At 70.7% G+C, this 55398-nt stretch carries 54 protein-coding genes and 1 pseudogene (2 of these 55 cut by a window edge); 37 read left to right on the forward strand and 18 right to left on the reverse strand.

The features are described 5' to 3' along the window. A protein-coding gene (locus ABZX12_RS27220; RefSeq protein ID WP_355697595.1) for a beta-N-acetylglucosaminidase domain-containing protein crosses the window boundary here: on the reverse strand, nucleotides 1–930 show its beginning. It extends 2460 nt beyond the left edge of the window; only the first 930 of its 3390 coding nucleotides appear in the window; its start codon is at nucleotides 928–930; the stop codon falls past the left edge of the window. A 145-nt stretch (nucleotides 931–1075) separates the two neighbouring features. Here ABZX12_RS27220 and ABZX12_RS27225 point away from each other — a divergent pair, with 145 nt between their 5' ends. The 3 genes from ABZX12_RS27225 (at nucleotide 1076) to ABZX12_RS27235 (ending at nucleotide 4657) form a co-directional block, all read left to right on the forward strand. Beyond that, nucleotides 1076–2227: an ROK family protein gene (locus ABZX12_RS27225; protein WP_355697597.1), complete on the forward strand. Its 1152-nt coding sequence runs from the start codon at nucleotides 1076–1078 to the stop codon at nucleotides 2225–2227. Nucleotides 2228–2350: 123 nt separating this feature from the next. Further along, entirely contained in the window at nucleotides 2351–4159 is a 1809-nt protein-coding gene (locus tag ABZX12_RS27230) for a bifunctional metallophosphatase/5'-nucleotidase (RefSeq protein WP_355697598.1), read from the forward strand. Nucleotides 4160–4207: 48 nt separating this feature from the next. After that, on the forward strand, nucleotides 4208–4657 hold the full coding sequence (locus tag ABZX12_RS27235) for a MarR family transcriptional regulator (protein WP_355697600.1): 450 nt from the start codon (nucleotides 4208–4210) through the stop codon (nucleotides 4655–4657). Nucleotides 4658–4661: 4 nt separating this feature from the next. Here ABZX12_RS27235 and ABZX12_RS27240 read toward each other — a convergent pair whose 3' ends face one another. After that, a complete protein-coding gene (locus tag ABZX12_RS27240) occupies nucleotides 4662–4958 on the reverse strand; it encodes a hypothetical protein (protein ID WP_355697602.1) in 297 nt (98 codons plus the stop codon). Nucleotides 4959–5143: 185 nt separating this feature from the next. Between ABZX12_RS27240 and ABZX12_RS27245 the strand changes: the two genes are divergently transcribed. Together ABZX12_RS27245 and ABZX12_RS27250 are read left to right on the forward strand one after the other, a co-directional pair. Continuing rightward, complete coding sequence (locus ABZX12_RS27245; RefSeq protein WP_355697604.1) at nucleotides 5144–6106, forward strand: glycoside hydrolase family 6 protein; 963 nt, start codon at nucleotides 5144–5146, stop codon at nucleotides 6104–6106. 84 nt (nucleotides 6107–6190) lie between these two features. Next, nucleotides 6191–7153: a helix-turn-helix transcriptional regulator gene (locus tag ABZX12_RS27250; protein ID WP_355697605.1), complete on the forward strand. Its 963-nt coding sequence runs from the start codon at nucleotides 6191–6193 to the stop codon at nucleotides 7151–7153. Here the strand turns inward: ABZX12_RS27250 and ABZX12_RS27255 are convergent. Then, a complete protein-coding gene (locus ABZX12_RS27255; RefSeq protein ID WP_355697607.1) occupies nucleotides 7111–7674 on the reverse strand; it encodes a helix-turn-helix domain-containing protein in 564 nt (187 codons plus the stop codon). The two genes, ABZX12_RS27250 and ABZX12_RS27255, sit on opposite strands and share 43 nt — an antisense overlap. 166 nt (nucleotides 7675–7840) lie before the next feature. Between ABZX12_RS27255 and ABZX12_RS27260 the strand changes: the two genes are divergently transcribed. From ABZX12_RS27260 to ABZX12_RS27285, 6 genes are all read left to right on the forward strand, one after another. Then, nucleotides 7841–8893 (forward strand): diaminopropionate ammonia-lyase, encoded by a 1053-nt coding sequence (locus ABZX12_RS27260; protein WP_355697609.1) that lies wholly within the window; start codon nucleotides 7841–7843, stop codon nucleotides 8891–8893. A 31-nt stretch (nucleotides 8894–8924) separates the two neighbouring features. Further along, nucleotides 8925–9521 carry a sigma-70 family RNA polymerase sigma factor gene (locus tag ABZX12_RS27265; RefSeq protein WP_355697611.1) on the forward strand — a complete coding sequence of 199 codons (597 nt, stop codon included), beginning with the start codon at nucleotides 8925–8927 and terminating at the stop codon, nucleotides 9519–9521. Then, nucleotides 9518–10423 (forward strand): hypothetical protein, encoded by a 906-nt coding sequence (locus ABZX12_RS27270; protein WP_355697612.1) that lies wholly within the window; start codon nucleotides 9518–9520, stop codon nucleotides 10421–10423. Before ABZX12_RS27265 ends, ABZX12_RS27270 begins: the two co-directional genes overlap by 4 nt. Nucleotides 10424–10510: 87 nt before the next feature. Continuing rightward, complete coding sequence (locus ABZX12_RS27275) at nucleotides 10511–11719, forward strand: MFS transporter (protein ID WP_355697614.1); 1209 nt, start codon at nucleotides 10511–10513, stop codon at nucleotides 11717–11719. Next, nucleotides 11716–12921: an MFS transporter gene (locus ABZX12_RS27280; protein WP_355697616.1), complete on the forward strand. Its 1206-nt coding sequence runs from the start codon at nucleotides 11716–11718 to the stop codon at nucleotides 12919–12921. Before ABZX12_RS27275 ends, ABZX12_RS27280 begins: the two co-directional genes overlap by 4 nt. Next, a complete protein-coding gene (locus ABZX12_RS27285) occupies nucleotides 12918–13916 on the forward strand; it encodes a hydroxyacid dehydrogenase (RefSeq protein ID WP_355697618.1) in 999 nt (332 codons plus the stop codon). The genes ABZX12_RS27280 and ABZX12_RS27285 overlap by 4 nt, the downstream gene beginning before the upstream one ends. Before the next feature lie 97 nt (nucleotides 13917–14013). On the opposite strand, the gene ABZX12_RS27290 is transcribed toward ABZX12_RS27285, so the two are convergent. Then, nucleotides 14014–14604 (reverse strand): chorismate mutase, encoded by a 591-nt coding sequence (locus ABZX12_RS27290; RefSeq protein ID WP_355697620.1) that lies wholly within the window; start codon nucleotides 14602–14604, stop codon nucleotides 14014–14016. A 232-nt stretch (nucleotides 14605–14836) separates the two neighbouring features. Here ABZX12_RS27290 and ABZX12_RS27295 point away from each other — a divergent pair. The 12 genes and pseudogenes from ABZX12_RS27295 to ABZX12_RS27350 form a co-directional block, all read left to right on the forward strand. Then, nucleotides 14837–15077: pseudogene (locus ABZX12_RS27295) on the forward strand (IS21 family transposase); the annotation flags it as partial. Between the two features lie 433 nt (nucleotides 15078–15510). Next, a complete protein-coding gene (locus ABZX12_RS27300) occupies nucleotides 15511–17286 on the forward strand; it encodes a DUF222 domain-containing protein (protein ID WP_355697622.1) in 1776 nt (591 codons plus the stop codon). A 973-nt stretch (nucleotides 17287–18259) separates the two neighbouring features. Further along, nucleotides 18260–19777: a molybdopterin-dependent oxidoreductase gene (locus ABZX12_RS27305; RefSeq protein WP_355697624.1), complete on the forward strand. Its 1518-nt coding sequence runs from the start codon at nucleotides 18260–18262 to the stop codon at nucleotides 19775–19777. A gap of 77 nt (nucleotides 19778–19854) precedes the next feature. Continuing rightward, on the forward strand, nucleotides 19855–20523 hold the full coding sequence (locus tag ABZX12_RS27310) for a fasciclin domain-containing protein (RefSeq protein ID WP_355697626.1): 669 nt from the start codon (nucleotides 19855–19857) through the stop codon (nucleotides 20521–20523). A gap of 3 nt (nucleotides 20524–20526) precedes the next feature. Next, nucleotides 20527–21138, forward strand: coding sequence for an ECF RNA polymerase sigma factor SigK (gene sigK / locus ABZX12_RS27315; protein ID WP_355697628.1), 612 nt, complete (start codon nucleotides 20527–20529; stop codon nucleotides 21136–21138). Further along, nucleotides 21135–21857: an anti-sigma factor gene (locus ABZX12_RS27320; protein ID WP_355697629.1), complete on the forward strand. Its 723-nt coding sequence runs from the start codon at nucleotides 21135–21137 to the stop codon at nucleotides 21855–21857. Before sigK ends, ABZX12_RS27320 begins: the two co-directional genes overlap by 4 nt. Nucleotides 21858–21870: 13 nt before the next feature. Continuing rightward, nucleotides 21871–22311 (forward strand): PaaI family thioesterase, encoded by a 441-nt coding sequence (locus ABZX12_RS27325; protein ID WP_355697631.1) that lies wholly within the window; start codon nucleotides 21871–21873, stop codon nucleotides 22309–22311. A gap of 57 nt (nucleotides 22312–22368) precedes the next feature. Further along, nucleotides 22369–23751: a DHA2 family efflux MFS transporter permease subunit gene (locus tag ABZX12_RS27330; protein WP_355697633.1), complete on the forward strand. Its 1383-nt coding sequence runs from the start codon at nucleotides 22369–22371 to the stop codon at nucleotides 23749–23751. Next, nucleotides 23748–24698 carry a sigma-70 family RNA polymerase sigma factor gene (locus tag ABZX12_RS27335; RefSeq protein ID WP_355697634.1) on the forward strand — a complete coding sequence of 317 codons (951 nt, stop codon included), beginning with the start codon at nucleotides 23748–23750 and terminating at the stop codon, nucleotides 24696–24698. The genes ABZX12_RS27330 and ABZX12_RS27335 overlap by 4 nt, the downstream gene beginning before the upstream one ends. Further along, on the forward strand, nucleotides 24698–25453 hold the full coding sequence (locus tag ABZX12_RS27340) for an isocitrate lyase/phosphoenolpyruvate mutase family protein (protein ID WP_355697636.1): 756 nt from the start codon (nucleotides 24698–24700) through the stop codon (nucleotides 25451–25453). Before ABZX12_RS27335 ends, ABZX12_RS27340 begins: the two co-directional genes overlap by 1 nt. Before the next feature lie 82 nt (nucleotides 25454–25535). Then, a complete protein-coding gene (locus ABZX12_RS27345; protein WP_355697638.1) occupies nucleotides 25536–25751 on the forward strand; it encodes an antitoxin in 216 nt (71 codons plus the stop codon). Between the two features lie 272 nt (nucleotides 25752–26023). After that, nucleotides 26024–26791, forward strand: coding sequence for an SDR family NAD(P)-dependent oxidoreductase (locus ABZX12_RS27350; protein ID WP_355697640.1), 768 nt, complete (start codon nucleotides 26024–26026; stop codon nucleotides 26789–26791). Here the strand turns inward: ABZX12_RS27350 and ABZX12_RS27355 are convergent. The 3 genes from ABZX12_RS27355 to ABZX12_RS27365 form a co-directional block, all read right to left on the reverse strand. Further along, nucleotides 26788–28242, reverse strand: coding sequence for an FGGY-family carbohydrate kinase (locus ABZX12_RS27355; RefSeq protein ID WP_355697642.1), 1455 nt, complete (start codon nucleotides 28240–28242; stop codon nucleotides 26788–26790). The genes ABZX12_RS27350 and ABZX12_RS27355 overlap by 4 nt on opposite strands. Further along, nucleotides 28239–30572, reverse strand: a complete 2334-nt coding sequence (locus ABZX12_RS27360; RefSeq protein ID WP_355697644.1) for a glycoside hydrolase family 95 protein — start codon at nucleotides 30570–30572, stop codon at nucleotides 28239–28241. Before ABZX12_RS27360 ends, ABZX12_RS27355 begins: the two co-directional genes overlap by 4 nt. 67 nt (nucleotides 30573–30639) lie before the next feature. Continuing rightward, nucleotides 30640–32532 (reverse strand): ABC transporter ATP-binding protein, encoded by a 1893-nt coding sequence (locus ABZX12_RS27365; protein WP_355697646.1) that lies wholly within the window; start codon nucleotides 32530–32532, stop codon nucleotides 30640–30642. A 114-nt stretch (nucleotides 32533–32646) separates the two neighbouring features. Between ABZX12_RS27365 and ABZX12_RS27370 the strand changes: the two genes are divergently transcribed. Beyond that, nucleotides 32647–33072: a MarR family transcriptional regulator gene (locus ABZX12_RS27370; protein ID WP_355697648.1), complete on the forward strand. Its 426-nt coding sequence runs from the start codon at nucleotides 32647–32649 to the stop codon at nucleotides 33070–33072. A gap of 9 nt (nucleotides 33073–33081) precedes the next feature. Here the strand turns inward: ABZX12_RS27370 and ABZX12_RS27375 are convergent, their stop codons facing one another. Then, nucleotides 33082–33999, reverse strand: a complete 918-nt coding sequence (locus tag ABZX12_RS27375) for a 2-dehydropantoate 2-reductase (protein WP_355697650.1) — start codon at nucleotides 33997–33999, stop codon at nucleotides 33082–33084. A gap of 104 nt (nucleotides 34000–34103) precedes the next feature. Between ABZX12_RS27375 and ABZX12_RS27380 the strand changes: the two genes are divergently transcribed. Beyond that, entirely contained in the window at nucleotides 34104–34631 is a 528-nt protein-coding gene (locus ABZX12_RS27380; protein WP_355697652.1) for a maleylpyruvate isomerase N-terminal domain-containing protein, read from the forward strand. Next, nucleotides 34628–35509, forward strand: a complete 882-nt coding sequence (locus tag ABZX12_RS27385; RefSeq protein WP_355697654.1) for an alpha/beta hydrolase — start codon at nucleotides 34628–34630, stop codon at nucleotides 35507–35509. Before ABZX12_RS27380 ends, ABZX12_RS27385 begins: the two co-directional genes overlap by 4 nt. A 19-nt stretch (nucleotides 35510–35528) precedes the next feature. Here ABZX12_RS27385 and ABZX12_RS27390 read toward each other — a convergent pair whose 3' ends face one another. Both ABZX12_RS27390 and ABZX12_RS27395 read right to left on the reverse strand, forming a co-directional pair. After that, nucleotides 35529–36290 carry a hypothetical protein gene (locus tag ABZX12_RS27390; RefSeq protein WP_355697655.1) on the reverse strand — a complete coding sequence of 254 codons (762 nt, stop codon included), beginning with the start codon at nucleotides 36288–36290 and terminating at the stop codon, nucleotides 35529–35531. A 36-nt stretch (nucleotides 36291–36326) separates the two neighbouring features. After that, a complete protein-coding gene (locus ABZX12_RS27395) occupies nucleotides 36327–37187 on the reverse strand; it encodes a LysR family transcriptional regulator (RefSeq protein WP_355697656.1) in 861 nt (286 codons plus the stop codon). 76 nt (nucleotides 37188–37263) lie between these two features. On the opposite strand from ABZX12_RS27395, the gene ABZX12_RS27400 reads away from it, so the two are divergent. From ABZX12_RS27400 to ABZX12_RS27425, 6 genes are read left to right on the forward strand one after another with little or no spacing between them, the layout of a single operon-like run. Continuing rightward, on the forward strand, nucleotides 37264–37785 hold the full coding sequence (locus tag ABZX12_RS27400) for a dihydrofolate reductase family protein (protein ID WP_355697658.1): 522 nt from the start codon (nucleotides 37264–37266) through the stop codon (nucleotides 37783–37785). Between the two features lie 27 nt (nucleotides 37786–37812). Then, complete coding sequence (locus ABZX12_RS27405) at nucleotides 37813–38814, forward strand: LacI family DNA-binding transcriptional regulator (protein ID WP_355697659.1); 1002 nt, start codon at nucleotides 37813–37815, stop codon at nucleotides 38812–38814. Between the two features lie 40 nt (nucleotides 38815–38854). Continuing rightward, nucleotides 38855–39817 (forward strand): Gfo/Idh/MocA family oxidoreductase, encoded by a 963-nt coding sequence (locus ABZX12_RS27410; RefSeq protein ID WP_355697660.1) that lies wholly within the window; start codon nucleotides 38855–38857, stop codon nucleotides 39815–39817. Nucleotides 39818–39836: 19 nt separating this feature from the next. Next, a complete protein-coding gene (locus ABZX12_RS27415; RefSeq protein WP_355697662.1) occupies nucleotides 39837–40850 on the forward strand; it encodes a Gfo/Idh/MocA family oxidoreductase in 1014 nt (337 codons plus the stop codon). A 3-nt stretch (nucleotides 40851–40853) separates the two neighbouring features. Beyond that, nucleotides 40854–41723 carry a Gfo/Idh/MocA family oxidoreductase gene (locus tag ABZX12_RS27420; protein WP_355697664.1) on the forward strand — a complete coding sequence of 290 codons (870 nt, stop codon included), beginning with the start codon at nucleotides 40854–40856 and terminating at the stop codon, nucleotides 41721–41723. Beyond that, nucleotides 41720–42430 (forward strand): 2OG-Fe(II) oxygenase, encoded by a 711-nt coding sequence (locus tag ABZX12_RS27425; RefSeq protein ID WP_355697666.1) that lies wholly within the window; start codon nucleotides 41720–41722, stop codon nucleotides 42428–42430. The genes ABZX12_RS27420 and ABZX12_RS27425 overlap by 4 nt, the downstream gene beginning before the upstream one ends. Here the strand turns inward: ABZX12_RS27425 and ABZX12_RS27430 are convergent. After that, nucleotides 42423–43049 carry a hypothetical protein gene (locus ABZX12_RS27430; protein ID WP_355697668.1) on the reverse strand — a complete coding sequence of 209 codons (627 nt, stop codon included), beginning with the start codon at nucleotides 43047–43049 and terminating at the stop codon, nucleotides 42423–42425. The two genes, ABZX12_RS27425 and ABZX12_RS27430, sit on opposite strands and share 8 nt — an antisense overlap. Before the next feature lie 81 nt (nucleotides 43050–43130). On the opposite strand from ABZX12_RS27430, the gene ABZX12_RS27435 reads away from it, so the two are divergent. From ABZX12_RS27435 to ABZX12_RS27445, 3 genes are read left to right on the forward strand one after another with little or no spacing between them, the layout of a single operon-like run. Beyond that, on the forward strand, nucleotides 43131–43547 hold the full coding sequence (locus tag ABZX12_RS27435; protein WP_355697670.1) for a GNAT family N-acetyltransferase: 417 nt from the start codon (nucleotides 43131–43133) through the stop codon (nucleotides 43545–43547). Nucleotides 43548–43549: 2 nt separating this feature from the next. Then, the gene (locus ABZX12_RS27440; protein WP_355697672.1) at nucleotides 43550–44419 is read left to right on the forward strand and encodes an LLM class flavin-dependent oxidoreductase; all 870 of its coding nucleotides are present in this window, start codon (nucleotides 43550–43552) and stop codon (nucleotides 44417–44419) included. A 39-nt stretch (nucleotides 44420–44458) separates the two neighbouring features. Further along, a complete protein-coding gene (locus ABZX12_RS27445) occupies nucleotides 44459–45409 on the forward strand; it encodes a formylglycine-generating enzyme family protein (protein WP_355697674.1) in 951 nt (316 codons plus the stop codon). On the opposite strand, the gene ABZX12_RS27450 is transcribed toward ABZX12_RS27445, so the two are convergent. From ABZX12_RS27450 to ABZX12_RS27475, 6 genes are all read right to left on the reverse strand, one after another. Then, a complete protein-coding gene (locus ABZX12_RS27450) occupies nucleotides 45399–46625 on the reverse strand; it encodes an MFS transporter (RefSeq protein ID WP_355697675.1) in 1227 nt (408 codons plus the stop codon). The two genes, ABZX12_RS27445 and ABZX12_RS27450, sit on opposite strands and share 11 nt — an antisense overlap. Further along, nucleotides 46622–47089 carry a MarR family transcriptional regulator gene (locus ABZX12_RS27455; protein ID WP_355697677.1) on the reverse strand — a complete coding sequence of 156 codons (468 nt, stop codon included), beginning with the start codon at nucleotides 47087–47089 and terminating at the stop codon, nucleotides 46622–46624. Before ABZX12_RS27455 ends, ABZX12_RS27450 begins: the two co-directional genes overlap by 4 nt. Before the next feature lie 20 nt (nucleotides 47090–47109). Then, nucleotides 47110–48300, reverse strand: coding sequence for an MFS transporter (locus tag ABZX12_RS27460; RefSeq protein ID WP_355697679.1), 1191 nt, complete (start codon nucleotides 48298–48300; stop codon nucleotides 47110–47112). Nucleotides 48301–48482: 182 nt separating this feature from the next. Beyond that, nucleotides 48483–49463: a hypothetical protein gene (locus ABZX12_RS27465; RefSeq protein WP_355697681.1), complete on the reverse strand. Its 981-nt coding sequence runs from the start codon at nucleotides 49461–49463 to the stop codon at nucleotides 48483–48485. Then, nucleotides 49460–50677, reverse strand: a complete 1218-nt coding sequence (locus ABZX12_RS27470) for an MFS transporter (RefSeq protein ID WP_355697683.1) — start codon at nucleotides 50675–50677, stop codon at nucleotides 49460–49462. The genes ABZX12_RS27465 and ABZX12_RS27470 overlap by 4 nt, the downstream gene beginning before the upstream one ends. Continuing rightward, complete coding sequence (locus ABZX12_RS27475) at nucleotides 50677–52263, reverse strand: discoidin domain-containing protein (RefSeq protein WP_355697685.1); 1587 nt, start codon at nucleotides 52261–52263, stop codon at nucleotides 50677–50679. Before ABZX12_RS27475 ends, ABZX12_RS27470 begins: the two co-directional genes overlap by 1 nt. 157 nt (nucleotides 52264–52420) lie before the next feature. Between ABZX12_RS27475 and ABZX12_RS27480 the strand changes: the two genes are divergently transcribed. After that, complete coding sequence (locus tag ABZX12_RS27480; protein WP_355697686.1) at nucleotides 52421–53395, forward strand: aldo/keto reductase; 975 nt, start codon at nucleotides 52421–52423, stop codon at nucleotides 53393–53395. 84 nt (nucleotides 53396–53479) lie between these two features. Here ABZX12_RS27480 and ABZX12_RS27485 read toward each other — a convergent pair whose 3' ends face one another. After that, nucleotides 53480–54505 carry a LacI family DNA-binding transcriptional regulator gene (locus ABZX12_RS27485; RefSeq protein WP_355697688.1) on the reverse strand — a complete coding sequence of 342 codons (1026 nt, stop codon included), beginning with the start codon at nucleotides 54503–54505 and terminating at the stop codon, nucleotides 53480–53482. 31 nt (nucleotides 54506–54536) lie between these two features. Here ABZX12_RS27485 and ABZX12_RS27490 point away from each other — a divergent pair, with 31 nt between their 5' ends. After that, a protein-coding gene (locus tag ABZX12_RS27490; protein ID WP_355697690.1) for an alpha-L-arabinofuranosidase C-terminal domain-containing protein crosses the window boundary here: on the forward strand, nucleotides 54537–55398 show its 5' portion. Its footprint extends 650 nt past the window's final position; the window shows 862 of its 1512 coding nt (coding positions 1–862); the start codon lies at nucleotides 54537–54539; its stop codon lies beyond the right edge, outside the window.

The raw sequence follows: 55398 nt of genomic DNA on the forward strand, positions 1-55398 counted from the left end.
CCCGGTGCCGTACTTCGCCTTGTCCGCGTCGCAGTGCCAGGTGTTGTAGTCGATGTCGTCGAGCGGCACGTTGAACGACCTCGCGCCCACGTCGTACAGCGCCTGGAACTTCGCGATCAGCGCCTGGAAGTCCGCGTCCGAGGTGTAACAGATCGACAGGCCCGGCGAGAGCGCGAAGGTGAAGTCGACCTTGTTCTGCCGTGCGCGGGTGACGAGCTCGGCGAGCTGCGCGAGCTTGTCCGCCGGGTACGGGTCGCGCCACTGCTCCCGGTGGTAAGGGTCGTCCTTCGGCGCGTACTCGTAGGTGTTCATGCGATGCTCACCGAGGTAGCTGAGCTCGTCCAGCCGGTCCGCGTGCGACCAGGGCGTGCCGTAGAAGCCTTCGATCGCGCCGCGGTAGCGCATCGTCGGCCAGTCCCGGATCGCCACGCCGGGCATCCAGTCGGCGCCGGGACGGGCCTGGATCAGCTGTGCGAGGGACTGGGCCGCGTAGTACGTGCCGTCGGCGTCGACGCCGTCGAGCACGACATGACCGCGATCGTTGCTGTCGCGGCCGGCCGCGAGCACGTACCCCTCGACGGGCAGTCCGGTGCTGTCCGGCACGCGCAGGGCGCTCAGCACCGACGCGTCCCGGCCCAGCCAGATCGTCACCGGCGTCCGCGGATCGGCGCCGTCCGTGGTCCGGACAGTCGTCACACCGGCCCGGCTCAGGACCTGGCGGACGACGCGCTCGGCATCGGCATCGGTCCGCGCGGTGCGGACCAGACCGACCACCGGAGTGATCGGAAACCCGTCGGCGCGCGGCACGACCTGTTGCGGCTGCGGAGAAACCACCGGAGCCGCGGCCGGGGCGGCACCGGCGGACTGCGGCACGAGCACGAGCGGGACAACCAGAGCGAACACACTGACGGCAGACCGGAGCAGGCGCATGAGTCTCCTCGGGCAGGCGGACCTCTAGTTAGCCAGTGCGCAGAACTGCTCGTCAAGGGTTCAACCTAGTCACCTTCAGGCAATGTTGCGCCGGCGTGGGGAAGGCTGCGAAGACGGGGTGAGCTCGGTCTAAGCTGGCTCGATCATGGGGCCCTCGGACGGTGGCGACCAGTCTCGCCTGCGGCAGCTGAACGAGCGGGCGGTGCTGGCGTCGGTGCGGGGCGCCGGGGAACTGCGGGTCGCTCAGATCGTGGAGCGCAGCGGGCTCGGGCGGACCGCGGTCGAAGAGGTGCTGGCGAGCCTCGTGGCGCGGCGGTGGCTGGTCGAGGAGAGTCCGGCGATCCGCGGCCGCGGCCGACCGGCGCGCAGCTACCGGTTCCGCGCGGAGGCGGGGTACGTCGCCGGCCTCGACATCGGCGCGTTCTCGATCCGAGCGGTGCTGACCGATCTCGACGGACGGATGCTCGCGGACGTACGGCGCTCCGTCACGCCGCAGACACCACGGAAGAAGCGCTTGGCCACGGCCGACCAGGTGATCGCCGACTGCGCGCGCGAAGCCGGCGTACCGGTCTCGCGGGTGTGGGCGGTCGGCGTCGGCACCACCGGCCTGGTGGACCCGGCCGGCACCGTCGTCCGGGCCAACGCGATCCCGGACTGGGCCGGCACCGACCTCGCCGGCCACTTCCCGGCGCAACTCGTTGTCGTCGACAACGACAGCCAGCTCGCGGCGCTGGCCGAGCTGCGTCGCGGAGGCGCGCAGCACGCGTCGGACATGGTGTTCCTGCACGCAGGACGCCGGACCGGCTTGGCGCTGGTGCTCGACGGGCAATTGCGACGCGGCGCGTACGGCGCGGCCGCGGACATGTCCGCGCTGCGCGGCGTCGCCTGGGAGGCCGCGCTCGAGCACCTGCACGCCGTCGTACCGGCGGAGGTTCCGACGGTGGACAAGGCCGAGCGCGCGTTCGCCGCCGCCCGCGACGGGAACAGCGCCGCGCGGGCGGCCGTCCGGAAGTACGCCCGCGCGATGGCGGTGGCCGCCGCGACCGCGATCGCGATCGTCGACCCGCGGCTGCTCGTACTCGGCGGGGCGTTCTCGCAGGCAGCCGACATCCTCATGGAGCCGCTCGCTGCCGAACTCGAGCGGCTCTGTCCACGGGTCCCCGAGTTGCACGCGTCGTCGCTCGGCGCGCTGTGCGTCGCGCTCGGCGCCGCCAGCCTCGCGCAGGACGCGATCGACGCCCGGCTGCTGACTGCCGGCCGCGGCCCGCTCCCCCGGTTGTCCGCGCGCAGCATCTGACGAGCACGTTGGCCGATTGTTCATCGGGCCGTTGACGCCTGTCCGGTCCGGCAGCTAATAATGTCGCAAACAGGCGATAATCGCGCACTAACGCGCACCCTCCCGCCAGGAAGCAGGTTTGCCGTGAACAGTCGGATCCGCCGCCGGACGTTCCTCACCGCCACCGGCGCGATCGCCACCGCCACCGCGGTCGGTGACGTCGCCTACGCCACGCCGCACGCGCTCGACAGCGCCTCGTCCGGGCCCTCGGAGTACGTCGACGTGCAACTGCTGAACATCACCGACTTCCACGGCTACCTGCAGCCGACGACGCCGAGCCAGGGCAGCGTGATCACCGGCGCCGGCGGCGTCCAGGTCACCGTCGGCGGCGCCGGGTACCTGGCGACGCACCTGAAGCGGCTCCGCGAGGGCCAGCCGAACTCGATCTTCTTCTCCTCCGGCGACAACTTCAACGGCTGGCCGTTCGAGGTCGACGCACACGCGAACGAGCCGACCATCGAGGCGCTGAACGCGATGGGCCTGCAGTTCAGCACGGTCGGCAACCACGAGCTCGACCACTCGGTCGAGTTCCTCGTCGACCACATCGAGCGCGGCAAGCCGTACCCGGTCAGCGGGCGCGACGACAACTTCGTCGACTCGACCGGGCAGCGCTTCCAGGGCGCGAACTTCCGCTTCTACACCGCGAACATCGTGCATGCGGACACCGGCAAGACGATCGTGCCGCCGTACAACATCGAGTGGGTCGACGCCGGGCACGGCCGGAAGCTGCCGATCGCGTTCATCCACCTGACCCTGGTGGGCAGCGAGGTCGGCTCCACGTCGTACCAGCCCGGGCTGCGGTCACTGTCCGACCTCGAGCAGGCGAACAAGCTGGCCGCCCAGCTGAAGAAGCGCGGGGTCAACGCGATCGTCATCAACATCCACGACGGCGGCGTCGCCGGCAACGACTACAACGCGGGCACGAACCCGTCGGGGCCGGTGTTCCAGCTCGCGGCGAACGCGTCGCCGGACATCTGCGCGATCGTCACCGGCCACTGGCACTGCCGGTTCAACATGATGGTCCCGGACCCGAACGGCGTACCGCGGCCGGTCGTCGAGGCCGGCAACCACGGGTCGCTGATCAACGAGATCAACCTGAAGCTGGACCCGCGCACCGGCGAGGTGATCCGCGAGCTCACCCGCTCGACGAACCACGCGAACTCCCGCGACGTACCGCTCGACGAGGAGCTGCAGTACATCGCCGACTACTGGACCGCCCAGGGCAAGAAGCGGTACGCGACGCCGCTGGCCCGGGTCACCGCCGACTTCACCCGGACGCCGAACACGTCGGGCGAGAGCACGATGGGCAACCTGGCCGCGGACTTCGCCTACTGGGACGCGAACCAGCACCGCGACGGCCGCGCCGACCTGGCTCTGATCTCGGTCAAGCCGGTCTCGGGGTCGAACGCGCTGACCGGCGACCTGCTCTTCGCCAAAGGCAGCAACGCGTCCGACGTGGACGGCACGGTGCTGTTCGGCGAAGCCTGGGGCGCCTTCGGGTACGGCAACCCGATCCTGACTGTGACACTGCCAGGCACCCAGCTGCACGCCGCCTTCGAGGCCCAGTGGGTGCCGCAGGCCGACGGGACCGAGAAGTTCGCGCCGTTCGCCGTGTCGCACAACGTCAGGTACAGCTACGACAAGACCCAGCCGATCGGTCAGCGCGTGGATCCCGCGACCGTGCTGATCGACGGCAAGCCGCTCGACCTGGACCGCGACTACCGGGTCGCCGCGCTGGCCTACACGCTGATCGGCGGCGACGGGACCACGGTCTTCAAGGGCTTCACCGACCCGGTCCGCAACGACCGTGACCACGAAGGCTTCATCTCCTACCTTCGCGCCCACCCGGTGCTCACGCCCGCACCGCTCGGCCGCGCGGTTGCGATGAGCTAGGCTGCTGTCCGAGATGATCTGAAACTCGGATGATACGAGAGCGGAAGTATGCCGAAGCGCAGTGCCGAGATCCGGACCGCGTTGCGGGACCTGCGGGTCCAGCTCGCGCTGCTGAACCATCACGTCGGCTACCAGCTGTCGCTGAAGGACGCCGAGCTGGACTGCCTGGACGTCCTCGCCCGGGACGGGGCGCTCACGCCGAGCGTCCTGGCCCGGCGCTCCGGGATCCACCCGGCCACGATGACCGGCATCCTCGACCGGCTCGAGCGCGGCGGCTGGATCGTCCGCGACCGTGACCAGGCCGACCGCCGGCGGGTGACGGTCAGCGTCGTGAAGGACCGCGCGGCCGAGGTCTACCAGCTGTACCGCGGGATGAACAGCGCGGTCGACCGGATCTGCGCCGGCTACTCCGAGGACGAGCTCGACCTGATCGCCGGCTTCCTGCGCCGCTGCGCGGAAGCCGGCGAGACGTCCACCGCGAAGCTCGCGGCTACCTGACGCCTCAGATCACACCGCCGGTCACACCGCCGAACGCGCCGGCGTGATCGGCGACCCACTGCCCGAAATTCCGGGCCGGACGGACGAGGACGCGCCGCACCTCGTCGGTGACCTCAGCCGGCTGCCCGGCGCCGCGCTCGTACCGGGCCATCAACGCGCTCACGAACTCCTCCGCGAAGTCGCCGTACGGCGCACCGACGACGTCGCCGCCGCGGATCTGCGCGCCGAACATGCCGATGACGTTGGTTGCGAACGAACTGGGCCGTACGGCGACCCACGGCAGGCCGCTTCCGAGCTTCAAATTACATCAACCATCGGCTGACGATTGGAAGCGCTCTCGGAGACGGGAATTGAGGTTGCGTGCAGTTTTCAGCGACCAGCTACAGACTGTTGACGACCAGCAGCTGGTCCGACACGATCGGGAACGGCACTAAAACTGGAAGCGCTCCCGGAGCATCCGCCCCCATCTCGAGACAGGAGCAGCACATGCGATGGATCCACAGAGGCCTGGTCGCGGCCGGCCTCGTCCTCGCCGCCGTCGTCCCGGCGCAGCAGGGCGCCGGCGCCGCCACCACCGGCAACCCCGTCCAGCTGACCAGCGGCTTCTACGTCGACCCGAACTCGAACCCGGCCGTCTGGGTCCGCAACAACCCCGGCGACAGCCGCCGGACCGCGATCCAGAACTCGATCGCGTCCAAGCCGATGGCGCGCTGGTTCGGCAACTGGAGCACCCCGATCGGCACCGCGGTCGGCAGCTTCGTCGGCGCCGCGGACGCCGCCGACAAGCTGCCCGTGCTGGTCGCGTACAACATCCCCGGCCGGGACGCCTGCGGCGGCCACTCCGGCGGCGGCGCCGGCACTCCAGCCGCATACCGCACCTGGATCCACGACTTCGCCGTTGCCATCGGCAACCGCCCGGCGGTGGTCGTGATCGAGCCCGACGCGCTCGGTGACTTCAACTGCCTGAACGCGGACCAGATCGCCGAGCGCAACGGGATGCTCAGCTACGCCGTCCAGCAGTTCAAGGATCTGACGCCGAACGCGTGGGCGTACCTGGACGGCGGCAACGCCGGGTGGGTGGCCGCCGACGTGATGGCGCAGCGGCTGAACGGCGCGGGCCTGGCGAACGCGCACGGCTTCGCGCTCAACGTCTCGAACTACTACACCACCGCACAGACGGTGAGTTACGGCAACGCGGTCAACAGCCATCTGTCGGCGGCGAAGCCGTTCGTCGTCGACACCAGCCGGAACGGCAACGGCGCGGGCAGCGACTGGTGCAACCCGCCCGGCCGCAAGCTCGGCGTCACCGCCCAGACCGGCGGCGGAGCCGAGATGCTGTTGTGGATCAAGGTCCCCGGCGATTCCGACGGCGACTGCGGCATCGGCGCCGGCATCCCGGCCGGCACGTTCAGCCCCGACCTCGCCGTCCACCTGATCAACGGGAACTAGCGGGAGGAGTCAACTACCGTCAGTCAGCCCCCGGGCACGCTCTGAGGCTGTCACGTCTCGTAATCGGGGGTGTATGACTGCGTAATGACACCTGCGTCCGTGGAAGTGCGGCGGGAGAGTGTTCACAGCAGCGGGCTCGACGCGACGATGCAGTTGCTGAACCACATCTACCCGAATCGGACGCGTCTGGTCGGCAGGCACCCGGACAGCGGTTCACTCGCGCTCAGTACGGCGGACTGCGGCGGCGTCGGCGCCGACCGATGCCGGATGCAGATGCGGTTCGACGCCGCCACCGACCCGTGGCGGGACCTCAACGCGATCTGGCTGATCAAGGGCCGGCTCGGCATCGACGACCAATCGCTCACCGCGGGCGACAGCTTCCTGTACTCGGTCAAGGACGCGATGCGGTTCCGGTCGCAGCCGCTTGAGCTGATCGTGATCCGCATCGGGCAGGAGGACGTCGCCCGCGCGGCGGCACGCCACTTCGGCGTCGTACCGAAGGACCTCTGGCCGGTCGGCGGCCGGCCGGTGTCGCGGGCGATGAACACCCATTGGCAGGTCCTCAGCGGGTTCGTCCGCCAGACGCTGGCCGCGGCGCCGTCGGTCGCCGAGCATCCGCTGGTCGCCGGGCAGCTGGTCGAGTACGTCGCCTCGTCGATGCTCGCGGCCTTCCCGAACGCCACGATGCAATTGTCGCACGTGGCGTCCCCAGGAGCGGTCGGTACGGCGACCCTGCGCCGCGCGGTCGCGTTCGTGGACGCCAACGCCGACCGGCCGATCACGATCGAGGACATCGCGTCGGCCGCCGGGACCGGCGCCCGCGCGCTGCAGTATGCGTTCCGCCGGCACCTCGGCTGCACGCCCCGCGAGTACCTGCGCCGGGTTCGGCTGGAGCGCGCGCATCGCGAACTCCAGGACGCGGGGCCCGGCGAGACGGTCGCCGGAATCGCGCTCCGCTGGGGCTTCACGTCGACGGGGTGGTTCACCCGCCACTACCGGGACACCTACGGGCGGTCCCCCGGGACGACGCTGCGCGAGAGCCGCTGACGGCGCGCGGTCAGCATGGTGGCGATCTCGTGCCGGTACACCGGCCGGGCCACGTCGCAGGTGTGTGTGAGGCGACGAGCGCGCAGCATCTGCTGAATGTCGTCGACCTCCATCCCGAGCGCGCTCGCCGCCGTCGACAAGGTCAGCCAGCCGCGGCGCAGCACCACCAGCACCTCGACGTCGTTGCGCCGCAGCGGCAGCTCCCTTCCGTGTGCGGCCAGCAGTCCGGCCGTGATCAGCCGCCGTACGCCGGTCTGCCCGAGCCCGAGCATGGCGCCGGCTTCCGCGACCGAGATCCACTGGTCGAAACCACACCGGGCCACGTCCGACAGCAGCAGCCGGCGGTGCGTCCGGGAGCGAGCCGGCAGGTGCCCGGCGCGGACCAGCCCGGCGACTCGTTGCGGCGCTACCCCGAGCAGGACCGCGGCCTGCGCGGTCGTGATCAGCGGGTCGTCGACCATCACCGGCTCACCGAGCAACCCCTCCAGCCGGGCTCGATACTGCTGGGCCAGTCCGTCCATCGCTGCCCTCCCCCAGGTTGCCGGCGGGGCAGGGGCGTCGACCCGACCCGTCGGCGTGCTGAGCCCGATTGACCCACGCCCTGACCTGGAGCGCCAGCACGGCCTTCGCCTCTCGGCGCGCGGCTTCGGATTCCGGCGTCGGCTGTGCCCACGGCAGACTCGGACCATGAACGAACCTCGTCGTACGGCGGGCCTCCGCGGACCGAGGCCCTGGGCAACCAACCCTGAGGCTGCGCGGTGGATCGCGCCGGGTGTCCGGGACTCCGCGCTCGAGTTCCACCGGAGCATGCCCGGGTACGCCGTGACTCCGCTCGTCGAGGTGCCTGCGCTCGCCGGGTCGCTCGGGGTCGGGAGCGTCTGGGTGAAGGACGAGTCCAACCGGTTCGGACTGCCGGCGTTCAAGGTGCTCGGCGCTTCGTGGGCGGTCAACCGGGCGCTCGGCCCGGCGCGGACCTTCGCGGAACTGGCCGCGCTGGTCGCGGGCAGGCGGCTGACGCTGGTGACCGCGACGGACGGCAATCACGGACGGGCGCTCGCCTACCTCGCGCGGCTGCTCGGTCTGAGGTCGCGCATCTACATCCCGGCCGGGCTGCCGGCGGAGCCGGCGCAGGCGATCCGCGACGAGGGCGCGGACGTGGTGAGCACGGACCTGTCGTACGACGACGCCGTCCGTGCCGCCGCGGCGAGTGTGCACGCCGACGAGGTACTCATCCAGGACACCGCCTGGCCCGGGTACGAGGACGTGCCGCGATCGATCGTCGCCGGGTACTCAACGCTGTTCGCCGAACTCGACGAACAGCATCCGGCCGACATCGGGCTCGTCGTGGTCCCGGCAGGCGTCGGCTCGCTGCTCCAGTCCGCCATCGAGCATTACCGGACCGCGGGCCGCCGCCCGTCGATCCTCGCCGCCGAACCGGTCACCGCCGCCTGCGTCACCGAGTCCCTCGCCGCCGGGCACCCGGTCACCGTCGACACGTCCGCCCCGACGATCATGGCCGGCCTCAACTGCGGAACCGTCTCCACCATCGCCTGGCCCGTCATCCGGAACGGTCTCGACGCCGCAGTCGCCGTCACCGACGCCGAGACCCGCGCCGCCCAGGCCCTCCTGCACTCCCACCACGTCCACACCGGCCCCTGCGGCGCCGCCACCCTCGCCGCCCTCCAGGCAACCGGCCTCCGTCCGCCCACCGCCGTCGTTCTGGTCAACACCGAACGATGAACCCCGGCTCCCGGGCCGGGACACATACCGGGTGAATGCGGACGATCCGGAGGTGGCGGTGGGCGACGAGGAGTTGTGGCGGCGGGGCGCGGACGGGGAGCCGGAGGCCTTCGGCGACCTGTTCGATCGGCATGCCACGGCCGTGTACAACTTCGTGTTCCGGCGGATCGGGTCGTGGAGTGACGCCGAGGACCTGACCTCGCTGGTGTTCCTGCACGCGTGGCGGCGGCGCGGCGAGGTCGTGCTCGTGCACGACTCGGCGTTGCCGTGGTTGTTGCGGACAGCGGACTTCGTGGTGCGCAACGAGCGGCGCCGGCAACGGTTCCGGTGGCTCAACCTCCACCGGCAGGCGCCGGCGACGGACGAGCCGGATCACGCCGACCGGGTGGCTGCCCGGATCGACGACGAGCGGGACGCACGGCGGTTGCGGGAACTGCTGCGGAGGTTGCCGCGGCACGAGCAGGAGATCGTCGAGCTGTGCTTCTGGAGCGGCCTCGACGCACAGTCCGCGGCCGTCGCGCTCGACGTACCGCTCGGCACCGTGAAGTCCCGGCTGGCCCGGGCCCGCAAGCGCCTTCGCGATCTCAGTGTCGCCGTACCGTCGGAGTCCTTGGAGAACCTGTCATGAACGAGTTGCTCACCCGCCGGCCCGACCGGCCGCTGCCGCCCGGGGCGCACGAGCGGATGCGCGCCGACCTGCTGGCCGCGATCGAGTCCGAGCCGCCACGCCGGCGGATCCTGGCCCCGGCGCTCGCGGCCGCGGCGGTGCTCGCGGTGGTGGCCGGCCTCGCGCTCAGCGTCCGGGCGTTCCGCACCGAGGCCGCACCGCCCGCGGGCGGGCCGCCCGTCGTCAGGGCGTTGACGGCCTCCGAGACCGACGCGCTGCGTACCCAGTGCCTGGCCGAGGCGAATCGGATCACCAGCAAGTCCCTTCCGCACCCGTTCACGGACTACAAGGTGGTGAAGGCGTTCGAGTTCACCGACGTGAAGGATCCGGACGTCGTCAGCACCTGGCTGATCGGCTCCGGCCTCCAGACGTATCCGACGATCGGCCGGCATCCGATGCCGGAGAGGAGCCATCCGGCGTACTGGCTGTGCAGCCGCACGGCCGGCGGCGTGATCAGTGAGCCCAGCATTCGGTTCTCACCGGGTGCCGTCCTGAGCGGCGCGCCCGGGATGCGGATCGCTCGCAACGCCGGCGTGTACACGAAGACGGTCGCCCGCGTCACCGTGCAGCCGAAGGGGCAGCAGCCGATCGAGGCTCTCCTGCAGGACGGATTCTGGTTCGCGCCGACCGTCGGCCGCACCGACTGGGGCCCGTACGACGCCGACGACCCCGGCCGCGGGGACTTCGTGGTTCGCGGGTACGACGCCGCAGGCGCCCTGCTCTTCACCGACAGCGGCCCGAACTCGGCGGCAGCTCCGGTCACCTGTCCGTACGTGAACGTCACGTTGCCGAACGGCCGGCACACGTTCACTCCGAGTCCGCCCGTCAAGCCGGAGTGTGTCGAGTACCGCTGGCCATCCTGACCGTCGGTGATCGTAGCTGGGTCGTTTTCTGCAGATTTGATCAGATTCCTCTTGCCGCGAGCGATCCGCTCAGGGTGAGATTGGCAGATGACGCAAACGCGACCCGCCGACGCGGCGCAGGGGCGGGACTTCTCCTACCGCCCGTTCATCTGGCTGGCGGTCGCGACGTTCTCGATGGGCATCGACGGCTACGTGCTGGCCGGACTGCTGCCGCAGATCGCGGGCGACCTCGAGGTCACGCCGGCGGCCGCGGGCCAGCTGATGTCGGTGTTCGCGTTCACCGCCGCGCTGGCGGGCCCCGTCCTCGGCACCCTGACGTCGCGGTGGGAACGCCGGACGACGATCGTGCTGTCGCTCGGGGTGTTCGTGCTCGGCAACCTGGTCGTCGGGCTCGCCGCGAACTACCCGATGGCGCTCGGCGGCCGGGTGCTGGCCGCGCTGGGCGGCAGTCTGCTGAACGCCGCGGTCACCGGGTACGTGATCGCGCTGACGCCGGTCCGGCACCACGGCAAGGCGTTGTCATTCGTGCTCGGCGGCTGGATGACCGCGACCGCGCTCGGCGTGCCGATCGGGCTGGTCCTCGGGCAGTCCAGCTGGCGGTTCCCGATGATCCTGGTCGCGGCCGTCGGCACGATCGCGCTGCTCGGCATCATGCTCCGGCTGCCCCAGCTGCATCTGCCCGGTGGGACCCTGGTCGAACGCCTCCGCCCGCTCGGGCAGCCGCGGCTGGTCGCCGGGCTGCTCGTCACCACCGGCATCCTGTGCAGCAGCTACGCCTGCTTCACGTACGCGACGCTGATCCTCGGCCCGCACTTCCACGCCGAGTGGGCGATCATCCTGATCATGTTCGGGTACGGCGTCTCGAGCATGGCCGGCAACGCGGTGACGGGCCGGCTGGTCGACAAGTTCACCGCGCTGCGGGTGCTCACCGTCGTACTCGTCGGGCTGCTGCTGAACGCCGTTCTGGGCATGATCGCGCTGATGTTCGCGCCGGCAGTCGTTGCCGCGGTGTGGGGGCTGATCTGGTTCTTCTCGGCCGGTGTCGGCAACGGCGGCGCGGCCGTGCCGCAGCAGGCCCGGCTGGCGCAGATGGCGCCCGACTCGGCCGCGATCGTGATGGCGCTCAACGGCAGCGCGATCTCGCTCGGATCGGCGCTCGGCAGCGGCCTGGGCGGTGTCGCGCTGACCGCGGGCGCGGCGCCGAACGGCCTGCTCGGCGTCTCCGCCGTCGTACTGGCTCTCACCGTCGGGCTGCATGCGCTCGTCACCCGTGCCTCACAAGCCGCCGTCAGGTGACGGAGACGTGCGCCGCTGAGACGGATGCGGATCAGGAATTCTCGTACCGGCCGTTGGCCTGGCTGGCGGTCGCGACCTTCTCGATGGGGATCGACGGCTACGTCCTGACCGGGTTGCTGCCGAGCATCGCCGAGGACCTGCACGTGAGTGTGGCGGCCGCCGGCCAGTTGATGTCCGCCTTCGCGCTGACCGCGGCATTCGCCGGGCCGGTGCTCGGAGCGGCCACCTCGCGGTGGGAGCGCCGTACGACGATCGCCGCCGCGCTGGCCGTGTTCGTGCTCGGCAACCTCGTCGTCGGGCTCGCCACGACGTACCCGATCGCGTTCGCCGGCCGGGTGCTGGCGGCGCTCGGCGCCTGCCTGCTGAACGCCGCCGTGAGCGGCTACGTGATCGCCGTGACGCCGGTCCGGCACCGCGGGAAGGCGTTGTCGTTCGTGCTCGGCGGGTTGCTGACCGCGACCGCCCTCGGCGTACCGTTCGGGCTGCTGATCGGGCAGTCCAGCTGGCGCTACCCGATGATCCTGGTCGCCGCGATGGGCGTCGTCGCGCTCGCCGGCATCCTGCGCGGCCTTCCCCGCCGGCAGCTCCCGGCCGGGCGACTCACCGACCAACTGCGGCCGCTCGCCCGGCCCCGGCTGCTCGGCGCGCTGCTCGTCACCACCGGCATCCTGACCGGCAGTTTTACCTGCTTCACGTACGCCGTCCTGATCCTCGGCCCGTCCTTCCCGGCCGGCTGGATGATCGTCGTGATCATGTTCGGGTACGGCGTCGCCAGTGCGCTGGGAAACGCCGTCACCGGCCGGCTGGCCGACCGCTTCGCCGCACCGCGCGTCCTCACCGTTGTCCTGGTCTTCCTGCTGCTGAACTCGATTCTCGGAATGGCCGGCCTGATGCTCACCTCGGCCGCCGCCCTCGCGGTCATCGCCGTGAGCTGGTTCTTCGCCCAGGGCATCGGCAACGGCGGCGCCGCCGTACCGCAGCAGGTCCGCCTCGCCGGCCTCGCACCCGAGTCCCCGGCGATCCTGATGGCGCTGAACGGGAGCGCGATCTCGCTCGGCTCCGCACTCGGCAGCGCCCTCGGCGGGCTCGCGCTGACAGCCGGGTCCGCACCGCACGACCTGCTCGGCATCGCGGCCGTCGTCCTCGCCGGCACACTGGTGCTGCAGCTGACGGTTTCCCGCGTGCCTAGAATTCGGCCATGACCGGAAAACTGCGCATCGTGCTGGCGGCGACACCGTCGTACCGGGAGATGGTGTTCGCGCCGGACAGTGTGGCGCGGCTGGAGGCGCTCGGGGAGGTCGTCGTCCTGGACGATCCGGGCGATGCGGACGCGTTGACGGCGGCGCTGCCCGGGGCCGACGTACTGATCACGTCGTGGGGCGCGACGCCGCTCACCGCGGCGGTGCTCGATCATGCGGAACGGTTGCGGCTGATCGCGCACAGTGCGTCCTCGGTGAAGCATTTCGTCACCGAGGAGGTGTTCCGGCGCGGGCTGCGGATCACACAGGCGGGCCAGGCGATGGCGGAGCCGGTCGCCGAGGTGTCACTGGCGTTCACGTTGAGCATGCTGCACCGCATCCAGCGGTTCGATCACCAGATGCACGCCGGGGCGTGGCGGAACGCCGTACCTCCGCAGCACGGCCTGACGGCGTCGCGGATCGGCGTCGTCGGGGCGTCCCGGACCGGTGTCGAGTACATCCGAATGCTCGTCGCGCTGCGGGCTCACGAGGTCGTCGTCCACGATCCCTATCTCACCGACGAGCGGGCGGCCGAACTCGGCGTACGTCGTACCGCGCTGGACGAACTACTGCGCACCAGCCGGGTCGTCGCCCTGCACGCGCCGACGCTGCCCGAGACCCGCCACCTGATCGGCGCCCGCGAACTCGCGCTGATGCCGGACGGCGCCGCGCTGATCAACACTGCCCGCTCCTGGCTGGTCGACACCGCCGCACTGCTTGAGGAGCTCCGCACCGGACGGATCGACGCCGCCCTGGACGTCTTCGACGAGGAACCCCTGCCACCCGACGACCCGTTCCGCGGCCTCCCCAACGTCCTGCTCACGCCCCACCAGGCCGCCGCCACCGTCGAGTGCTACTTCGAGATGGGCGAAATCACCGTCAACGAGATCGAACACCACGCGGCAGGCCGCCCCCTCCAGTACGAGCTGACCGAGGCCACGCTCGCCCGAATGGCCTGATCAGCAGACCACCGCCGACACCACCCGGAGTACCAGGCGATGCAGTCCGTCGAGCTGACGGCGGGCTGCCATGGCCACACCGGCTCGGATGGGTTGATCAGCAGGTCGCCGTCGAGGCGGTGCGGAGGGCCTGGCGGTGGAGACCGTCGAGGTGGTGGTGGGCCGCCGTTGCTGCGTTGGCGATCGCGAGAGAGATGTCGCAGCGGAGGCCCGCCTGGCGGAGGTCGTCGACGCGGACCAGTTCGGCGAGGAGCTGGGTGGTGAGCGTGTCGAGTCTCTCGCGGATGACGTTCAGGTCGGGGCCGGTGGTCGGCGCCTTGCCGGGATGGGCGGCCCAGTAGGCGAGCAGGCCGCGCTGCACAACCTTGCTGGCCTCGATCTGGGCGCGGAAGAACGCCGCGGTCGAGTCCGGGTCGATGCCGAGCCGGACGGCGGACGCGCGGACCGCCTCCAGGATCTGCTGCTCACGCACCGGATCGTCGACCGGCTTACCGCTGAAGTACTTCGAGGCCGCGACATCGTCGCCGATCAGAATCCGCTGCGCCACCAATTCACTCAGCCCGTCGAACGTCGGCGCGGTCTGCTGCACTCCCCCGAGCCGCACAACCGGCACGGCCTCAGCAGCCGGCACCACCGACACGGCGAGCGCGGTCGCCACCACCGCCGTCCCAATCACCTTCCGAAGCACCAGCTCCACCCTTCCCCGACGGTTCGCAACGGGTCGGCACTGTACGCCGCGACAGGTGCAACCTGGTCGCGATCGAGAAGTTCCCGAGACCCTGGGCTTGTAGCGAGCCGGGGGGAGCCAGATGTTGAGCGTGGAGGACTGGGCCCGAGATCCGGCGGTTGCGTCGGTCGGAGGGTGTGTCGCTCTCGGAGAGATCGCGCGGGTGATGGCGATCTCGAGGCGCAGGGCGACGGGTTCGGTGGTGGATGGGTTCGAACCGCGGATCCGCAAGTTGCTGCAGGCCCATCCGACGATGCCGGCGACGGTGATCGGGTAACGGATCGGCTGGCCCCTACTCGATCCGCGCGTTGAGTAGCCGGGTGGCTGAGCTGCGGCCGGTGTATCTGCCGCCGGACCCCGCGCCGCGGACCAGCTATGCCGCCGGTGAGATCGCGCAGTGCGACTTCTGGTTTCCTGACATCGAGGTGCCGGTCCTCGAAGCCCAGCGGCGGATTATGGGCCCAGGTGTATCCGCGGTACAACGCGCCTCAGGAGGTCCTGGCAGACCTGGACAACATCACTCAGCCGACGGCATGCAGACCGGTGTCGCCGATCTACTGGTGATCATGCCGCGCTGCTCTGCCAGCACGAACCCGAGTTGACCAACGTGTTCGCCAATCGCGACGTGCTGGTCGACGGGCCCCTGGTGCGACCGGGAACCGCGCGGCCAGCCGGCGGCAGGACACCTGAGGGCCCGCAATCCCCTCCCACGGCGGATCGGTACCGCTCCTGCATGCCGAGTGTCACCGGCCCGCCGACAGTTCTGGCGAGATCGTGGTGTTTGCTGGTTGTGGGCCCACGAAAAGCCCACAAAATAAGGGGATTCCGGCTCGGAAACTGTCGGTGGCGCCGTCTAGAGTCAATGCCATGGAGCTTCTGGGCGAGCGGCCGGTGTGGTCGATGAGTGGCAGCGAATTGCTGTCCACTCTCGACGAGGTGGAGGCCGAGCTGGCTCGCCGGGAGGCGTACCGGCTGAGCGTGATCGCCGCGATCGAGTCCACCGGGTACGCCGAAGAGCTCGGCGCCCGCGACACCGCCGAGCTGCTGCGGTTCCGCTACCGGCTGGACGCGCCGGCCGCCCGCCGCACCCTGCGCCTGGCCCAGGCCGCCCCGCACTACCCGGCCGTGGCGGCCGCCCTGGACCGCACGGCCTCCTCCGCCACCACCGACGCCCCCGACGACAGCCGATCCGACGACAGCGGATCCGGCGACAACCAAGCCGATGACAGCGGATCGGGCGACGGCGGATCTGACGGTGGGTGGTTGGTGCGGCCGGCGCAGGCAGCCGCGATCGTGTTCGGGCTGGACCGGGTCCGCTCACGGGTCCCGGTGGAGCACCTGGACGCGGCCGCGGAGCAACTGGTCGGGCTGGCCGGTCACCTGTCGCCCGGCGAACTGCGCACGGCCGCGAAGGAGATCGCCGACCTGCTGGACTCCGACGGCCCCGAACCCGAAGAGGACAAGGCGTATGAACGGGAGTCCCTGACGCTGTCGGCCGCGGACAACGGGGTGAAGTTCAAAGGCTTCCTGGCCAACGAGAACGCCGAACTCCTCCGGGCGGTCGTGCATGCCGGTGCCCGCCCGCACAAGACCGTCGACGGCGAACACGACCCGCGGCCGCGCGACAAGCGCCAGGCCGACGCGCTGTCCGCCGCCTTGAGCATCGCCGCCGCCGTGTGGGACACCACCGGCCCCACCACCGGCCCCACACCCGGCCCCGCCGCGGGCACCGCGGGCACTGAGGGCACTGCGGGTACTGAGGGCGCTGCGGGTACAGGTGGCGCCGCGCGCACCGCGGGTACAGGGGACATCGCAGCCGTGGCTTCGGCGGCTGAGAGCGCCGAGGACACAGCCGGTGCCGCGGGCGCCGCGGGGACCGGTGGTCGGGTGGCCGGGTACGGCGCGAAGGCGACCATCACGGTCACGATCGACTTCGACGACCTCAAAGCCGCGACCGCGGACGCGGTCGGGCGCACCGTCTACAGCGGCGGGCTGTCCGCCGCCACGATCCGGCGGCTGGCCTGTGACGCGAACATCATCCCGTTGGTGCTGGGCTCGAACTCCGAACCGCTCGACGTGGGGCGCCGGGTGCGGCTGGTCACCAAGGCGATGCGCCGTGCCCTGGAGGTCCGTGACCGTGGCTGTGTGGTCTGCGGAGCCCCGCCGGTGATGTGCGACGCCCATCACCTGGTCTCCTGGATCGACGGCGGCGACACCAAGGTCTCGAACCTGGCCCTGCTCTGCCGCCGTCACCACACCGACCTCCACAGAGGCCGCTGGCACCTCACCATCCTCGACGGCGAAGTCCACGTCGCCCGTCCGAGCTGGGCCGAACCCGCACCCACCCCCGCCACAGCGCGACGCACCGCGCCTCCGCGCGCCCGGCCACCAGGCAGCGGGCCAGGCTCACGCGCCGCCGAGCCCACCAAGCCCGCCGAGCCGACCGGGCCCACCGAGTTCACCGAGCCGACCGGGCCGACCGGGCCTGCCGGGCCTGCCGGGCCTGCCGGGTTCACCGGGCCCACCGAAGCCGGCCTGCGGGTGTCCGCGGATGTCGCGGTGGCGACCGTCGCCGACCGGTCGCGATGGCGCGCCGACGCGGCTGCGCTCCAACAAGCAGCCGACTTCGCAGCCACCGGCTGACTTCGAAGCCACCGGCTCAGACCAATGAACACAACAACCTCCTACCCGCAGGCAGCGGGTAGGAGGTCGTTGTGCTGCGGCGGTCCTCAGGCCGCGGAAGCTTCCCAGTCGCCTTCGGCTTCGTGCGGCTCATCTGCCACATTCAACCGGTGAGGGGTCCGCCCGCTCGCGGACCGACTCGCCTCCCACGTCGAGCCTCGCCGGCCACACCCGCACCCCGCTTGTCCTGCCCGGCGTCTGTCCTCCACCGCTCGTGGCGAACCCCGGAGCCGGCCGCCACCAGGGGGCTGCCACGAAGGCCGACCTCGGCGGTCGACGACGGTGGAACCGGGCCATCCGCAGGGCCACGGTGGTGATCGGAGCGGCGCACGCGCAAGTGGCGCCCAGGTCGCGCAGACAAACCTACGACCGACCGCCGAAGCCGGCCACCACCCGCACGCTCCCGTCAACCGCCTGTCTGAAAGGCCCACACGAGCGGAGCCGGAGCCGGCCGCCACAAGGGGCGCTGCCACGAAGGCCGACCTCGGCTGCCGACGACCGTGGAACCGCGCCGCCCGCAGGGCCACGGTGGTGATCGGAGCGGCGTACGCGCAAGTGGCGCCCAGGTCGCGCAGACAAACCTACGACCGACCGCCGAAGCCGGCCACCACCCGCACGCTCCCGTCAACCGCCTTGTCTGAAAGGCCTACCCAAGCCCCTGACCCGGAGCCAGCCGCCACAAGGGGCGCTGCCATGAAGGCGGACCTGGGCTGCCGACGACCGTGGAACCGCGCCGCCCCAGGGCCACGGTGGTCATCGGAGCGGCGCACGAGCAAGTGGCGCCCAGGTCGCGCAGACAAACCTACGACCGACCACCGAAGCCACCACCCTCAATCTCCAACACGAGTCTCTGAGCAGTCCTCTTCGTGTGAGGCTGTTGGGCTTCGGCGTGCTCTCCCCCATCCGGAGGGGTGTCGGCGTCGAAGGCTTGTGCATGCACAGGTTTCTGGGAGCAGTTGGTGGTGTGGTCGCGGCTGGTGCGGCGCTCGCGGTCGGGTATCTCGTCGCGGACCTGACGGGTGGACCGTGGCCGGTTGACGCGGTCGGTGTGCAGGTCATCGACTGGGCGCCGGGGCCGGTGAAGGACTGGGCGGTGCGGACGCTCGGGACCGCCGACCGGCCGCTGCTCCGGGTCGGTATCTGCTCGGCCCTGGTGATCGTCGCCGCCGTCGCCGGTCTGATCGGCGCTCGGGGCCGGCGGCGGACTGCGGTCGGGATCGCCGGCGGGCTCGGTCTGGTCGGGCTCGTGTTCGCGGTCTTCAGCCGGTCGTCGGCCGGGAACCTGGTCGACCGGTTGCTTCCGGCAACTGTCACGCTCGCTGTCGCCGTCGCCGCCATGTGGCTGGTGGTCCGTAGCCCTCGAAAGGCCCGTCGAGCAGCAACTGCGCAACCGGCCGGGTTCGACCGGCGGCGCTTCCTCCTGACTGTGTCGGCGCTCGCCGCGACGGGGGTGGTGAGCGCCGGCGCCACCAAGGTTGTCGGAGGGTCCGGGAACGAGCTCCGGGCGCGGGTCCGGGTCCCCCGACCGACACAGGCCGCAGGTCCGCTGCGGGCGAGTGTCGACGTACCGGGGATCAGTCCGTTCACGACGCCGAACAGCAAGTTCTATCGGGTCGACACGCTGCTGCAGGTTCCCCGGATCGATCCGCGGGATTGGGAACTGCGCGTCCACGGACTTGTCGACAAAGAGCTCCGGATCTCGTTCGACCAACTGCTCGAACGCCGCCTGGTCGAGCGTGACATCACCCTGACCTGCGTGTCCAACGAGGTCGGCGGACCGTACGTCGGGAACGCCCGGTGGATCGGCGTACCGATCGCGGACGTCCTGCGCGAGGCCGGCGTCCGGGACGGCGCCGATGCGGTGAAGTCGACCAGCGTGGACGGTCTCACCATCGGTACGCCGTTGGCCGCGCTCACCGACGGCCGCGACGCGATCTTCGCGGTCGCGATGAACGGTGAACCGCTGCCGTTCGAGCACGGCTTCCCGGTCCGGATGGTGGTGCCCGGGCTGTACGGGTACGTGTCCGCGACCAAGTGGATCGTCGACTTCGAGGTCACCAGGTTCCAGGATTTCAGCGCGTACTGGACCGACCGCGGCTGGTCGGTCGAGGCGCCGATCAAGACGTCCGCGCGGATCGACGTACCGAAGGGCTTCGCGACCGTCAAGGCCGGGCCCGCGATCGCGGCCGGGGTCGCGTGGGCGCAGCACCGCGGCATCCGCAAGGTCGAGGTCCGGGTCGACAACGGCCCGTGGCAACCGGCCCGGCTCGCACCGGTCGACGGCCCGGACACCTGGCGGCAGTGGACGTTCCGCTGGGACGCCACGCCCGGCACGCACAAACTCACCGTCCGCGCGACCGACGCGACCGGCGAGATCCAGACCGATCGCCCGGCGCCACCGCGCCCGAACGGCTCGAGCGGACTGCACAACACGGTCGTGATGGTGGAGTGACCCATCCGGCCCGCGACCTGCCCCGAAGTAATCCCGAACTGTTCAGTCAGCACCCTCCTCAGGAAAGAGATCACCTCATGTCCAAGCACCTCACCCGCGCCGGTCTCGCCCTCAGCGCACTGGCTCTCGCAATGACCGCATCCGCCTGTGGTGGTGACGACGACAACGGCGCCGCCGGCGGTGCGAGCACCACCAGCACGAGCAGCAGCGCACCGGCGACGAGCGCCACGCCGACGATGAGCGACGCCGCCGACGGCCTGGTCGGACCGGGCTGCGCCGACTACGCGAAGGCGAACCCGTCGGGCGCCGGCTCGATCGACGGTATGGCGGCCGCGCCGGTGGCCACCGCCGCGTCGGGCAACCCGCTGCTCAAGACGCTGGTCGCGGCGGTCTCCGGCAAGCTGAACCCGAAGGTCGACCTGGTCTCCACGCTGAACGGCGGCGAGTTCACCGTCTTCGCCCCGGTCGACACCGCGTTCGCGAAGATCCCGGCCGCGACCGTGAACACGCTGAAGACGAACGACGCGCTGCTGACCAAGATCCTGACGTATCACGTGGTCGCGGGCCAGCTCGACCCGATGGCGGTCGTCGGCAAGCACCCGACCGTCGAGAAGCAGGACGTCACGGTGAGCGGCTCGGGCGACGCGCTCAAGGTGAACGGCGCGAACGTGATCTGCGGCGGCGTGAAGACCGCGAACGCTACCGTGTACCTCATCGACTCCGTGCTGATGCCCCCGGCAAGCTGACCCGTGACCGGACCTACTTCGCTGCCCTGGCCCGCCGGATCGCACTCGCGATCCGGCGCGGTCGGCGACGGCGACCTCCTGGTGCTGACCGCGACCGGCGACACGGCCGCGTTCAGCGCGCTCTACGACCGCGTCGCCCCCTCGGTGTTCGGGCTGGTACGGCGGATCCTCCGCAACCCGGCCCAGTCCGAGGAGGTGACCCAAGAGGTCATGATCGACGTCTGGCGCACCGCGAGCCGGTACGACGCCGGCCGCGGCTCCGCCCACTCGTGGATCCTGACCATCGCGCACCGCCGCGCGGTCGACCGGGTCCGCTCCGAGCAGGCCGCCGCCGATCGCACCGAGCAGGTCGGTGCGCGGACCGTCGAGGTGGAGTTCGACCAGGTCGCGGACACCGTCAGCACCCGGCTCGAGGCCGAGCAGGTGCGGCGCTGCCTGGATTCGCTGACCGAGCTGCAACGGGAGTCCATCGAGCTCGCGTACTACAACGGCTACACCTACCCGGAGGTCGCCCAGCAACTCGGCGCCAAGCTTCCGACCATCAAGGCGAGAATGCGCGACGGCCTGATCCGGCTCCGCGACTGCCTCGGAGCCACAAGGGGGCAAGGATCATGACGGAACCCGATGTGCACACCCTCACCGGCCCGTACGTTCTCGACGCGCTGCCCGACGACGAGCGGGTCCGCTTCGAAGCCCACCTGGCCGAATGCGCGTTCTGCACCACCGAGGTCGCGGAGCTCCGCGCGGCCGCGGTGAAGCTGGCCACCCAGGTGTCCGCCTCGCCACCGCCCGCCCTGAAGGCGAACGTGATGGCGGCGATCGAGCACGTCCGCCAGCTCCCCCCGGTCGTCGAGGGCGGGCCGGCAAGTCCCGCCGTACCGCGCCGGTTCGGTCGCCGGTCGATGCTCACGCTCGCCGCTGCGGCCGTGGCGGTCGCGCTCAGCGGCGGGGTCGCGGTCGACCAGTACCGGGACCGGCAGGCGGCGGAGCGCACCAATCGGCAGGTGGCGGCCGTTCTGGCCCAACCCGACGCGCGGACCGTTCACGGGGCGGTCCAGGGCGGCGGTCAGGCCACGGTCGTCGCATCTGCGCAGGCCGACAAGTCGGTCGTCGTACTGCGGGGCCTTCCCAAGCTGCCCGACGACCGGACGTGGCAACTGTGGATGATCGACCAGGGCAAGACCGCGCACTCGGTCGGCCTGGCCGCGGGCGACCTCACCCAGGTCGTCAACGGCTCGACTGCCGGGATGACGGCGTTCGGACTCACCGTCGAGCCGGCCGGCGGATCCCCGACGCCGACGCTGCCCGCGGCCGCGCTGATCGCGTTGACCTAGTAGCGTCCCGGGTATGGAGCAGGCGGCGGCCGAAGTACGGGAGCGGGTTCAGGCAAGCTTCGACCGCCAGGGGCTGATGAGCCATCTCGGGGCGCGGATCGCGCACATCGGGCCGGGCGAGGTGCACATCGTGCTGCCGAGCCGGCCCGAGGTCACGCAGCAGCACGGCTACTTCCACGCCGGCGCGACGAGCTCGATCGCGGACAGCGCCGGCGGGTACGCCGCGTTCACGCTGTTCCCGGAGGGTACGTCGGTGCTCACGGTCGAGTTCAAGATCAACCTGCTGGCCCCGGCCGAAGGCGATCGGCTGGAGGCCGTGGGCACCGTGATCAAACCCGGCCGCACCCTCACCATCTGCCGCCTCGAGGTCTTCGCCGTCACCCCCGCCCACCGCACCCTGGTGGCCGCCGGCCAGCAAACCCTCATCCAGATCGAGTCCCGTCCCGAACACTGAGCGGCCTTTCTCTCATCGCAGCGATGAGTTCGGGGCTCGGCGGCGGTCTGTAGAGGTGTGAAAGAGACTGCTGAGCAGAGATGGGTTCTGGGACTGGCCTCGATCGGGTCGGTCATGGTGGCGTTGGACGTTCTGGTCGTCGCTGCGGCGTTGACCACGATTCGGGCGGATCTCGGCGCGTCGGCCGAGCAGCTGGAGTGGACGGTCAACGCCTATGGGCTGAGTTTTGCGATGCTCCTGATGACGGCCGCCGCGATCGGTGACCGTCTGGGCCGACGACGGACGTATGCCGCCGGGCTGGCCGTGTTCACGGCCGCGTCCGTCGCCTGCGCCTTGGCGACGACCTTGCCGCTGCTGATCGCGGCCCGGGCCGTGCAGGGTGTCGGTGCGGCGATGGTGATGCCGCTGGCGATGGGGCTGCTCGGGGCGGCCTTCCCGCCGGAGCGGCGCGGCCGGGCGATCGGCGTGTTCAGCGGCGTCACGGGGATCGCCGTACTGGGCGGTCCCCTGATCGGCGGCGCGGTCACCGAAGGGCTGTCGTGGCAGTGGATCTTCTGGATCAACGTGCCGATCGGCGTGGCCGCGATCGCGTTGGTGCTGACGAAGATCAGTGAGAGCACCGGCCCGGCGCGACGGCTCGACCTCGTCGGCGCGGTCTTGATCAGCCTCGCCGTACTCGGGCTGGTCTGGGGCACGGTGCGCGGTGAGTCGGCCGGCTGGACGAGCGCGGAGGTCCTCGGCGCGTTCGCGGCCGGGGTGGTGATGCTGGCTGCGTTCGGCTGGTGGGAGCGGCGGACGGATCACGCGATGGTTCCGCTCGCGTTCTTCCGGAACCGCACGTTCACCGCGGCGAACTCGGCCGGTTTCTTCCTCAGCGCGGCGTTGTTCAGCGCGGTCTTCTTCCTGTCGCAGTACATGCAGGCCGTGCTCGGATCGGCGCCGTTGAAGGCAGGTCTGCAGCTCCTGCCGTGGACCGCGACCCTGTTCGTGGTCGGCCCGATCGCCGGCCGGCTGGTCGAGCGCGTCGGCGAGCGTCCACTGGTCGTGATCGGTATGGCGCTGCAGACCGCGGGCATGTTCTGGGTCAGTCGCGGCACCGACCACTACGGGGAGCTGATCGTGCCGCTGATCGTCACCGGTTGCGGGATCTCGCTCGCGATGCCCGCGGCGCAGAGCGCGGCGATGGCCGCGCTGCCCCGGGAGGCCGTCGGCATCGCGTCCGGGATCTACAGCATGAACCGGCAGCTGGGCGGCGCGGCCGGGGTGGCCGTCCTCGGGTCGGTGTTCACCGCCGCGGGCGGCTACACCGGTGACGGCTTCGCCCGGGCGCTCGCGGGGTGCGGCGTACTGTCGTTGCTCGGGGCCGTCTCGGGTCTGGCCGTCGCCGCCCGCCGCAGTGCCGAGGTCGTGCCGGAGAAGGTGGCGGAAGGAGTCCGATGAACCTCGAGGAGGAGTTCGCGCAGTACCGGGGTGAGCTGGTGGCGCACTGCTACCGGATGCTCGGGTCGCTGCACGACGCCGAGGACGCCGTCCAGGAGACGTACCTGCGCGCCTGGCGTGGTCACGCGGACTTCGAGCACCGTTCGTCGGTCCGGACCTGGCTGTACCGGATCGCCACCAACGTGTGCCTGAACCTCCTCCAGCACAGCAGCCGGCGGGTCGTCCCGTCGGCGCTGGGTGCCCCGGGCAACGATCCGGACGAGCTGCATGGCCAGGCCCTGGAGGTGCCGTGGCTGGAGCCGTTCCCGGACCGGTTGCTCGGGGCCGACCCGGCCACGGTGGTCGGCGACCGCGCGAGCCTGCGGCTGGCGATGGTCGCCGCGATGCAGCACCTGCCGCCGCGGCAACGCGCCGTACTGATCCTGCGCGAGGTCCTCACCTGGCCCGCCGCGGAGGTCGCGTCGTTGCTCGACACCACGACTGCCGCGGTGAACAGTTCGCTGCAGCGGGCGCGGGCCGAGCTTGCCCGGCTGCGGCCGCGGGAGGACGACCTGAGCGAACCGCACGAGCCGGTACGACGGGCCTTGCTCGACCAGTTCCAGGCGGCGATGGAGAGCAAGGACCTCGTCGCTCTGGAGGGGGTGTTCAGCGCGGACGCGCGGTGGGAGATGCCTCCGATCCTGACCTGGTTCAGCGGGCGTGCCGACGTGCTGCGGCTGCTCGACGCGAAGCTGCGGCCGGGGCCGGACCGACGGGTCCTGGTCGAGACCTCGGCGAACGGACAGCCCGCGTTCGCGCTCTACATCCACGGCTCCGACGACCAATTCCACGCGCACTCGATCAAGGTCCTGACCTGTACGAACGACGCGATCTCGGCCGTCCTCGCGTTCCACCAACCTGCCTTGTTCCCAGCCTTCGGGCTGCCTTTGATCCACAGGAGATCCTGATGTCTTCAGCAACTACCTTGCGGGACCTGCACGTTCCCGGCACGCCCCTCGTCGTACCGAACGCCTGGGACGCGGCCTCGGCGCGCCTGGTCGAGGAGGCCGGCTTCGCCGCGGTCGCGACCAGCAGCAACGCGACCGCGGCGGTCCTCGGGTACGACGACGGCGAGCAAGCGCCCGTCGACGACGTCCTGGCGGCCGCGACGCGGATCGCGCGGTCGGTGTCCGTGCCGGTCACGGTCGACTTCGAGCGCGGGTACCGGCTGGCTCCGGCTGAGCTGGTGGAGCGCTTCGTCGCGACCGGCGCCGTCGGACTCAACCTGGAGGACTCCGATCCGGCGACCGGCCGGATGATCGACGCCGCGGCGCAGGAGGACTTCCTGGCCGCGGTGCGAGCCGCGGCCGGCGACGCACTCGTGATCAACGCCCGGATCGACGCGTTCGTCCGCCGAGCCGGTACGGCGGACGAACAGCTGGCGACCGCGCTCGACCGCGGCAACCGCTACCTGGCCGCCGGCGCCGACTGCGTGTACCCGATCGGCGTCGGCGACCTCGACCTGATCTGCACGCTCGCCACGCAGCTCGACGGCCCGGTGAACGTCGGCTACGGGCAGGGCGTCCATTCCGTCGCGGACTACGCCGCACGAGGTGTCGCCCGGGTCAGCTTCGGGCCGATGTTCCAGCGGCACCTCTACGCGACGTTCGCCAGGACCGTGCTGCCGGCGCTCACGGCGGATCGGAATCCGTTCACCGCATGAGGTCAGGTGTGTGGAATCCGGGCGATCGGGTAATGGCGGTTCGGTAGTGGAAGGCAACCATCGAGAGAACGGGGAAACCGCGATGGGCATGTTCGACAACATGAAGGACAAGGCCGGCGACCTGGTCGACGAGCACGGCGACAAGGTCGACGAGGGCTTGGACAAGGCCGGCGAGTTCGCCGACGAGAAGACCGGCGGCAAGTACGGCGACAAGATCGACCAGGGCACCGACATGGCCCGGGACCAGCTGGACAACCTGGACGGCCAGAACGACGACCTCCGGGACAACGAGTCCTGAGCCCGTTCCGGCGCGACGGTACGCCCGAGCGGCCGCGGAACTCGCCGCGGCCGTCCGGCGTACCGCGAACCCTTCACCGCGCTCATCGGTGCTCTTGGCAACAAGTTCCCTGAGAGCCCGCTGAGTGTTGCCTGTCAGGCGCTGCGGGCAACCGTCCGGTCGCAAGGGGTGAGAAACGCCGAGGGGGCTACGCCATGTGGGCCTCAGGACGTACTCTGCCTCTTGCAAGGGGTGGATGGGGCTGCAGGGGGGAACTGCATGATGCTGGATTTTTGCCTGCACTCGGGGACGGGAAGCCGGTGACGCCGCTACGGCGGCGGATTCTGGTCTGGATCTCCGGCGCGTCGGCCGGGCTGGGGGCCGCGCTGGCGGCGACGATTCCGTTCGAGAGCGCCGAGCTGATCGACATCTCACGCCGCGGCGGTACGCCGGGGGCGCACCACGTCGCGGTGGATCTCGCCGATCCGGACTCGTGGCCGGTGGTCGACAAGGACTTCCGGCAGCGGGTCGAGGCCGGCGATCCGGAGCTGGTGGTGTTCATCCACAACGCCGCGACGCTGACGCCGCTCGGCTCGGCGGATCATGTCGACACCGAGCAGTACACCCGTAACGTGCTGTTGAACTCCGCGGCCGCCCAGGTGCTCGGGCAGTCGTTCCTGAGCGCGCTGTCCGGGCGAAACTGCGAACAGCACCTGATCATGGTGTCGTCCGGCGCGGCGAGCAGACCGCACGAGGGCGAGTCCAGCTACTGCGCGGGCAAGGCCGCGATCGACCAATGGGTGCGCACGGTCGGGCTCGAGCAGCGGCGCCGAAGTCCCGGCTGTCGGGTCGTCTCCGTGTCCCCCGGCTCGGTCGACACGGCAATGCAGGCCGAACTGCGCGCGGCCAGTCCGTTCGAGGTCCCGGTGTCGAGCCGCTTCCGCGAGATGGAGGCCCTCGGCAAGCTCTCCAAACCCGAGACGGTGGCGCGGTCCATCTGGTCGCTGCTCGACCGTGACGTCGCCAGCGGCACCGTCCTGCACGTCCGCGACCTGACCTAGAGCGCGCTCCGCGCCAGCCGGTGGACCTGCGCCCGCGTCGCCGGGTACAGCTCGGTGAAGGTCCGCAGCAGACTCGCGTACGTCGGTGCCGTCGCCAGGTCCGGTGCCACGACGTGATCCGGTCTGGTCCAGTCGGTGTCCGGTGCGACCGCGCCGATCCCGATCGCGGCCAGCAGCGCATCGCCGTACGACGCCCCGATCGTCTGCCGGGGAACGATCTGCTCGACCCCCGCGACGTCGCTGACGATCTGCGCCCACAGGCCGCCCTGCGTTCCGCCGCCGACGGCAACGATCCGGTCGGCCGGCCCGAAGATGTCCAGGATCTGCCGCACCCCACAGGCGATCCCTTCGTACGCCGCGCGCAGCAGATGACCGCGGCCGTGCCGCAGCGTCAGGCCCGCGATCACGCCGCGTGCCAGCGGGTCGTAGATCGGGGTCCGCTCGCCGCTGAAGTACGGCAACAGGACGAGCCCTTCACTGCCCGCGGGGACGGCGGCTGCTTCCGCGAGCAACGTCTCGAAGGGCGCACCGCCGGTCAGGTCCTGCAGCCAGGTCGTGACCGTCCCGGACGTGGCCATACCGGCGGCCAGGGTGTGCGAGCCGCGCTCGACCCCGGACGTCGTCCACAGGCCGCGCACGCTCGTCGGTGCGGGAAGGACCTGGACGAAGAACATCGTCGAGCCGTACATCAGCATCAGGTCGCCGGGCCGTCGTACACCGACGCTGAACGCCTCCGCCCACGCGTCGACAGTCCCCGCGACGACCGGCGTCCCTTCGGACAGGCCGGTCTGCTCCGCGGCGTCCCGCCGTACGACGCCCACCTGCTCGGACGGCCACACCAGGCGCGGCAAGGCGAGACCCGGCAGTACTGCTTCCGCCCAATCCGCTGCCCAGTCCTGTCGGCGGACGTCGTAGAACGGGTCACATTGGCTGGCCGTGTGGTGGTCGAGCACCCATTCGCCGGTCAGCCGCGCCACGACGTACGTGTGCGCGCTGAACCAGCGGTCCTGCGGCCGCCAGGCGTCACCGGCGGCGCGCCGCAGCCAGGCCAGCTTCGGCCCGATCGCCTGGCTGGACAGGTCCTTCCCGCAGCGCTCCAGGATCGCGTCCGCGCCGAGCTGCTCGGTGATCTCGGCGATCTCGCGGGTCGAGCGGGTGTCGACGCCGTACAGGATCGCCGGCCGGCGCGGGCGCAGGTCGGCGTCGGTCTGGACGACGCACGGCCCGAGACCGGAGACGCAGACCGCCGCGACGTCGGTCGTGTCCAGCTCGGCGAGAACCTCGGCGACGTCGCCCCACCAGTCGCGCTCGGGATCCATCTCGGCCCAGCCCGGCTGCGGCAGGCTCGGGGCGTGGTCGCGGCGTGCGACCGCCACGACCTCGCCGTCGAGCGTGCACAGAACAGCCTTCGTACTGCCGGTACCGATGTCGACGCCGATGACGAAACTCATCCGGCAATTGTCCAGGTGTACGGGACCCCGGCGGCGAGAGACACCTCCTCGCGACGCTCGCCGTGGCGGAGCACGACAGCGCCGTCCCGGTCGGCCGTCAGGACGGCTTGCGCCGCGTCCGCGGACCAGATCAGGTCGACGCCGACGCCGACGCGGGCGCGCAGACCGGTGATCGACCCCTCCGGCCAGGCGTCCGGCAGCGCGGGGAAGATCTCGAGCTCGCCGGTGTGGCTCTGCAGCAGCATCTCCGCGATCCCGGCGGTCGCACCGAAGTTGCCGTCGATCTGGAACGGCGGGTGCGCGCAGAAGAGGTTCGGATACAGGCCCGAGCCGTCACCTACGTAGTCGGTGCCCGAATCGGAGGCCGGAGTCAGCAGCTCCCGGACCAGACGGTGAGCGGCCGCGCCGTTGCGGAGCCTTGCCCACAACGAGATCCGCCACGCCAGCGACCAGCCCGTGCTCTTGTCCCCACGCAGCTCCAAGGTGCGGGCCGCGGCGTGAGCGAGCTCCGGCGTACCGTCCGGGGTGATCTGGTCGCCGGGGTGCAGGCCGATCAGATGCGACGTGTGGCGGTGCTGCGGTTCGGCCTCGGCGAAGTCCGCCAGCCACTCCTGCAGCTGGCCCCGGCTGCCGACCCGCGGGTCGGGGATGCGCTTGCGGGCGGCGGTCAGGTCGTCGACGAGCGGGTCGGCGAGCTCGAGCTCGGCCGCGGCCTGCACGCAGCGGTCGAACAGGTCCGCGATCAGCGACAGGTCCATCGTCGCGGAGGTCGTGACCGAGGCGGGTTCGCCGTCGGCGGCGACGTACTCGTTCTCCGGCGAGGTCGACGGCGCCGTGCCGAGCGTGCCGTCCGGCAGCTCGAGCAGCCAATCGAGACAGAACTCGGCGGCACCGCGCAACACCGGCCAGGCGTCGCGGAGATACTCGCGGTCGCCGGTGAACGCGTAGTGGTCCCAGAGATGACGGCACAGCCAGACGCCGGCCAGCGGCCAGTTCGACCACTTCGGGTTGCCGTCGACGGGCGCGGTCCAGCACCAGGCGTCGGCGTTGTGATGCGCGGTCCAGCCCTTCGTTCCGTAGAGCTCCTCGGCCGTCCGGCGTCCTGCCTGGGCGAGGTTCGCCACGTAGGTGAGCAGGGGCTCGTGACACTCGGACAGGGACGTCGTCTCGGCCGGCCAGTAGTTCATCTCGGTGTTGATGTTGACCGTGTAGTTGCTGCTCCACGGCGGCTGCAGGTGCTCGTTCCAGATGCCCTGGAGGTTGGTCGGCAGGCCGCCCGGGCGGGAGCTGGAGATCATCAGGTAGCGCCCGAAGTTGTAGATGAGCGCCGCCAGTCCCGGATCGTCGCCCGCGGTGGTGAGCCGCCGGTCGGTGGTCAGCTCGACAGCGGAGGGCAGTGTGAGCACCGAACGCCGGAACAACTCCTGGTAGTCGGCCACATGCTCGTCACGCAGCTCCTCCGCCTTGGCAAGCGCAGCGCGGACAGTGGTATCGGCGGCATCGCGGCACTCTTCGCGGGTACGTGTCGGTGCGATCGCCGGTCCTTCGTAGCCGGTGGCGGTGGACAGCACGACGTACAGCTCGGTCGCCTCGCTGACCGTCAGCGCGTCGTCGGTCGCCGTGATGGTTCCGTCGGTCTGCGCCCGCAGTACGACGGCTGCGTTCATGCCACGGTCGTCGCCGTCGGAGTACTGGATCGGGTCGGCGGCGTTGCCGTGCGGCGGCGCGACGGACGACGGGCAGGTCGCCAATAGAGCCAGCCCGTTGTCACCGACCGCTTCCGTCGTCGGGCGGAGCTGCGAGGTGAGGCTGAGCGTCGCGGTGAGCGGCTGCGATGCACCCAGACGTAGGATCAATGCCTGTGCCGGCGCGCTGACGAACACCTCCTGCCAGACCTCGACGCCGCCGATCTCGTACTCGGCCCGCGCGACCGCGGCGTCCAGGTCGAGCCGACGCCGGTAGTTCGCGGCAGCACCTGACGGCCGGTATTCCAGCAGCAGGTCGCCGAGCGGCATGTACGCCTGTGAGTGCCCGCTGTGGAAGCCGTGCGAGAGCTCCTCGGCCGTGCGGACGTCGCCCTGCGCCAGCGCGGCCCGGACCCGGTCGACCGCCGCCGCGCCGGTCTCGCCGATCGGTGTCGACAGCCGGCGGGTGGTCTCCGGGCTGCCCGACCACAGCGTCTCGTCGTTCAGCGCGATCCGGTCCCGCTCGGCGCCGCCGAACCACATCGCCCCGATCCGGCCGTTGCCGAGCGGCAGCGCCGCCAGCCAGTCCGCCGCGGGTGCGTCGTACGTGAGCTCCGTGGCGGCCGCAGTCATCCGATCTCTCATAGGGCAGATCCTCCCCCGTGCACGACGCGCCGCGCGACCGGGGGTCCGGCAGGTGGTCAGGCGGTGGTTAGGCTGCTTCGGCGAACTGGGTCGCGTAGAGGTCGGCATACAGCCCGCCGCGGGCGAGCAGTTCGTCGTGCGTGCCCCGCTCCTGGATGCGGCCGTCGTCGAGGACGAGGATGACGTCGGCGTTGCGGATCGTCGACAGGCGGTGCGCGATGACGAGCGACGTCCGGCCGGCCAGCGCGTTCGCGAGTGCGGTCTGGACGGCGGCCTCGGACTCCGAGTCGAGGTGCGCCGTGGCCTCGTCGAGGATCACGATGGACGGCGACTTGAGCAGCAGCCGGGCGATCGCGAGCCGCTGGCGTTCGCCGCCGGACAACCGGTAGCCGCGGTCGCCGACCACGGTGTCCAGACCGTCCGGGAGGTTGTCGACGAGGGCGGCGATCTGCGCCGCTCCGAGCGCCGCGCGCAGCTCGTCGTCGGTCGCGTCCGGGCGGGCCAGCTGCAGGTTGGCGCGGATCGTGTCGTGGTACAGGTGCGAGTCCTGCGTGACCACGCCGATCGCCGCACGGAGCGAGCTCTGCGTGACCTCGCGGACGTCGCGACCGCCGACCAGGACGGCGCCGCCGGTGGCGTCGTACATCCGGGAGACGAGCGAGGACAGGGTGGACTTGCCGGCGCCGGAGGGGCCGACCACGGCGACCATCTGCCCCGGCTCGACGCTGAACGTGACGTCCTTCAGCACCTCATCCCCGGTCTCTGCCGACAGCGTCGCGACCGACTCCAGCGAGGCGAGCGACACCTCGTCCGCGGACGGGTAGTGGAACGACACGTGGTCGAACTCGATCGACGGCTCCTCGGTCGCCGGCAGCGTCTTCGCGTCCTTGCGATCGGCAACCATCGGCGGCAGGTCGAGAACCTCGAGCACGCGCTCGAAGCTGACCAGCGTGGTCATCACGTCGACCTGGATGTTGGACAGCGCGGTCAGCGGGCCGTACAGCCGGTTCAGGTACGCCGTCAGCGCGACGACCGTCCCGATCCCGAGCATCCCTTCGACGGCGAAGACGCCGCCGACGCCGTACACAAGCGCCACCGCGAGCGCGGCGACCAGGGTCAGGGAGACGCGGAAGACGCCGGCGTACATCGACGTGGTGACGCCGATGTCGCGGACCCGGGCGGCCTTCCCGGCGAAGTCCCGGGAGGCGTCCTCGGTCCGGCCGAACACCTTGGCGAGCACCGCGCCGGCGACGTTGAAGCGCTCGGTCATGGCCTGCGCCATGGTGGCGTTCAGCTTGTACGTCTCCGCCGTCGCCGCGCGCAACTTCCCGGCGAGCAGCCGGGCCGGAACGACGAACAGCGGCAGCACGACGAGCGCGAGCAGCGTGATCTGCCACGACATCACGAACATCGCAGCGAGCACCAGCACGACGCTGAGCAGGTTGCTGACGACGTTCGACAACGTGGAGGTGAACGCCTGCTGGGCACCGAGGACGTCGCCGTTCAGGCGCTGGATGAGCGCGCCGGTCTGCGTGCGGCTGAAGAACGCGACGGGCAACTGCTGGACATGGTCGAACACGGCGGTGCGGAGGTCGTAGACGAGGCCCTCGCCGATCCGCGCGGAGAACCAGCGCTCGGCGAGGGTGATCGCGCTGTTCGCGATCGCGAGCAGCGCGACGACGAGAGCGAGCCAGACCACGACCTCGGCGTGGCCCGGCACGATTCCGCGGTCGATGATCGCGCGGAACAGCAGCGGGGTGACCGCGCCGGTGCCGGCGTCGAACGCGACGAGGACGAGGAACACGGCCAGGTAGCCGCGGTACGGACGGGCGAAGGAGAGGATCCGGCGGAGGGTGCCCGCCGACAACTTGTGATGCCGGACGGAGGAGTCCTTCAACAGCGAACGCATCGCACGCCCGCCGCCGGATCCCCCGCCCGGAAAGCCGGAGATCTGCGACATGCAGTTCCTTCCAGTCAGGGACCAAGATATACTGAGGTTAACTCACTATGAGTAAAACTCACAACCACCTCGGTTTGTTCCCCTCCGGGGAAGAAGGGCCACTAGGCTCTGGGCATGTCTGAGCCCGAGGACGCCGCCGAGCAGATCGCCGGCCTGCTGGACGGCATCGTCCGCCGCCAGCGACGAGCCGGCCGCGAGAGCTTCGGCGAAAGCGTCACCCACGGCCAGTTCCGGGTGCTGCGCACCCTCGACCACGCGGGCCGCGCGCTGCGCCTCAGCGAATTGGCAGCGCAGTTGGGCATCGTGCCGCGGTCCGCCACCTCGGTCGTTGACGATCTCGAGGCAGCTGGGCTCGTCGCGCGACAGCCGGACCCGGACGACCGCCGCGCCACTCTCGTCGATCTCACGCCCGACGGCCTGAAGATCCTCTCCACCCTCCGCGAGAAGCGCCGCGCCGTGATGGCCGACCAACTGGCGCGCCTGACCCCCGAGGAACAACAGACCCTGGCAAACCTGCTCCAGCGCCTGGCCGGCAACTAACCACGCGCGTCAGTTGCCGGCGGCAAGTGCTCGGGCGGTGGCGAGGTCGTAGAGGAAGGTGTTGACGGGGGTCGGGACGCCGGCGTCGTTGCCGAGGCGGACGACGGCTCCGGTCCAGGCGTCCAGTTCGGACGGGCGGCCGGCGATCAGGTCGCGCTGGAGTGACGTGGTGCCGTCGGCGGGGAGCTGGTCGATCCAGGCCAGCGTGCGCGGTACGACGTCGGCTGCGAGCTGGATGCCGCGGGCGAGCGCGACGTCGCGGATCTCGGTGATGGCCTCGGTGAGCAGCCGGCGGGTGGCGGGGTGGGTGCGGAGCACGCCGTACGGGGCGCCGGTCGCCGTACCGAGGCCGCCGCCCGGGACGACCGACAGGAACTTCGTCCACAGCGCCGCCCAGATGTCGTCCGGGACGTTCGCCTGCAGTCCCGCGCCGACGACCGCGTCCCGCAGCCGGTCGGTCCGCGGCGTGACCTGGTTGTCCCACTCCCCGACATTGAGCTTCCCGTTGCCGAGATGCCGGACGACACCAGGACTCTCGACGTACGCGATCACCTCCGCGGCCCCGGGCAGTACGGCGTCCCGCCCGTAGACGTCCGCGACCTGGCCGGGCGCTTCGACCCCGTTCTGCACGGTGACGATCGCGGTGTCCGCGCCCACCAGCGGCCGGATCGCGGCGATCGCCGCGGGCAGCTGCCACGTCTTCACGCAGACCAGCGCGTAGTCGACCGGACCGATCTCCGCCGGATCGCTCGTCGCCCGCACCGGCAACCGCAGGTCACCTGCCGGGCTCAGCACCGCGAGCCCGTCGGCGTTCATCGCTTCCAGGTGCTTGCCCCGCGCGACGAACGCCACGTCCTGCCCGGCGGCGGCCAGCCGCGCGCCGAAATAGCCGCCCACCCCGCCCGCGCCGACGATCCCGATCCTCACAGCCCACTCCCTCTGTCCGATTCAACTGGTAACCGTAGCGCGGTGGATTGAGAGGTTCGCGCAATCGACCGCGCCCGCCCCGGCCGGGCTGGTTGATTGTCGGCATGCGTACACCGACGACAACCCCCGCGCAGGCGGCCGAGCTGATCCGGCGCGACCAGGACCTGCTGCTGAGCCGGACCGAAGGCTTGAACGAGACCGAGCTGCGCGCGCCGTACGACGTGACCGCCGGGCCGCTCGGCGACTTCTGCGACTCGCTGCACGATCTGGTCGCGCACGTGCTGATGTGGGACGAGATCACCCTTGCCGTGCTGCGGGACGCCCGGGCCGGCCGGCTGCACTGGAGTCTCGATCCGCGCTGGGAGACCGCCGACAGCGGGCGCGCACTGAACCTCGGCGGCGTGGAGGCGGGCCGGCGGATCCCGTCCGAGCTCGTGCTGCACCGGTTCCGCAGCGTCGGCGCCGCGCTCGTCGACGAGATCTCGCAGTACGACGACGGCACCTGGACGGATCCGTCGACGGGCGCCGGGTTCGACGGCGGCATCGGCGCGCTGGCGGAGTACGTCTCGACCACACCGGACGGGATCCTGTTCGCGCACGCGGCCCGCCACCTGGCTATGGTGCGCGCATGATCCACGAGATCGTCGACAGCCCGCAGTACGGGCCTGAGACGGACGCCTTGCGGAAGCTGCTCGCCGACCAGCCGGATCATCCAGGACTGGATCCGTACCAGGCGCTGCTGCTCGATCGGGAGGAGCTGCCCGACCCGGCCGTGGCCGGCGAACGTGACCCGCGGGTCACCGTCGAGGACCTCGCGATCGAGTTGCCCGGGCGGACGCTGCAGGCCCGGATCTATCGGCCGTCGCCGCAGCCCCGGCCGGTCCTGCTCTGGCTCCACGGCGGCGGCTTCGTCGGCGGAGACCTGCGGGACATCGAGTTCGCGACGTCCGGGATCGCCGCCGCCGGCAACGTCACGGTGATCTCACTCAACTATCGCCTCGCGCCCGAGAACCCTTGCCCCGCGGGGCTTCAGGACGTCAGCGACACGCTCGCCTGGATCCGCGCGAACGTCGACGGCGACGGACGGATCGCCGTGGGTGGCCAGAGCGCGGGCGGCGCACTGGCCGCCGGCGCGTGCCAGCTCGCCCGCGACGCGGGTGCGCCACTCCCCGACCGGCAGATCCTGTGCTACCCGGTCCTGGACCTGCATCCGGCCGCCGACTGGCACGAGTGGTACTTCGGAGCACGTGACATCCCTGCGGGCGCCGTACCGTTGCAGGCTGCGACGCTCGCGGGGCTGCCGCCGACGCTGATGCTCGCTGCCGGGCGGGACTGGTTGCGCGCCGACGCGCTCGCGTACGCCGGTCGGCTGGAGCAGGACGGCGTACCGACGCGGCTGGTGGAGTACGCGGACACGATGCACGCTTTCCTGAACTTCCCGGCGGCGCTCTCCGCCGGCCGGCACGCGGTCGAGCTGATCGCGGCGGACCTGCGCGCCGCGTTCGGCTAGGGCCCAGGTCCTACAGGTCCTAGTGGTCGGCGCGGTGGGTGAAGAACCGGGCCGGGTTGCCGGCGGCGCGCGGGTTCGACGCCAGCCAGGTGGTGAAGGAGTCGGGATGGCGGCGTTCGAGCTCGTCCAGGTAGGCCCGCCGTACGTCGACCATCGCCTGCCGGCGGTCGGCGCTCATCGCGCGCTGGAGCTGGTTGAAACTGCGGCGCCAGGCCAGGCACAGCTCCTCGTCGCTCAACTCGCCGACGCTGCGCACCACCGCGGTCAGGTACTTCGGCATCGGCCACTGGGCGGTCGGGTCGGGGTCGGCGCGGACCGCCTTCAGCTGCCGACTCGATGCCTTGGGCAACCGGATGCGCCGGCGCGGCAGCGTCCGGGCCGGCCGCCCAGGCCGCTCGGGGCGCTCGGGGCGCTCGGGGCGCTCGGGGCGACCCGAGCGCAGCCAGCCGACGACCGGGGGCGAGACCGCGACGATCAGCAGGAGCAGGACCGCGGTGGGCGCCCCGATCGCGGCGGCGTACCCGCAGACCGCGAGCAAACAGAGTCCACCGAGCACCGCGCCCCGCGGCACCACGTGCAGCAGGTCCGAGGACGGCAGGTCGCGGCCGAGGCCGATACTGAGAAAGATCGCTCCGGTGGTGAACGCGGCGACCGCGAAGGCCGCGAGATTGGTCGCCGGTGACACGAACACCAGCGAGGCCAGCACTCCGATCACGGCCAGCACCACCACGGCTGCCCGCCAGATCCGCAGATATCGCAGCTCGGCATCCACCATGCTCACCCAGTGCCCCATCGCCCGGCTCTGCAACCGGAGTCCTCAGGCCAGTGTGACGCGTTTCAGGGCTGCAATGAAGGCTGTTGTGGCCGGCGGATCGGGCGGTTCGCCGTACGTCGCGAGGAAGATGCGCCGGAAGACCGGCAGCTCCGTCGAGCACACCCCGTCGGCCAGGTGCGAGCGCAGCGCCAGGCCGGGCGAGGTGGTGACGCCGAGCCCGGCCCGGACGAGGGCCTGCTTGACGATCACGTCGTCGCTGGTGAACGCGATCCGCGGCGTGAACCCGGCATCGGCGCAATGCTGCAGCAGCTCGCGCCGGCAGTTCTCGCAGCCGGCGATCCAGTCCGAGTCGCGGTGGTCGGTGAGGGTCTCACCGGGGCGGCTGCTCAGCAGGTGGATCGGGTCGTCGCGCAGGTAGCTGTAGCGGATGCCGTCGTCCGGCTGCTCGTCGTCATACCGGAACACGATCGCGAGGTCGATGTCCCCCGTCCGCAGCTGCCGTACGGCGACCCGCGGGTGGGCGTCGGTGAGTTCCAGCCGGAGGTCCGGGTAGTCGCGGCGCAGCTCGGCCGCGGCCGGTGGCACGAGTTCGCTGAGTGCCGAGCTGAAGGCGCCGACCCGGACCCGGCCGGAGCGCAGGCCCACGAGCGCGGCGAGCTCGGCGTCGGCGGCGTCGACGCGGCCGACGATCTCCGCGGCACGGCGGGCGAGCACCTCCCCTTCCGGGGTGAGCCGGATCCCGCGGCCGGCCTTCTGCACCAGCTTCGCTCCCGTCGCGGCCTCCAGCCGGGCGAGGTGATGACTGACGGTGGGCTGCGTGTAGTGCAGCGCCGCGGCCGCCGCGGTGACCGAACCGTGCGCGGCGACCGCGGCCAGCACCCGGAGCCGAACCAGATCGAGCATGTATCGATGCTATCTATGCCTCTACCGTTCAATTGGCATTGGACGCATGAATGGCCGCCGGGCGACGCTGATGACCATGACCGGCACAGTGATCTGGCATATGACGATGTCCCTCGACGGCTTCATCGGGGACCGCGACGACAACCTCGACTGGACCTCGCTCGCCGACGGCGGGCCGTCCGGTCTCGGCGCGGAGGTGATCGCCGGCTGTGGCGCGTTCCTGTGCGGCGGCAAGCGGGTCGAGGCGGTCGGCGAGAACCGTCCGTACGGCGGGGTGTGGAAGGGGCCGATCCTGGTCTACACGCGCAAGGACCCGGCCACGAACCCGATCCCGGAGTTCACCTACGTGAGCGGCGACATCCGCGACGTGGTGGCGGACGGGCTGCGCGCGGCCGCCGGCCGGAACCTCGTCGTCACCGGCGGCGCCGTTCCCCGCCTGGCGCTGGACGCCGGTCTGGTCGACGAGATCGTCCTGCACGTCGTCCCCGTGCTGCTGGGCGAAGGCGTCCGCTTCTACGACAGCCCCGGCGTGCACCCGACCCGGCTGAAGCTCCGCTCGGCCGAGAACCTGAATTTCTGGTTCGGGGTCGTGAAGTGATGCAACCGGTTGCACTATCGTGGCCGCATGGCAACACGTACCGGGGTCACGATTCGCGAGGTCGCGATCGCCGCCGAGGTGTCGCGGTCGACGGTGTCGCGGGCCTTCACCAGGCCGCACCTGCTCAGCCCGGAGACCGTGGAGCACGTGCGCGCGATCGCGGCCCGGCTCGGGTACGTCGGGAACCAGGCCGCGCGGGCGCTGTCGACCGGCCGGTTCGGGAACATCGCGGTCGTCGTACCGGACATTGCGAACCCGTTCTTCCCGCCGCTGGTGCGGAGCCTGCAACTCGCCGCCGAGACCGCCGACCTCGCGGTGTTCCTCGGCGACTCCGACGAGTCGGCGGAGCGGGAGGCCAAGCTGATCGCCCGGCTGGCGCCGCAGGTCGAGGGGTTCGTGCTCGCCTCGCCGCGGCTGTCCGAGGAGCTGATCCGCGGACTGGCCGCGACCCGTCCGGTCGTCCTGGTGAACCGCGACCTGGACGGCATCCCACGGGTACTGATCGACTCGTCGGGCGGGATGACCGAGGCCGTGCTGCTGCTGAAGAAACTCGGTCACGAGCGGCTCGCGTACCTGGCCGGACCGCGGGACTCCTGGTCGGACCAGCAGCGCCGGGAGACGCTCACGCAGACCTCCGCTAAGGCGGGACTGACGGTCGAGATCATCGAGGTCGGGCGGCCGACCTACACGGCCGGGCGGGACTCGGTGTCGGCGCTCGTCCGGTCCGGTTCGACCGCGGCGATCGCGTTCGACGACGTGGTCTCGCAGGGCGTGCTGGCCGGGCTCGAGGTGCGCGGCATCTCGGTGCCCGCCGACTTCAGCCTGGTCGGCTGTGACGACACCCTCGCCCCGCTCACCACGCCCGCGCTGACCAGCGTCTCGGCCGGGGCGGCGACCGCCGGCACGGCGGCCGCGAAGCTGCTCGTCGACCTGCTGGAGGCCACCGAGCCGAGCGGCGGGTGCGTCACGATCGCGACGCACCTGGTCACCCGCGCGACGACCGCGCCGGCGCCGAGACCCGCGCCGTGATGCGTTGACGTGCAACCGGTTGCATGCTGGAATCACGGATATGACGCGAATCGCGATCGCCGGCGCCGCCCACCCGCACGTGGCCTATGCGACCGCCGAGGTCGACCAGGTCGCCGCGTTCGAGCTGGTCGCGGTGGCGGACCCGTCCCGCGAGACCGCCGAGCGCTGGGCAGCGCCGTACGACGCCGAGGTTTTCACCGACCACCGGCAGATGCTGCGCGACCTCGAGCCTGACGTCGTCATGGTCGCCGGGATCTACGGCGACCGCGGCCAGGTGGTCGTCGACGCGCTCGAGGCCGGCTGCCACGTGATCGCCGACAAGCCGCTGTGTACGACGCTCGAGGACCTGGAGGCGATCGCCGAGGCCGCGCGCCGCACCGGTCGGCACGTGACCCTGCTGCTCGAGAAGCGGTACTACCCCGTCACTCTCGCGGCCCTGGAGATCGCCGGCCGGGTCGGCGCCATCCACGGCGTGACGTCGTCCGGCCCGCACAAACTGAACCGCCCGACCCGTCCGGCGTGGTTCTTCGAGCGCGAGCGGTACGGCGGACTCCTCAACGACCTCGCGGTGCACGACATCGACGCCGCTCTGCTCTTCACCGGCCTGACCGCGGGAACCGTCAGCGGCACCGTCGTGGACAGCTCGTACGGCGTGGCGACGCTGAGCGGACCGGGCGCGGTCATCACCGCGGGTGTGGACTGGATGAACCCGGCCGGCTCACCGGTGCACGGCGACTACCGAATGAAGCTGGTCGGCACCGAAGGCACCGCGGAGCTGCTCTGGGCCCGCAACCGCCTGGTCCTCACCACGACCGACCTGGCGCCGCACGACGTACCGTTGCCGGCCGGCTTCCGGCCCGCCGAGAAGCCGCTGCAGGCGCTTGCTGCAGGCAACGAACCGGACATCACGACGGACCGGAGCCTGCTCGTCACGCGAATCGCCCTGCTGGCCCAGCGCTCGGCAGAAACAGATGGAAGCCCCCTGGCCTGGACAGCCGACTAGCCATCGATCGGAGAGTTTCATGCGTTTCGCCCTCATCGGCGCCGGCGTGATCGGCGCCGTACACGCCCGCCTCCTCGAAGCCCTCGGGGACGAGGCCGTCCTGGTCGCGGTCGTGGACAAGGACCTCGACCGCGCCGGCAAACTGGTCTCGCAGTACGGCGGCCGCGCGTACCCGACACCGGCCGCCGCGTACGCCGCCGAGGAGATCGACGCCGTCGGGATCTGCCTGCCCAGCGCACTGCACGCCGACGTCGCCGTCGAGGCGCTGCACGCGGGCAAGCACGTCGTCGTCGAGAAGCCGGTCGACATCAGCCTGGCTGCCGCGGACCGATTGATCGACGCGCAGCGGGAGACCGGGCTGACCGTCGCGGTGATCAGCCAGCGCCGGTTCCAGCCCCCGGTCGCGCAGATCCGGGCCGCGATCGACAACGGTGCGCTCGGCCGGGTGACGTCCGGGATCGCCGAGTCGGCGTTCTTCCGGCCGCAGTCGTACTACGACGGCGACGACTGGCGCGGTACCCTCGCGGTCGACGGCGGCGGCGCGCTGATGAATCAGGGCATCCACGCGCTCGACCTGCTGGTCTGGATGCTCGGCCGCCCGATCCGGGTGAGCGCACAGACCGGACGGCTCGCGCACGAGGGCATCGAGGTCGAGGATCTCGCGGGCGCGTCGATCGTGTTCGAGAGCGGGGCGATCGGCCTGATGCTCGCCAGTACGGCGGCGTACCCGGGCCGCCCGGTCCGGCTGACGATCCACGGCGACCAGGGCACGGCGGTCCTCGACGACGACCAGCTCGCGTACTTCGCCGCCGCGGACGCCGCGGCACCCGAGGCGCCGGCGCTGGAAGGACCGGACGGTTGGGGGCCGACCGAGCTCGCGCACCTCGCGCAGTACCGCGACTTCATCGCCGCCGTCCGCGAAGGCCGTCCGCCGGCCGTGACGCTGGAAGCGGGTCGGCGGTCGCTGGCGACGGTGCTCGCGGTCTACGAGTCCGCCCGCTCCGGGCAGCCGGTCGAGCTGAAGGAGGACTGACCCATGCCGCTGCGCATCGCTCTCGTCGGCACCGAGAACAGCCACGCCGACCACATCGTCGCGCACCTCAACGTCGACCCCGTCAGGGAAACCGGCACTGCCACCGCGCGCATCGTCGCACTGGTCGGCGCGGACGACGAACGCAACCGCAAGCTCGCCGCGACCGGCGGCATCACCCAGATCGTGCCGACGTCGGCGGAGCTGCTCGGCAGCGTCGACGCGCTGATCGTCACCAACCGGGACGGGGCGCTGCACCGCGAACACGCCGTACCGTTCCTCGAGGCCGGTCTGCCCGTGTGGGTGGACAAGCCGCTGGCCGCGAGTACGGCGGATGCGCGGGCGATCCTGGACGCGGCGCGGCGCGGTGCTGCGGCAGTGACGTCGTACTCCGCGGTGCGCTGGGTCGCGGACGCGGATGCGCTCGCGGCCGCCGAGGTCGGTGAGCTCCAGGCGGTCACGGTCACCGGGCCGGCCGATCCGGACAGCGAGTACAGCGGGATCTTCTTCTACGGAATTCACGCGGCCGATCTGGCACAGCGACTGGCTCCCGGCGAGCCGGGTCCGGTCACTGTCGAGCGGGTCGGTTCCACTGTGGTCGTCCGCTATCTGTGCGGCGGGGTGCTCGTGACCTTGCAGCTGGTGAAGCCGACGGACGACGGGCGGGTGCCGTTCCACGCCGAGATCGTCGGGCGCACCGGGCTGGTGAGTCACGACGTACGGCTGGACTCGGAGTACGTCGTACCGGGTCTGAAGGTGTTCCTCGACATGCTCGAGAGCGGCGAGCGCCCGCTGGACGACGCCACCATGCTCGCCCCGATCACCGTGCTGGAACAGACTCACACAATCGTGGGCCAGACCGTTCAGGAGGTATGAACAGGTACGAGCGACGAGTGGCCGGAGCCGACTGGGACGCCGTGGCCGCGGAGGTTGACGACCTCGGTTGCGGCCTGCTGCCGCAGCTGTTGACCCCGGCCGAGTGTGCACGGATCGCCGGCATGTACGACGACGTCCAGCGATTCCGCGCCACGATCGACATGGCGCGGCACCGGTTCGGCGAGGGTCAGTACCGGTACTTCGACCGGCCGTTCCCCGAGGCGGTCGAGTCGTTGCGGCAGGCGCTGTACCCGTGGCTGCTGCCGATCGCGCGCGACTGGTACGCGAAGCTCGGCCGGGAGGCGGAGTGGCCGGACACGCTCGACGAGTGGCTGGACAGGTGCCATCAGGCCGGGCAGGCACGACCGACACCGATCCTCCTGCGGTACGGCGCGGGCGACTGGAACGCCCTGCACCGGGACCTGTACGGCGACAAGGTCTTCCCGCTGCAGGTCGTGATCAACTTGAACGACCCTGGCGTCGACCACACCGGCGGCGAGTTCCTGCTGGTCGAGCAGCGGCCGCGGGCGCAGTCGCGGGGTACGTCGACGCTGATCCCGCAGGGCCACGGGCTGGTCTTCACGACGCGCGATCGGCCGGTGAAGTCGGCGCGCGGCTGGTCGGCCGCGCCGGTCCGGCACGGCGTGTCCGCGATCCGCTCAGGTCAGCGCCATACCCTCGGGCTCGTGTTCCACGACGCTAAATAGCGCTGCAGATGTCCCACGCCGACTGCTGGAGCAAGGCCGCGGTCTCGTTGTCGAGGCCCTTGACCGGGGTGTCGATGCCGACCGGGTCCTCGTCGAGCAGCGCGATCAGGAAGACGCACGCCGCGAGGTAGCTGCCGGCGAGGGCCGGGTGGCTGTTGTCGGCGTCGTGGCGCGCGGGTTCGTCGTGCTCGGCGAGAAAGCGTTCCCAGATCATGCCGACCGGGACGAGCGTCGCGCCGAGCTCGACCGCGGCGGCGCCGTACGCGTCGGTCAACGCCCGCTGGGTCTCCGGCGCGTTGCGGCGCGCCCAGGTCAGGTACAACGCCGTCCGCGCGCCGGCCGCGGTGATCGCCGCACCGAAGTCGCGGGCGCTCGCGCGGAAGCGGTCCGGGCTCTTGATCGGCAAGGTGCTCTGCTCCTGCAGGACGACGGTGTCGTACCCGCCGTTCGCGATCTCGTCGAGCGCCTTGCCGGCGTTGAGATGCTGCCGCAGCGACGCGCCACCGGCCGAGATCAGCTTGTGCCCGACCTCGATCCCCCGCGCGGCAGCCAGACCCTTGATCAACCCGGGCAGGTTGTTCCGCGACGTGAAGCTGTTACCCACAAACAGAATCCGCACGCCACGGACGCTACTACTCGTTTGACCGCTGCCCCCGGCTGGCTGTTGGGTGGCGGGGTGAGTGAGTTGCGGATTGTGCCGGTGAGCGATGAGCAGACCGTGCTGGACTGGCAGCGGGTGCACAACGAGATCATCCCGACGGCCCCGTTGTCGGTCGACGACATCCAGGAGCGGGTGACGCGGAACGTGCTCGAGGTGGCCTACGACGGCGACGTCCTCGTCGGATGTTCCACGGTCCGCCCGCCGTCGGAGGAGACCTCGGCGGCGGTGGTGATCGCCCGGGTGCTCCCGGCGTACCGGCGCCGTGGTGTCGGTACGGCGCTCTACGAGCACTGCCTGCGGCGCGGTCGGGAGCTGGGCGACGGTATCGAGACGCACATCCTGAGCAGCAACGCCGACGGCCTCCGGTTCGCGAAGGCGCACGGCTTCGTCGAGGTGGAGACCTATCTGCTGCCGGGCGACACGATTCCGTTCGTCGAACTACGACTGGGTGAGTGACGATGCGCTTCTCGATCAACATCCCGAACTTCGGGGACTTCGCGGACGCCCGGACCGTGGCCCGCGTGGCGACGGCGGCCGAGGCGGCAGGCTGGGACGGCCTGTTCCTCTGGGATCACGTGGTGCACAGCAAGGAACGGCGGCGCGGGCAGCCGTTCGGCGACCCGTGGATGCTGATGACCGCGGCCGCGCTGGCGACCTCGCGGATCACGCTCGGTCCGCTCGTCACGCCGGTCGCGCGCCGGCGGCCCGAGCAGCTCGCCCGGCAGGTCGCCACGCTCGACGGGCTGAGCGGCGGCCGGGTGATCTTCGGCGCCGGGCTCGGCGGGCCGATCGACGACGAGTTCGGCAGCTTCGGCGACGAGACCGACCCGAAGGTGCTGGCCTCGAAGCTGGACGAGGGCCTCGACCTGCTGACGGCGTACTGGTCGGGTGACCGCGTGAACCACCGCGGCGAGCACTACCGGGCCGACGACGTGGAGCTGCTGCCCGCCTCGGTCCAGCGACCGCGGCCGCCGGTGTGGATCGCGGGGTACTGGCCGCGGAAGGCGCCGATGCGCCGGGCCGCGCGCTGGGACGGCGCCGTACCGCTGTTCAAGACCGCCAATCACGGCGAAGCGCCGCCCGTCGGCGAGCTGCGCGACCTGGTCGCCTTCGTGACCGAGCAGCGCACGGACACGAGCACGCCGTACGACGTGATCGTCGGCGGTATCAGCCCGACCGACCCTGCCCGCTCCCGCGCCCTGATCGAGCCGCTCGCCGAGGCGGGCGCGACCTGGTGGGACGAGCGCCAGCTCATCACCGGCACCGACTTCTACCGTCTCGACCCGGTCCTGCGCCGGATCGAGGCCGGACCGCCAAGCCTCGGATAGGCCGGTTTCGGCCCGGAGCCGACAACTAAGCTGGCCGGCATGAGCGACGAGCACCCGTCCTGCTGTGCGCCGGCCCGGACCGGGGTCCCGCTGGACTTCCCGGTCGGTTCCCCGGTGCCGGCCGCGGCCGGTGCGCACGGGATCGAGCAGATCGCGCTCGGCGGCGGCTCGTTCGCGATGGGGAACAGCAACGGCGACGAGAACGCCGGTGACGGTGAGACGCCGGTGCACCAGGTCGAGGTGGCGCCGTTCAGCATCGACGCGACCAGCGTGACGAACGCCGACTTCGCCCACTTCGCCGACGCGACCGGCTACCGGACCGAGGCCGAGACCTTCGGATACTCCGCGGTGTTCCATCTCGCGCTGGCTGCCGAGCCGGACGAGGTGATGGGCCCGGCGTCCGGTACTCCGTGGTGGGCCGGCGTCCGCGGCGCCGACTGGCGGCATCCGGGCGGCTCGCGGTCCGACCTCGACGGGCTCGACGACCATCCCGTCGTCCACGTGAGCTGGAACGACGCGGTCGCGTACTGCAAGTGGGCCGGCCGGCGGCTGCCGACCGAGGCCCAGTGGGAGTACGCCGCCCGCGGCGGTCTCGAGGGCGCCCGCTACCCGTGGGGCGACGAGCTGATCGGCGACGACGGTGAGTGGCGCTGCAATATCTGGCAGGGCGAGTTTCCGCGGACGAACACCGAGGAGGACGGCTACCTGACGACCGCACCGGTCCGCACCTTCCAGCCGAACGGCTACGGCCTGTGGCAGATGGTCGGGAACGTCTGGGAGTGGTGCCAGGACTGGTTCGGCCCGCGGTACTACAAGTTCTCCCCGGCCGGGAACCCGCCCGGCCCGTCGCTCGGCGCGGCGCGCGTGATGCGCGGCGGCTCGTACCTGTGCCACGACTCGTACTGCAACCGCTACCGCAACGCCGCCCGCTCGTCGAACACGCCGGAGTCGTCGATGGGCAACGCCGGCTTCCGCACCGTCAGTCTGTAACCGGAACTTCCTCGGCCGCTCGCAAACCTGGCGTCGTGCCGGCGACCGCGGCGACGGCCGCGACACACAGCAGGGCTCCGGACGCGAGCGACACGACCGGTGAGGTGAGCTGTGCGACGACACCGCCGCGGAGGTTGCCGAGGTCGGGACCGGCCTGGCCGACGATCTGCTCGGCGGCGCTGACCCGGCCGAGCAGCTCGGTCGGCGTGTGCAGCTGGACGATCGTGCTCCGCGACACGACGGCGACGGTGTCCGCGGCACCTGCCACCGCCAGGAACACCAACGCAGGCCACGCCGCCGGCGAGAAGGCGAACAGCAGCAACGCGATTCCCCACCCGGCCGAACCGCACAACATCACCACGCCGTGCCGGGGCAGCCGGGTGAACGTCCCGGAGAACAGCGACGCGGCGACCCCGCCGACAGCGATCGCGGTCAGGAACAGCCCAAGCGTCCGCGGATTGTTGCCGAACCGCTCCGCGTTGATCACCGGGAACAGACTGATCGGCATCGACAGCACGGTCGCGGCCAGGTCGGTGATCAGCGCGCCCCGGATCACCGGGGTCGCGGCGATGAACGACAGCCCGTCCCACACGCCGCGCAGTCCCGGTTTCGCGACGGCCTCGATCCGCAGGTGCGGCAGCCCGAGGACGCCGTACAGCGCGGCGAGGAAACTCAGCGCGTCGACCAGATAGCAGACGCCGACGCCCCAGGTGCCGACGATCACGCCGCCGAGCGCCGGGCCGAGCAGCATCGCCCCCTGGAACCCGATCCGGTTGAGCGCGAGCCCGGCCGCCAACTGGTCACGTGACAGCAGATGCGGCAGCACCGTCCGCGCCACCGGTCCGGCGGTCGCACCGAACGACGCCTGGACGGCGACCAGCGCCAGCAGCACCCCTACCGGGACCCGGCCGATCACCAACTGGCTCGCCATGACGGTTGCGGTGAGCAACTGCGCGATCGTGGTGACCAGGTAGATCCGGCGCCGCTCGAGCCGGTCGACGAGGGTGCCCGCGAACAGGCCGAGCACGATCAGCGGCAAGGCCTGCGCCAGCCCGACCGCGCCGGTCCAGGCCGGGCTCGCGGTCTGGTCCCACACCTGGAACATCACCGCGACGAAGGTCAGCTGACCGCCGAACGCCGACAGCACCTGCCCGATCCACAACCGCCGGTACGTCAGCACCCGCAACGGGCCCAGGTCGATGAGCGCCCGCCTCACCGAAGCTTCTCCGCGATGCGGTCGTGGAAGCTCTTCCGGGCCAGGGCCGCCTCGACGTCGCGGACCACCTGACTCATCGGATACGGCAGCTCCGCCTCGAGCTCGGCGATCGCGGCCTCGGTGGCCCGCCACTCGGCGGCCAGCAGCTCGACGAGCTTCTTCGACTTCGCGGTCAGCGTGACCCGCTTGCTGCGCGCGTCCGCGCCCGGCACGGTCCGGACCAGGCCGGCGGCGCGCATTCCGGCCACCTTCTGGCTGAGCGCCGAGTGCGTCCGCCCCGTCGCGTCGGCAAGCTCGGTGATCGTCATCGGGCCCCTGTGATGCAGCTGGAGCAGCTCCCGCACGTACGTCGGCTTCAGCCCCAAGATGTCGCGATCGGTGTAGATCCGCCCGATCTCGGCATCCATCCGCCCCAGCAGCTCGTGCAACGGCCGCCACAAACTCTGCTCCGTGGGATCCTCCATGGCGCCGATAATAACAGCACTTATATAAGCACTGTTACATCTGACCTCCGGACTGCAGGCACCCGGCGGCGCGAGATCCAGGCAGCGGCCAGACCGGCGGCAAGGAGGCTGATGACGGCGACGGTTGCGAAGCCGTAGCGGGTGTCGGTGCGGCCTGTGACGACCGAGGTGATCAGCATGACGACGACAGTAGCGGCCAGCCCGTACCCGTTGGCCAGCCCGAACGCATACCCGACCCGCGACTCGTCCACCGACGTCATCAGGAGCGACCGCGTCGCGATCCGCGCCTGCCCGAACAAGAAGGCGCCCAACGGTACGAGCGTCATCAGCAGCGGTACGCCGAAGAGCGGCTGGAGAGCGAACAGCGACGTACAGATCAGGAAAGCACCGATCGCCAGCCTCAGATCACCGATGCGTGCGGCAGATCGGCGGTAGACGGCCGCGGCGAGCAGGAAGCCGGCTCCGCCCAACGCATCAACCACGCCGAGCAAGGCCGGACCGCGATGCCACTCACCGATCAGCAGGACCGGCAGCAGGGCGTTGAAGACTGTCACGACAACGAGCCCCTGCCCGAACAGAACAGCCAGCGGCGCCAGCGGGATCCCCGAGCGGTGCACGGCACGAGTGGTCGTCGGGCTCAACTCTTGCGGCCGGCGGACGACCCCGACCCGGAACACCAGCACCGCAGACAGCGCGAAGGTGAGCGCGTTGAACGCGAAGAGCGGCTTCGGGCCGAAGTACTGGAGCGCGACTCCCCCGACACAGGCGGACAGCAGCATCCCGCACTGGAGCGCGATCTCGTAGTGCGCGTTGAAGCGGCGCAACTGCGCGGCGGGAACCCGCTCACGAATGAGCGCCGCGCTCGCCAGCGTGAACTGGGCGGCGATGACGGCCAGCGCGAAGTTGGTCGCGTAGACGAGCGGTTGCTGGGACACCCCGAGCGCCAGACCGATCGGAAGGGCCAGCGCGGCCGCAGCGCCGAGGAGATCGCAGCCGACCCACAGGCGGCGCCGGTCGAACCGGTCCGCCAGGCGGCCGAAGTACGGCGAGAGCACGGCCTGCGGTACGGCGACCGCGATGAAGAGCCAGCCGACGTCGAGCATCGAGCCTTGCGCGCGGACCAGCAGTAACGCGGCGCCGAGGAGCTGGATGTTGTTGCCGAGGGACGTGATGAAGGCTGCGGGCAGCAGCAACTGGGGTCGCGAGGTCACCCGGACGACGCTGCCAGCAAACCCTGACAATCCATGGCAGCGATCTCTTCCGCTACCCCGGTTGCATCTGGTGGGTGGGCGTCTGAGATACCTGGTTTGCGGCCGGGATCTCGGTCGTAAACCCTGCATCCCGGACGCCCACCCACCAGATGCGGACGTTGGGGGCCTCGTGCTGGAGTGCGCTACGCGAGGGAAGGCGTGGTGGCTTTCGGGATCAAGAGCCTGGCGGGGGTGGTCAAGCCGACGGACCAGACGTCCACGGTGTTGTCGGGGTTGCGGATCGGGTAGAGGAGGGTGGCGTTGCCCTGCCAGACCGGCTGGTCGTCGATCGGGCGGTCCTCGGCGGGGTGGGTGATGCCGCGGGTGGTGAGGTCGAGGACGGCCAGGCGCCAAGTGCCGTCGGGGTTCTTCTGCTTGTAGGCGATCCGGCGACCGTCGGGCGAGAGCGACGGGCACTCGACGTTCTCGGCGATCGCCGTGCCGCGGTAGGAGCGGTAGTCGGCCTCGATCAGGTACGTCTTTCCTTTGCTCGCCATGGTCACGTAGAAGCGGTTGCCGTCGACGCCGAACGTGACACCCCAGAAGTTCGCGTCCGACGCGAAGTACCGTTTCCCGCCGACGAAGACCGCGAGCTCCTCGATCGTCTTGACCAGCCGTCCGGTGTCCACTTCGTACAGCCCGGTGCGGGTGGAGAAGCCGCTGGCCGCGTACGAGTCGCCGGTGACGAACATCGTCCAGTTCACGATCCGTCCGTCCGGCGACACCCGCGCCCGGCTCGGCGTACCGGGCAGGGTCTCGCGATGCCGTTCACGGAGATCCGCGTCGAGGACGATCACCTCGGTCAGCACGGGGAGGGAGTTGGCCTTCAGGCGCAGGCAGACCGCGGTCCCGTGGGCCGCGGCGAACCGGTCGCAGTGCAGGTTCCCCACGCGGCGGGCGGCGGATGGATCGTCCGTCGGTACGGCAGCCAGCTTGCCGGAGTCGGGTCCGTCGGCGAGGTTGCGGAAGTACAGCGTCTTGCCGTCGAGCCGCATCGCTTGCCCCGTGACGACCGGTACGGCGTTCTCGGTCGCGCCGCCGTCGCGCGCCTTGGCTGTGTAGCTGATCGCGCCGCCGATGAGCGCGAGGATGCCGATCGCGGTGACGAGCAGGCGGCGCGTCATCGGCGTACCTCCAACGGTTTGAAGACGGCCGCGGCGAGCGTGACCGCCAGGAGGCCGAGGGTGAACGCGAGGATCGCGGGGCGGAGGTCCCAGAGGGTCCACAGCAGACCGACCGTGACGGCGGCAGCCATCCGAGCCAGGGCCTGACCGGTCTGCAGTACGGCGAGACCACTCGCGCGCCGGTGCTCCGGGAGCAGCGGCCCAACCGCCGCAGGCAGTACGCCGTCAGTCGCGGCGTAAAAGCCGCCGTGCAACACAAGCACCAGCCACCAACTACCAACCGGACCGGACAGGAGCAGCAACGCGAGTACAAGTGCAAGATGCCCGCCGAGAAAGACCTTCCACCGCCCGACCCGATCACCCAGCCGACCAAGCGGAATCGCAAGCAGCAGAAAGGTCCCAGCAGTCCCCAACGGCAGCAACGGAAACAGCCCAGCGTCAATATCCCAACGACGCTGCACAGCCAGATAGACGAACGAGTCAGTGATCGTGAACAACCCAAGCCCTGCCGCCCACAAACAACACTTCCTGAAGTCGGCATCCCTCAACAAGCCGATCACCGGAGTAGAGGTAGTGGGGGCCGGAGTACTGCGCGGCGTGTGGTCGCGGACGAAGGTGGTCAGAAGGAGGACGGCGGAGGTCGCCAGGGCGAAGCTGGTGACGAAGACTGCGTTGTAATTGTTGAGGCTGGTCCAGAGGACGAGGGTTGCGGCTAGAGGGCCCAGGAAGGCGCCAACTGTGTCGAGGGTGCGGTGGACGCCGAAGGAGCGGCCCAGGGTTGATGGGTCGCTGCTCAGGGAGATGAGGGCGTCGCGCGGGGCTGTACGGATGCCTTTGCCGGCGCGGTCCAGCGCCAGGACGGCGCCGATCGCGGGGACCGTGGAACCGGCGGCCAGGAAGCCGAGCTTCGCGACCGCCGAGAGCGCGTAGCCGACGCCGGCGACGGCCTTCAACCGTCGCCAGCGGTCGGCCACATGTCCGCCGGCCAGCCGCAGTACGGCGGTGGCCCCGGCGTACAGGCCGTCGAGCAGGCCGAACTGCAGGGGGTTCAGCCCGAGCCCGAAGACCAGGTACAGCGGCAGGATCGCGGTCACCATCTCGGCCGACACGTCGGTCACCAGACTGACGACGCCCAGGGCCAGAACATTTCCGGGGACATTGCCGGGGACGCGGCGCAGCGGTGTCCGCAGCGGGCCGACGGATGCGAGGTACATCAGTGGCAGCTGTACGTCGGGCTGCTGTCGAGGACGTCGCCGTCCAGACCGATCAGCTGGGTGGCGAACGTGCTGTCGGTCATCGACAGCTTCAGCACCCCGAAGTCGGAGATGATCTTGGCGGTCGCCGGATGCGCGGCGTGCACCGGGTACAGCGGCGCACCGCCCATGCCGCCGATGATCTGCACCGGCCCGTCGGCGTCCCTGTCGCCGTCCACGTTCTGCGGCACGAACCGCTCGTAGTGGTGGTCGTGGCCGTTCAGCACCAGGTCGGTCCTCGCCGCCACCAGCGTCTGCCAGAGCGGATCGGCGTCGACGTTGTCGCCGTGGTCGCCGGAGCTGAAGCGCGGATGGTGGTAGTACGCGGCGATGCAGCCCTTGGTGTTGTTCGCGAGGTCCTGCTTCAGCCAGGTGAGCTGGGCCGGCTCGCTCAGCCCGTCCTCCTTGACGAAGTCGTTCGAGTCGAGGGCGACGAAGTGCCAGTTGCCGAGGTTCCAGCTGTAGTAGTTCTTGCCCTGCGGTGTCGCGATCGACCCGAAGTAGTCGTGGTACCCCTCGAACGGCGTGTCGTCGTACGTCTCGTGGTTGCCAGGGATCGGGTGCGTGATGGCCTTGAACTTCCCCCAAGTCTTCGCGTAATAGTTCTGGAAGTCCGACAGGTGCGCGTCGTCGTACTGGTTGTCGCCCATCGTGATCACCGCGGCCGGGTTCATCGCCTGGACCAGGTTCGCCGTCTTCGGATGGATGCAGTCGGAGTCGGACGCCGTACAGCGGTCCGCGATGTCCCCCGCGGCCGCGAGCACGAAACTCCCGCTGCCGCCGGCGGAGGTGGTGACCGTGACCGGCGCGCTCGCCGCGGACGCGTTCCCGGCCAGATCGCGGGCGCGCACCGAGTACGTGTACGCCGTGTTCGCGGTCAGCCCGGTGTCGTTGTACTGCGTGCCCGGCGTCGTCGCGACCACCGTGCCGCCGCGCAGGACGTCGTACCCGCTGACGCCGATGTCGTCGGTCGAGGCGGTCCAGCTGAGCGCGACGGAGGTGGCCGTCGCGCCGGTGCTCTTCAGATCGGCCGGAACCGTCGGCGCCTGGGTGTCGCCGCTCGAGTCGGCCGTGCCGTAGACCTGGAGCTCCCACAGCGAGTAGCCGTACGACGTGCCGCGCTCGGTGCCGACGAGCCGCACGTACCGGCCGTGCGCCTGCAGGCCGGTCAGGTCGTCGGTGGCGCCGTTGCCGTCCGCAACCTCTTTGACCGTGGTGAAGTCTGTCCCGTTGTCGGAGACCTCGATCCGGTACGCCTTCGCGTACGCGGCCTCCCAGTTCAGCTTGACCCGGCCGACCGCGACCGGCTGACCGAGGTCGACGCGGATCCACTGCGGATCAACGCCTTCGGCGCTGGCCCAGCGGGTCGACGTACTGCCGTCGACCGCCTTCGCCGCGGTCAGCGTGTCGTCCTCGACGCTCGAGGCGGTCACCGGCTTGCCCTGCGACAGCAGGGTGTCGGCGTTCATCCGGGCACTGGCGGCCGAGCCGCCCAGTGCGGCGAGCAGTCCGACGGGCAGTACCAGCGCGAGCATGCGCAGTCTCATGAGATTCCTCCGGGGGCGCGGAGCCAGAATTGTTAGGAAGGTTACCTAACAGCTAATGGTAGGTAAAGAGGGTAATTTCGTTATATGCATGGGACGCATGAAGTCCACACAGAAGATTCATTGGACGGATGAGCGCCACGCTGGTTGGCTCGATGCCATGGATATGCGCACGTTGGGACGAGCAGGAATCGAGGTCAGCCCGGTCGGATTCGGGTGCTGGGCGATCGGAGGGCCGTTCAGCAATCCGGCCGGTGAACCGCTGGGCTGGGGTGTCGTGGACGACGACGAGTCGGTGCGGGCGATCCGCCGGGCGGTCGAGCTCGGCGTCACGTTCTTCGACACCGCGGACGTGTACGGCGCCGGCCACAGCGAACGCGTTCTGGGCAAGGCCCTCGAGGGCATCCGCGACCAGGTGGTGATCGCCACCAAGTGGGGCAACACGTTCGACGAGTCGACCCGGGTCATGCATCACCAGGACAGCAGCCCCGAGTACGTCCACAAGGCCGTCCGGGCGTCGCTCGAGCGACTCGGGACCGACTACCTGGATCTCTGCCAGCTGCACTTCGACACCACCGACGAGATCGCGTTGCCGCTGCGCGAGGCCTGCGAGGAACTGGTCCGCGACGGGCTGATCCGCAGCTACGCCTGGAGCACCGACACGGTGCACAGCGCGGAGTTCTTCGCCCAGGGCGAGCACTGCGCCGCGGTCCAGCACGAAGCGAGCGTGCTGCACGACGCGCCGGACTTCTTCGCGCTGTGCGAGCGCGAGAACCTGGCGAGCATCAACCGGACCCCGCTGGGGATGGGGATCCTCGGCCGCCGGGACGCGAACAGGCCGGCCACCGGCGCGGACATCCGTACGCTGCCGCCGTCCTGGCTGCGGTACTTCGACGACGGCGGCGTGCCGGCGCCGGAGTGGTGGGAGAAGGTGTCCGCGATCCGCGACGTGCTGCAGAGCGACGGGCGGACCTTGGCCCAGGGCGCACTCGCCTGGCTGTGGGCCCGCAGTCCGCGGACCGTCCCGATCCCCGGGTTCCGGACCGTCGCGCAGGCCGAGGAGAACGCCCGGGCGATGGCCTTCGGCCCGCTGACCGAGGACCAGATGACGGAAGTCGCGAAGCTGCTGCGCTGACCTCGCAAGGCCCCGCCACACCGCGGGGCCTTGTCAGCGCCCTTGTTTATCGATATACCTACTGCCGTGCGGCGACAGTGGACTTCAGGCCGACGGCTTCGTCGTGCCCCGCAGGACCAGCTGCGCGGGTACGACGAGTTCCTTCGGCTCGCCGCCCGGGCTGCGCAGCTGTGCCGTCATCAGCGTGGTGATCGCGTCGGCCATCTCGTCGTGACCGGGGTTGACCGTGGACAGCGACGGCACCAGGAACGCCGCCTCGTCGATGTCGTCGAAGCCGACCACCTGGATGTCGTCCGGCACTCGGAGCCCCGCGTCGGCCAGCGCCCGCAGCGCCCCCATCGCGACCACGTCGGTCAGCGCGAACACCGCGTCGAACGCGACCCCGCGCTCGCGCAGTCCGCGGACGGCGTCGTACCCGTCCCGCAGGCCGAACGAGCAGCGCACGTTCAGCTCCGGATCGACCTCGACGCCGGCCTCGGCGTGGGCGAGCGCGTATCCCTCGGCGCGGAGCGCCTGCATGGTCGCGGAGCCGCCGGGATCGCCGCCGATCATCGCGACCCGGCGCGCGCCGGTCGCGAGCAGCTGCGCGGTCGCCTGCCGGGCGCCGTCGACGTTGTCCATCATCACGTGGTCGAAACGGGACGGCAGCGCCCGCTCCCCGATCATCACCACCGGCGCGTCGGTGCGGAGCTGGCCGAGCTCGGCCGGGTCGATGTCGACCACGCTGAGGATCAGCCCGTCGTACATCCGCAGCCGGGAGAACGCGACCGCGTCCAGCTCGCCTTCGCGGCTGGCGCCGGTGCGTTCGGTGACGATCCGCAGGCCGTGCGCCTCGAAGCGGTCGGCGAGGCGGCCGGCCAGCTGCGCGAAGTACGGGCGCTCGAGCTCGGGCACGGCCAGGCCGACGACACCGGTGCGGCCGGCGCGCAGATGCCGGGCCGCCAGGTTCACCTGGTACCCGAGCTCGCCGATCGCCGCCAGCACCCGTTCCCGGGTCTCCGGCCCGACCCGCGGCCGGCCGTTGATCACGTTCGACACCGTCATCGTCGACACCCCGGCGAAGCGGGCGACGTCCGCCATCGTCACGAGACCACTGGATGGCTTCCCCATGCCGACAACTGTAAGGAACCAGGAGGGCTCCATGCCTGATGCACGGGTCGTGATCGACCTCGACGTCCCCGGACCGACGATCAACCGGCATCTCTACGGGCACTTCGCCGAACACCTCGGCCGCTGCATCTACGGCGGCTTCTACGTCGGCGAGGACTCGGACATCCCGAACGAGGGCGGCATCCGGCTGGACGTCGTCGAGGCGCTCCGGGCGCTCGACATCCCGAACCTGCGCTGGCCGGGCGGCTGCTTCGCGGACGAGTACCACTGGAAGGACGGCATCGGACCGAAGGCGGACCGGCCGTCGATGGTGAACACGCACTGGGGCAACGTCGAGGAGAACAACCACTTCGGCACCCACGAGTTCATGGCGCTGTGCGAGCTGCTCGGCGCGGCGCCGTACGTCAACGGGAACGTGGGCAGCGGGACTGTGCGCGAGATGAGCGAATGGGTCGAGTACCTGACCCGCGACGGCGACAGCCCGATGGTGCGGCTGCGGAAGGCCAACGGGCGTGACGAGCCGTGGCAGGTCCCGTTCTGGGGAATCGGCAACGAGGCGTGGGGCTGCGGCGGCAACCTGCGCGCCGAGGCATACGCCGACCTGGCGCGGCAGTACGCGACGTTCCTGAAGGACCACGGCGACAACCAGCTGTACCGAATCGCCGCGGGCGCGTCGGACGACGACCTGGCCTGGACCGAGGCGTTGCTGAAGGCGGTCAGCTGCCTCGGCTGCGGGCGCGACCCGAAGAACATCTTCCAGGCGATCTCGATCCACTACTACACGGTCGCCGGCACCTGGGAGCACAAGGGCAGCGCGACCGAGTTCGGCCTGGAGGACTACTACCGGACACTGGCCAAGGCCCAGGACATCGAGCGGGTCATCCGTGCGCACT

Source organism: Kribbella sp. NPDC003505 (assembly GCF_040610875.1).
GTDB lineage: Bacteria > Actinomycetota > Actinomycetes > Propionibacteriales > Kribbellaceae > Kribbella.

Bases quoted from the DNA above. Each gene is read 5' to 3' on its own strand.
- ABZX12_RS27410 (WP_355697660.1), top strand. From the start codon at position 38,855: ATGACGCGAATCGCGATCGCCGGCGCCGCCCACCCGCACGTGGCCTAT.
- ABZX12_RS27480 (WP_355697686.1), top strand. From the start codon at position 52,421: ATGGATATGCGCACGTTGGGACGAGCAGGAATCGAGGTCAGCCCGGTC.
- ABZX12_RS27305 (WP_355697624.1), top strand. From the start codon at position 18,260: ATGCACAGGTTTCTGGGAGCAGTTGGTGGTGTGGTCGCGGCTGGTGCG.
- ABZX12_RS27335 (WP_355697634.1), top strand. From the start codon at position 23,748: ATGAACCTCGAGGAGGAGTTCGCGCAGTACCGGGGTGAGCTGGTGGCG.
- ABZX12_RS27345 (WP_355697638.1), top strand. From the start codon at position 25,536: ATGGGCATGTTCGACAACATGAAGGACAAGGCCGGCGACCTGGTCGAC.
- ABZX12_RS27270 (WP_355697612.1), top strand. From the start codon at position 9,518: ATGAACGAGTTGCTCACCCGCCGGCCCGACCGGCCGCTGCCGCCCGGG.
- ABZX12_RS27325 (WP_355697631.1), top strand. From the start codon at position 21,871: ATGGAGCAGGCGGCGGCCGAAGTACGGGAGCGGGTTCAGGCAAGCTTC.
- ABZX12_RS27465 (WP_355697681.1), bottom strand. From the start codon at position 49,463: ATGACGCGCCGCCTGCTCGTCACCGCGATCGGCATCCTCGCGCTCATC.
- ABZX12_RS27420 (WP_355697664.1), top strand. From the start codon at position 40,854: ATGCCGCTGCGCATCGCTCTCGTCGGCACCGAGAACAGCCACGCCGAC.
- ABZX12_RS27475 (WP_355697685.1), bottom strand. From the start codon at position 52,263: ATGAGACTGCGCATGCTCGCGCTGGTACTGCCCGTCGGACTGCTCGCC.
- ABZX12_RS27405 (WP_355697659.1), top strand. From the start codon at position 37,813: ATGGCAACACGTACCGGGGTCACGATTCGCGAGGTCGCGATCGCCGCC.
- ABZX12_RS27300 (WP_355697622.1), top strand. From the start codon at position 15,511: ATGGAGCTTCTGGGCGAGCGGCCGGTGTGGTCGATGAGTGGCAGCGAA.
- ABZX12_RS27235 (WP_355697600.1), top strand. From the start codon at position 4,208: ATGCCGAAGCGCAGTGCCGAGATCCGGACCGCGTTGCGGGACCTGCGG.
- ABZX12_RS27245 (WP_355697604.1), top strand. From the start codon at position 5,144: ATGCGATGGATCCACAGAGGCCTGGTCGCGGCCGGCCTCGTCCTCGCC.
- ABZX12_RS27250 (WP_355697605.1), top strand. From the start codon at position 6,191: ATGACACCTGCGTCCGTGGAAGTGCGGCGGGAGAGTGTTCACAGCAGC.
- ABZX12_RS27310 (WP_355697626.1), top strand. From the start codon at position 19,855: ATGTCCAAGCACCTCACCCGCGCCGGTCTCGCCCTCAGCGCACTGGCT.
- ABZX12_RS27485 (WP_355697688.1), bottom strand. From the start codon at position 54,505: ATGGGGAAGCCATCCAGTGGTCTCGTGACGATGGCGGACGTCGCCCGC.
- ABZX12_RS27255 (WP_355697607.1), bottom strand. From the start codon at position 7,674: ATGGACGGACTGGCCCAGCAGTATCGAGCCCGGCTGGAGGGGTTGCTC.
- ABZX12_RS27425 (WP_355697666.1), top strand. From the start codon at position 41,720: ATGAACAGGTACGAGCGACGAGTGGCCGGAGCCGACTGGGACGCCGTG.
- ABZX12_RS27370 (WP_355697648.1), top strand. From the start codon at position 32,647: ATGTCTGAGCCCGAGGACGCCGCCGAGCAGATCGCCGGCCTGCTGGAC.
- ABZX12_RS27380 (WP_355697652.1), top strand. From the start codon at position 34,104: ATGCGTACACCGACGACAACCCCCGCGCAGGCGGCCGAGCTGATCCGG.
- ABZX12_RS27275 (WP_355697614.1), top strand. From the start codon at position 10,511: ATGACGCAAACGCGACCCGCCGACGCGGCGCAGGGGCGGGACTTCTCC.
- ABZX12_RS27340 (WP_355697636.1), top strand. From the start codon at position 24,698: ATGTCTTCAGCAACTACCTTGCGGGACCTGCACGTTCCCGGCACGCCC.
- ABZX12_RS27360 (WP_355697644.1), bottom strand. From the start codon at position 30,572: ATGAGAGATCGGATGACTGCGGCCGCCACGGAGCTCACGTACGACGCA.
- ABZX12_RS27365 (WP_355697646.1), bottom strand. From the start codon at position 32,532: ATGTCGCAGATCTCCGGCTTTCCGGGCGGGGGATCCGGCGGCGGGCGT.
- ABZX12_RS27355 (WP_355697642.1), bottom strand. From the start codon at position 28,242: ATGAGTTTCGTCATCGGCGTCGACATCGGTACCGGCAGTACGAAGGCT.
- ABZX12_RS27385 (WP_355697654.1), top strand. From the start codon at position 34,628: ATGATCCACGAGATCGTCGACAGCCCGCAGTACGGGCCTGAGACGGAC.
- ABZX12_RS27225 (WP_355697597.1), top strand. From the start codon at position 1,076: ATGGGGCCCTCGGACGGTGGCGACCAGTCTCGCCTGCGGCAGCTGAAC.
- ABZX12_RS27470 (WP_355697683.1), bottom strand. From the start codon at position 50,677: ATGTACCTCGCATCCGTCGGCCCGCTGCGGACACCGCTGCGCCGCGTC.
- ABZX12_RS27260 (WP_355697609.1), top strand. From the start codon at position 7,841: ATGAACGAACCTCGTCGTACGGCGGGCCTCCGCGGACCGAGGCCCTGG.
- ABZX12_RS27395 (WP_355697656.1), bottom strand. From the start codon at position 37,187: ATGCTCGATCTGGTTCGGCTCCGGGTGCTGGCCGCGGTCGCCGCGCAC.
- ABZX12_RS27440 (WP_355697672.1), top strand. From the start codon at position 43,550: ATGCGCTTCTCGATCAACATCCCGAACTTCGGGGACTTCGCGGACGCC.
- ABZX12_RS27400 (WP_355697658.1), top strand. From the start codon at position 37,264: ATGACCGGCACAGTGATCTGGCATATGACGATGTCCCTCGACGGCTTC.
- ABZX12_RS27455 (WP_355697677.1), bottom strand. From the start codon at position 47,089: ATGGAGGATCCCACGGAGCAGAGTTTGTGGCGGCCGTTGCACGAGCTG.
- ABZX12_RS27285 (WP_355697618.1), top strand. From the start codon at position 12,918: ATGACCGGAAAACTGCGCATCGTGCTGGCGGCGACACCGTCGTACCGG.
- ABZX12_RS27320 (WP_355697629.1), top strand. From the start codon at position 21,135: ATGACGGAACCCGATGTGCACACCCTCACCGGCCCGTACGTTCTCGAC.
- ABZX12_RS27415 (WP_355697662.1), top strand. From the start codon at position 39,837: ATGCGTTTCGCCCTCATCGGCGCCGGCGTGATCGGCGCCGTACACGCC.
- ABZX12_RS27445 (WP_355697674.1), top strand. From the start codon at position 44,459: ATGAGCGACGAGCACCCGTCCTGCTGTGCGCCGGCCCGGACCGGGGTC.